50 protein-coding genes (2 of these 50 running past the window's edge) are annotated in these 57671 nt (G+C 63.7%); 36 read left to right on the plus strand and 14 right to left on the minus strand.

Annotated features, from left to right (window positions below):
- Both KLP42_RS07495 and KLP42_RS07500 read right to left on the minus strand, forming a co-directional pair.
- Nucleotides 1–106 carry the beginning of an MBL fold metallo-hydrolase gene (locus KLP42_RS07495; RefSeq protein ID WP_353844834.1) on the minus strand. It extends 716 nt beyond the left edge of the window, so the window shows 106 of its 822 coding nt (coding positions 1–106); the start codon lies at nt 104–106; its stop codon lies off the left edge, out of view.
- Nucleotides 107–306: 200 nt separating this feature from the next.
- Nucleotides 307–1368 (minus strand): LLM class flavin-dependent oxidoreductase, encoded by a 1062-nt coding sequence (locus tag KLP42_RS07500; protein ID WP_252192830.1) that lies wholly within the window; start codon nt 1366–1368, stop codon nt 307–309.
- Between the two features lie 348 nt (nt 1369–1716).
- Between KLP42_RS07500 and pglB the strand changes: the two genes are divergently transcribed.
- The 12 genes from pglB to bglB all read left to right on the plus strand — a co-directional run bounded on the left by pglB (nt 1717) and on the right by bglB (nt 19824).
- Nucleotides 1717–3060: a polygalacturonase PglB gene (pglB, locus tag KLP42_RS07505; protein ID WP_502941277.1), complete on the plus strand. Its 1344-nt coding sequence runs from the start codon at nt 1717–1719 to the stop codon at nt 3058–3060.
- Nucleotides 3061–3098: 38 nt separating this feature from the next.
- Nucleotides 3099–6167, plus strand: a complete 3069-nt coding sequence (locus KLP42_RS07510) for an alpha-mannosidase (RefSeq protein WP_215565597.1) — start codon at nt 3099–3101, stop codon at nt 6165–6167.
- Nucleotides 6168–6169: 2 nt separating this feature from the next.
- Nucleotides 6170–7405 (plus strand): CehA/McbA family metallohydrolase, encoded by a 1236-nt coding sequence (locus KLP42_RS07515; RefSeq protein ID WP_215565598.1) that lies wholly within the window; start codon nt 6170–6172, stop codon nt 7403–7405.
- 10 nt (nt 7406–7415) lie between these two features.
- Nucleotides 7416–8468, plus strand: a complete 1053-nt coding sequence (locus KLP42_RS07520; protein WP_252192832.1) for a LacI family DNA-binding transcriptional regulator — start codon at nt 7416–7418, stop codon at nt 8466–8468.
- A 121-nt stretch (nt 8469–8589) separates the two neighbouring features.
- Nucleotides 8590–10494, plus strand: a complete 1905-nt coding sequence (locus tag KLP42_RS07525) for an ABC transporter substrate-binding protein (RefSeq protein ID WP_215565600.1) — start codon at nt 8590–8592, stop codon at nt 10492–10494.
- A 162-nt stretch (nt 10495–10656) separates the two neighbouring features.
- Nucleotides 10657–11643 carry an ABC transporter permease gene (locus KLP42_RS07530; RefSeq protein ID WP_215565601.1) on the plus strand — a complete coding sequence of 329 codons (987 nt, stop codon included), beginning with the start codon at nt 10657–10659 and terminating at the stop codon, nt 11641–11643.
- Nucleotides 11644–11650: 7 nt separating this feature from the next.
- Nucleotides 11651–12808 carry an ABC transporter permease gene (locus tag KLP42_RS07535; RefSeq protein ID WP_215565602.1) on the plus strand — a complete coding sequence of 386 codons (1158 nt, stop codon included), beginning with the start codon at nt 11651–11653 and terminating at the stop codon, nt 12806–12808.
- 12 nt (nt 12809–12820) lie between these two features.
- Complete coding sequence (locus tag KLP42_RS07540; protein WP_252192833.1) at nt 12821–13876, plus strand: ABC transporter ATP-binding protein; 1056 nt, start codon at nt 12821–12823, stop codon at nt 13874–13876.
- Nucleotides 13873–14925, plus strand: coding sequence for an ABC transporter ATP-binding protein (locus tag KLP42_RS07545; RefSeq protein WP_215565603.1), 1053 nt, complete (start codon nt 13873–13875; stop codon nt 14923–14925). The genes KLP42_RS07540 and KLP42_RS07545 overlap by 4 nt, the downstream gene beginning before the upstream one ends.
- Nucleotides 14926–14966: 41 nt before the next feature.
- Nucleotides 14967–16205, plus strand: coding sequence for an HAD family hydrolase (locus KLP42_RS07550; RefSeq protein WP_353844835.1), 1239 nt, complete (start codon nt 14967–14969; stop codon nt 16203–16205).
- On the plus strand, nt 16202–18712 hold the full coding sequence (locus tag KLP42_RS07555) for a hypothetical protein (protein WP_252192834.1): 2511 nt from the start codon (nt 16202–16204) through the stop codon (nt 18710–18712). The genes KLP42_RS07550 and KLP42_RS07555 overlap by 4 nt, the downstream gene beginning before the upstream one ends.
- A 32-nt stretch (nt 18713–18744) precedes the next feature.
- Entirely contained in the window at nt 18745–19824 is a 1080-nt protein-coding gene (bglB, locus tag KLP42_RS07560; RefSeq protein WP_215565605.1) for a beta-galactosidase BglB, read from the plus strand.
- A gap of 112 nt (nt 19825–19936) precedes the next feature.
- On the opposite strand, the gene iolG is transcribed toward bglB, so the two are convergent.
- Complete coding sequence (gene iolG / locus KLP42_RS07565; RefSeq protein WP_215565606.1) at nt 19937–20929, minus strand: inositol 2-dehydrogenase; 993 nt, start codon at nt 20927–20929, stop codon at nt 19937–19939.
- Nucleotides 20930–21057: 128 nt separating this feature from the next.
- Here iolG and KLP42_RS07570 point away from each other — a divergent pair, with 128 nt between their 5' ends.
- From KLP42_RS07570 to KLP42_RS07605, 8 genes are all read left to right on the plus strand, one after another.
- On the plus strand, nt 21058–21873 hold the full coding sequence (locus KLP42_RS07570; RefSeq protein WP_215565607.1) for a MurR/RpiR family transcriptional regulator: 816 nt from the start codon (nt 21058–21060) through the stop codon (nt 21871–21873).
- A gap of 120 nt (nt 21874–21993) precedes the next feature.
- Nucleotides 21994–23916, plus strand: a complete 1923-nt coding sequence (locus KLP42_RS07575) for a bifunctional 5-dehydro-2-deoxygluconokinase/5-dehydro-2-deoxyphosphogluconate aldolase (protein WP_215565608.1) — start codon at nt 21994–21996, stop codon at nt 23914–23916.
- Nucleotides 23913–25733, plus strand: a complete 1821-nt coding sequence (iolD, locus tag KLP42_RS07580) for a 3D-(3,5/4)-trihydroxycyclohexane-1,2-dione acylhydrolase (decyclizing) (protein ID WP_215565609.1) — start codon at nt 23913–23915, stop codon at nt 25731–25733. Before KLP42_RS07575 ends, iolD begins: the two co-directional genes overlap by 4 nt.
- A 1-nt stretch (nt 25734) precedes the next feature.
- Nucleotides 25735–26628 carry a myo-inosose-2 dehydratase gene (gene iolE / locus KLP42_RS07585; protein WP_215565610.1) on the plus strand — a complete coding sequence of 298 codons (894 nt, stop codon included), beginning with the start codon at nt 25735–25737 and terminating at the stop codon, nt 26626–26628.
- A gap of 22 nt (nt 26629–26650) precedes the next feature.
- The gene (locus tag KLP42_RS07590) at nt 26651–26896 is read left to right on the plus strand and encodes a hypothetical protein (protein ID WP_215565611.1); all 246 of its coding nucleotides are present in this window, start codon (nt 26651–26653) and stop codon (nt 26894–26896) included.
- Entirely contained in the window at nt 26893–27702 is an 810-nt protein-coding gene (gene iolB, locus KLP42_RS07595; RefSeq protein ID WP_215565612.1) for a 5-deoxy-glucuronate isomerase, read from the plus strand. Before KLP42_RS07590 ends, iolB begins: the two co-directional genes overlap by 4 nt.
- Before the next feature lie 80 nt (nt 27703–27782).
- Entirely contained in the window at nt 27783–28079 is a 297-nt protein-coding gene (locus tag KLP42_RS07600; RefSeq protein ID WP_252192835.1) for a type II toxin-antitoxin system RelB/DinJ family antitoxin, read from the plus strand.
- The gene (locus KLP42_RS07605; RefSeq protein WP_215565613.1) at nt 28066–28362 is read left to right on the plus strand and encodes a type II toxin-antitoxin system RelE/ParE family toxin; all 297 of its coding nucleotides are present in this window, start codon (nt 28066–28068) and stop codon (nt 28360–28362) included. Before KLP42_RS07600 ends, KLP42_RS07605 begins: the two co-directional genes overlap by 14 nt.
- A gap of 28 nt (nt 28363–28390) precedes the next feature.
- Here the strand turns inward: KLP42_RS07605 and KLP42_RS07610 are convergent, their stop codons facing one another.
- Nucleotides 28391–29644 carry a D-amino acid dehydrogenase gene (locus tag KLP42_RS07610; protein ID WP_215565614.1) on the minus strand — a complete coding sequence of 418 codons (1254 nt, stop codon included), beginning with the start codon at nt 29642–29644 and terminating at the stop codon, nt 28391–28393.
- Nucleotides 29645–29677: 33 nt separating this feature from the next.
- Nucleotides 29678–30796, minus strand: a complete 1119-nt coding sequence (gene alr / locus KLP42_RS07615) for an alanine racemase (RefSeq protein ID WP_215565615.1) — start codon at nt 30794–30796, stop codon at nt 29678–29680.
- 134 nt (nt 30797–30930) lie between these two features.
- On the opposite strand from alr, the gene KLP42_RS07620 reads away from it, so the two are divergent.
- A complete protein-coding gene (locus KLP42_RS07620; protein WP_215565616.1) occupies nt 30931–31401 on the plus strand; it encodes an Lrp/AsnC family transcriptional regulator in 471 nt (156 codons plus the stop codon).
- On the opposite strand, the gene KLP42_RS07625 is transcribed toward KLP42_RS07620, so the two are convergent.
- Genes KLP42_RS07625 through KLP42_RS07655 form a run of 7 tightly spaced genes read right to left on the minus strand, consistent with a single transcriptional unit; the run spans nt 31395 to nt 38903 of the window.
- Nucleotides 31395–32156 (minus strand): copper homeostasis protein CutC, encoded by a 762-nt coding sequence (locus KLP42_RS07625; RefSeq protein ID WP_215565870.1) that lies wholly within the window; start codon nt 32154–32156, stop codon nt 31395–31397. The genes KLP42_RS07620 and KLP42_RS07625 overlap by 7 nt on opposite strands.
- A 29-nt stretch (nt 32157–32185) precedes the next feature.
- Nucleotides 32186–33394 carry an MFS transporter gene (locus KLP42_RS07630; RefSeq protein ID WP_215565617.1) on the minus strand — a complete coding sequence of 403 codons (1209 nt, stop codon included), beginning with the start codon at nt 33392–33394 and terminating at the stop codon, nt 32186–32188.
- Between the two features lie 43 nt (nt 33395–33437).
- Nucleotides 33438–34880 (minus strand): M81 family metallopeptidase, encoded by a 1443-nt coding sequence (locus KLP42_RS07635; RefSeq protein WP_215565874.1) that lies wholly within the window; start codon nt 34878–34880, stop codon nt 33438–33440.
- 20 nt (nt 34881–34900) lie between these two features.
- A complete protein-coding gene (locus KLP42_RS07640; RefSeq protein WP_215565618.1) occupies nt 34901–36826 on the minus strand; it encodes a beta-N-acetylhexosaminidase in 1926 nt (641 codons plus the stop codon).
- A 35-nt stretch (nt 36827–36861) separates the two neighbouring features.
- Nucleotides 36862–37638 carry an SDR family oxidoreductase gene (locus tag KLP42_RS07645; protein WP_215565619.1) on the minus strand — a complete coding sequence of 259 codons (777 nt, stop codon included), beginning with the start codon at nt 37636–37638 and terminating at the stop codon, nt 36862–36864.
- A 2-nt stretch (nt 37639–37640) separates the two neighbouring features.
- Nucleotides 37641–38504, minus strand: coding sequence for a MurR/RpiR family transcriptional regulator (locus KLP42_RS07650; RefSeq protein WP_215565620.1), 864 nt, complete (start codon nt 38502–38504; stop codon nt 37641–37643).
- 12 nt (nt 38505–38516) lie between these two features.
- Nucleotides 38517–38903, minus strand: a complete 387-nt coding sequence (locus KLP42_RS07655; RefSeq protein ID WP_215565621.1) for a RidA family protein — start codon at nt 38901–38903, stop codon at nt 38517–38519.
- Between the two features lie 110 nt (nt 38904–39013).
- On the opposite strand from KLP42_RS07655, the gene KLP42_RS07660 reads away from it, so the two are divergent.
- The 9 genes from KLP42_RS07660 to KLP42_RS07700 all read left to right on the plus strand — a co-directional run bounded on the left by KLP42_RS07660 (nt 39014) and on the right by KLP42_RS07700 (nt 49488).
- Entirely contained in the window at nt 39014–39499 is a 486-nt protein-coding gene (locus KLP42_RS07660) for a hypothetical protein (RefSeq protein WP_215565622.1), read from the plus strand.
- A gap of 38 nt (nt 39500–39537) precedes the next feature.
- A complete protein-coding gene (locus KLP42_RS07665) occupies nt 39538–41007 on the plus strand; it encodes a M81 family metallopeptidase (RefSeq protein ID WP_215565623.1) in 1470 nt (489 codons plus the stop codon).
- A gap of 1 nt (nt 41008) precedes the next feature.
- Nucleotides 41009–42121 carry a D-TA family PLP-dependent enzyme gene (locus KLP42_RS07670; RefSeq protein ID WP_215565624.1) on the plus strand — a complete coding sequence of 371 codons (1113 nt, stop codon included), beginning with the start codon at nt 41009–41011 and terminating at the stop codon, nt 42119–42121.
- 138 nt (nt 42122–42259) lie between these two features.
- On the plus strand, nt 42260–43246 hold the full coding sequence (locus tag KLP42_RS07675) for a BMP family protein (RefSeq protein WP_215565625.1): 987 nt from the start codon (nt 42260–42262) through the stop codon (nt 43244–43246).
- A gap of 9 nt (nt 43247–43255) precedes the next feature.
- A complete protein-coding gene (locus tag KLP42_RS07680; protein ID WP_215565626.1) occupies nt 43256–44659 on the plus strand; it encodes an amidase in 1404 nt (467 codons plus the stop codon).
- A complete protein-coding gene (locus tag KLP42_RS07685; RefSeq protein WP_215565627.1) occupies nt 44656–46200 on the plus strand; it encodes an ABC transporter ATP-binding protein in 1545 nt (514 codons plus the stop codon). Before KLP42_RS07680 ends, KLP42_RS07685 begins: the two co-directional genes overlap by 4 nt.
- A complete protein-coding gene (locus KLP42_RS07690) occupies nt 46190–47239 on the plus strand; it encodes an ABC transporter permease (RefSeq protein ID WP_215565628.1) in 1050 nt (349 codons plus the stop codon). Before KLP42_RS07685 ends, KLP42_RS07690 begins: the two co-directional genes overlap by 11 nt.
- Nucleotides 47236–48180, plus strand: a complete 945-nt coding sequence (locus KLP42_RS07695; protein WP_215565629.1) for an ABC transporter permease — start codon at nt 47236–47238, stop codon at nt 48178–48180. Before KLP42_RS07690 ends, KLP42_RS07695 begins: the two co-directional genes overlap by 4 nt.
- Nucleotides 48181–48195: 15 nt before the next feature.
- Complete coding sequence (locus KLP42_RS07700; RefSeq protein WP_215565630.1) at nt 48196–49488, plus strand: amidohydrolase family protein; 1293 nt, start codon at nt 48196–48198, stop codon at nt 49486–49488.
- A gap of 264 nt (nt 49489–49752) precedes the next feature.
- On the opposite strand, the gene KLP42_RS07705 is transcribed toward KLP42_RS07700, so the two are convergent.
- Together KLP42_RS07705 and KLP42_RS07710 are read right to left on the minus strand one after the other, a co-directional pair.
- Nucleotides 49753–50901, minus strand: a complete 1149-nt coding sequence (locus tag KLP42_RS07705) for a M20 aminoacylase family protein (protein ID WP_215565631.1) — start codon at nt 50899–50901, stop codon at nt 49753–49755.
- 104 nt (nt 50902–51005) lie between these two features.
- A complete protein-coding gene (locus KLP42_RS07710; protein ID WP_215565632.1) occupies nt 51006–51938 on the minus strand; it encodes a LysR family transcriptional regulator in 933 nt (310 codons plus the stop codon).
- A gap of 120 nt (nt 51939–52058) precedes the next feature.
- Here KLP42_RS07710 and KLP42_RS27250 point away from each other — a divergent pair, with 120 nt between their 5' ends.
- From KLP42_RS27250 to KLP42_RS07740, 6 genes are all read left to right on the plus strand, one after another.
- Nucleotides 52059–52829: a serine O-acetyltransferase gene (locus KLP42_RS27250; RefSeq protein WP_215565633.1), complete on the plus strand. Its 771-nt coding sequence runs from the start codon at nt 52059–52061 to the stop codon at nt 52827–52829.
- 24 nt (nt 52830–52853) lie between these two features.
- The gene (locus tag KLP42_RS07720) at nt 52854–53753 is read left to right on the plus strand and encodes a VOC family protein (RefSeq protein ID WP_215565634.1); all 900 of its coding nucleotides are present in this window, start codon (nt 52854–52856) and stop codon (nt 53751–53753) included.
- A 65-nt stretch (nt 53754–53818) separates the two neighbouring features.
- Nucleotides 53819–54730: a LysR family transcriptional regulator gene (locus KLP42_RS07725; RefSeq protein WP_215565635.1), complete on the plus strand. Its 912-nt coding sequence runs from the start codon at nt 53819–53821 to the stop codon at nt 54728–54730.
- Nucleotides 54731–54823: 93 nt separating this feature from the next.
- Nucleotides 54824–55735, plus strand: coding sequence for an NAD(P)-dependent oxidoreductase (locus tag KLP42_RS07730; RefSeq protein ID WP_252192837.1), 912 nt, complete (start codon nt 54824–54826; stop codon nt 55733–55735).
- A 39-nt stretch (nt 55736–55774) separates the two neighbouring features.
- Complete coding sequence (locus KLP42_RS07735) at nt 55775–57295, plus strand: aldehyde dehydrogenase family protein (protein WP_252192871.1); 1521 nt, start codon at nt 55775–55777, stop codon at nt 57293–57295.
- A gap of 257 nt (nt 57296–57552) precedes the next feature.
- On the plus strand, nt 57553–57671 hold the beginning of the coding sequence (locus KLP42_RS07740) for a DUF3100 domain-containing protein (RefSeq protein ID WP_215565637.1). The gene runs 1234 nt beyond the window's last position; the window shows 119 of its 1353 coding nt (coding positions 1–119); its start codon is at nt 57553–57555; the stop codon falls past the right edge of the window.

Below are 57671 nucleotides of genomic sequence, written 5' to 3' on the forward strand. Positions count from 1 at the left end.
CGCCGCAGCGGACTTCAATGCAGGGCGTATTTCCGCCATAGCGCTGGAATTCCGCACCCGAGACAGGAATGCTGCCGCGCACACCCCAGAACTTTACCTGAAACACGTCACCACACTTCTTTTCATCGCATGCTTCCACCAGCACCTTGAGGATAAGGAAAATTCCTTGCCGTTTGCCTAGCGAATGGTCTTTTCGCGCCGAATGCAAGGCCCGGACCTGGAAAAACTCCGCAACGCCTGCCGGGATCCGCGCGAAAACGGCAAAAGCGGATCAATTCGGCGTGCGTTTGCCGACGCCCGCGAGAATCAGAGCGGCCCGTGATTGAGACGCGGCAGCACGTGGCGCGCAAAGAGGTCCGCTTCCGCTGCATGCGGATAGCCGGACAGAATGAAGGCTTCGATCCCTTCACGCCGGTAAGCCTCAAGCTTTGCCAGCACCTGATCCGGATCTCCGACGATCGCCGCACCGCAGCCGGATCGGGCCCGCCCGATCCCCGTCCACAGATTGTCCTCGACATAGCCGTCACCCGCCGATTGCTCGCGCAGTTCCGCCTGCCGGCGCACGCCCACGGACTGGCTGTCGAGCGATCTGGCCCGGATGGCCGCGCCCGTTGCCTCATCGAGGCGCGACAGAAGCCGGTCTGCCGCTGCCCGTGCCTCCGCCTCCGTCTCCCGCACGACCACGTGCACGCGATAGCCGAAGCGCAGGCTGCGACCCCGGCGGCGGGCGCGGTCCCGCAGGTCGGCGATCGTCTCGCGCACGGCCTCCAGCCGGTCCGGCCACATCAGGTAGATGTCGGCACCGGCCGCGGCCGCCTCGCGCGCATCCTCCGAAAGGCCACCGAAGTAAAAGAGCGGCGCACGACCGCTGACCGTGGTGATGCGCGGCGGGTCGACCTTGAACTTCCAGAAGGTGCCGTCATGATCCACCGGCCTGCCATTCAGCAGGTCGCGCAGGATCGCCATTGCCTCGATGGTGCGCCGGTAGCGCGGACCGCTGTCGATTGTTTCTCCCGGCAGGTCACTCGAAATGATGTTGATGGCCAGCCGTCCGCCAGCGATGCGGTCGATGGTGGCGATCTGCCGCGCCAGTTGCGGCGGCCAGCTTTCGCCCATGCGCACGGCCATCAGCAGGCGGATGCGTCGGGTAAGCACTGCAACAGCCGAGGCAAAGGCCGTCGTATCGATGCCGAGCTGATAGCCGGACGGCAACAGGATATTGTCGAAGCCGCCGCTTTCCACCTGCAGCACCAGATCGCGACAGTGTTCGAAGCTCGACTGCAGGCGAGGGTCCGGCACGCCCAGGAATTCGTAATCGTCATCGCAGAGCGCCGAAAACCAGGCGACTTCGCAGCCATTCGTCATCATCGATCCTCCATCCGTCCATGCACGACAACTGCTAGCAGCCGACCAGGGTGCGCGGAAGAAACGCCTGTCATGCGGCTACACCGATTGTGAGATAAATTTTGCGAAGTCACGGCACACTCTGCCATCCCCTGACGCATCCGCCGATATCCGGGGGCGGCCGGCTTATCTCCCGCGAGAGCCCGCATATCGCGCGACAGGCAGCCAAAAACGAAAATTATTTCACTTCAGATCATCTTACTCCTGTTGAAAAACGAGATGCGGATTTGCCAGACACCCCTTGATTGCTCGTCGCAATTGGCTAGAAATGTCGCACAAGGTGAGGATGATCAGGTTCGGGAGGCGAATTCCTTGATCAAGAATGCAAATATTTTTATAGTGTCACAAGACGACTGCACAAGCCGACTGCAGGCAGCGATGGATGCGGCGGCAGCGACTGGCGACGTTCTGGAGCTGGGACCAGGCGTGCATCATTGCGGCGCCCTGCAGCTCGCCTCCGGGCTCGATCTGGTGCTGGGCGAGGGAGCAATCCTGCGCTTTTCGGCCGATTACGACGCCTATCGCGACAATCGCGTCGATGTCATTGCCGAGTCCTCCGACACAGCCATGATGCTGGCCCGGAACGCGGACCGCATCCGCATTTCCGGCAAAGGCATGATCGAGGCGCCGGGGCCCGACTTCGTCGTCGGCCGCCTGGAAGACATGGGTACGTACGTGCCCGCAGCGCTCCGACCGCGCGTTCTTGTGCTGCAGGGGTGCGAGAATGTGGATCTCCGCGGATTCTCGATCCGCTCCTCACCGATGTGGACCATTCATCTCATCACCTGCCGCCGTGTCCATGTCGAGGGGCTGTCGATCGACAACGATCGGGAGATGCCCAATACGGATGGCATCGTCATTGACAGCTGTCAGGATGTGACGATCCGCCATTGCGATATCGCGACAGCCGATGACGGCGTCGTGCTGAAGACCAGCCAGGGTCCGGACGGCAAGCCGGTCGGCATGTGCCGCAACATCCTTGTCGAGCATTCGCGCATCGAAAGCCGCAGCTGCGCCCTCAAGATCGGCACGGAAACGCACGGCGATGTCGAGAACATTGCCTTCAGCGATTGCGAGATCCTGCGCTCGAACCGTGCCATGGGAATCTTTTCGCGGGATGGCGGACGCATCCGCAATGTTGCCAGCCGGCGCATTCGCCTCGATGCGCACGAAACCCCCGATGGCTTCTGGGGCTCCGGCGAGGCAATCACTGTCAATGTGGTCAATCGTCGTCCGGAGAAGCCGGCCGGGCGCGTCGAAAACATCCTGTTCGAGGACATCGAGGGATCGATGGAAGGCGCCGTCAACCTCGTTGCCGACAGTCCGTCCGGCATCGGCAATCTCAGCCTCAGCCGCATCCGCATAAGGCAGGAGGACGGCCCCTATCGCGGCCACCGCTACGACGTGCGGCCGACGCATTTCGACCTCGCCCCCTCGCCGGATGCCGCCGGTCGCGCCAATGCCTGGGTCAAGGACGAGAACGGCCAGGTGATCGGCCTCGTGCCCTATCCGGGCGGCATGCCGGCGCTTTATTCCTGCAATGTCGAGGGGCTGGCACTCGAGGATGTCCGCTTCGAGCGGCCGGCAGTGCTGCCGGCCGGCTGGAACAGCGAGGCCATCATCGTGCAGAACGGTGTGGCCAGCGCCTGGTCCTGAAATCCAATTGCTGACGGCCTCGGAGGAGGGGCCACGCGATGAAGCGTATCCGAAAGCTCGACCACCTGCTTTCCCGGCTGCAGGAACGGATCTTCGTGCCGCTCGACGTTCACGTCGATCTCGTCTACAGCCCCGCCGCCGCATCCGAGCGTCAGCGCATGGTGTCATCCGATCGCGTCGGCTGGACGCCGGTTGACCGCGATCTCGTCTGGGGCGAGCCGGACGGCTATTACTGGTTCGGCGGCGCGGTCACGATACCGGATGCCGCCGCGGGCCGGCGCGTCGTGGTGCATGTGGACGCCGCCTTCGGCAGTGTCATGGGCCGCAGCGATCCGCAATGCCTCGTGCGCGTCAATGGCCGGATCCGTCAGGGCGTCGATGGCAATCACCGCGACTTCCTGCTCACCGATCAAGCGAAGGCGGGAGAGCGCTTCGACATCCTGATCGAGGCCGGCACCATCGAGGATCGCCGCCAGCTCGGCTTCGGTTGCAGCCTGGTGCTGCATGATCTCGAAGTGGACGACCTCTATTACGACATCCGCGTGCCGCTCGACGTCGCCCGTCTGCTGGCGGCCGATGATCCGCGCCGGCACTTCATCCTCAACCATCTGGAGGCGGCCGTCGACGCGATCGACCTGCGTCCCGGCAATGATGCCCGCTTCCGCGCCTCGATGGAGAGGGCACGTGCCGCCGTGCAGCCGATCTACGACGCGCAGGATTTCGAGGAAAAGCCGACCATCGTCACCACCGGCCACACACATATCGACGTGGCCTGGCTGTGGCGCGTGCGCGAAACCCGGCAGAAGATGGCGCGCTCCATGGCAACGGCGCTTTCCCTGATGCAGGACTTTCCGGACTACCGGTTCATGTATAACCAGTGCGTCCTGCTGGATTATCTCAACCAGGATTATCCGGAACTGTTCGAGCGGATCGCGCACGAGGTGAAGACCGGCCGCTTCGAGATTGAAGGGGCGCTCTGGCTGGAGCCGGATGTCAACATCGCCGGCGGTGAAGCGCTCGTGCGTCATATCCTTTATGGCGTCGACTATCACCAGCGCACCTTCGGCGTACGCCCGCGCATGATCTGGCTGCCGGACACGTTTGGCTATTCGGCCTCGCTGCCGCAGCTCATGGAAAAATCCGGTCTCGACAGCTTCGTCACGCACAAGCTTTCGTGGAACGACACCAACCGCATGCCGGACGAGACGATGTTCTGGCAGGGCATCGATGGCACGAAGGTCGTTGCCTATTTCCTCACCACCCAGCCCTATGATTCAACCAGTCTCGGCACAACCTACTGCCCCAATCTCAAGCCCACGCATGTGATGGGCACATGGCGCCGGCACGGGCAGCAGGCGCTGAACAAGGAACTCTTTCTCGTCTACGGTCACGGCGATGGCGGCGGCGGGCCGACGCGCGAGATGCTGCAGAACATTCGCCGCATGGAACGCGGCATTCCCGGCTGCCCCAAGGTCAGCCACGAAACCATGCGCCCCTTCTTCGAACGGCTGATCGGCCGCATGCGGGCGGCGCCGGAGAACTATCCGGTCTGGGTCGGCGAACTCTATGCCGAATTCCACCGCGGCACGCTGACCTCGGTCGCCAAGAACAAGCGCAACAACCGGCTGGCCGAAATCGCGCTGCGCGAGATCGAGATGCTGGCGGTGCTCGCAGAACGCCATGGGCTGGCCGATTATCCCGCAGAGGAACTGCGCCGCCTGTGGGACATCGTGATGCTGAACCAGTTCCACGACATCCTGCCGGGCTCCTCGATCGGCTACGTCTACGAGGACAGCGACCGCGACTATGCGGATTTCTTCGCTGCCGCCCGTCACCTGACAGAACGGCTGACGGCGCTGCTGGCGCCCGCAGGGAACCCCTCGCTGTTCAACGCAGCGGGCCGCAGCCGCGACGGCATCGCGCTGAGTGCGGCAAGCGTCGCGCCCGCAAGCGAGCAGGTGATCGTCCGTGCCGATGGCAGCACGGCCCATGCGGTTGCTGTCTCGGGTCTTGCCCCGCTTGCCTTCTCGTCGCTTGAGGATGTGCTGCAGGATTCCGGTGCGCAACCACCGCTTTCTGTTTCCACCACGCATCTGGAAAACGAACGCCTCCGCGTGCGCTTCGATGCGAAGGGGCGCATCACCTCGCTGTTCGACCGCAGGCGCGACCGGGAAATCCTGCCGCAAGGTGGTCTCGCCAACCGCCTGATCGCCTACCGCGACATGCCCGCTCAATATGATGCCTGGGATATCGATGCCGATTTCGAGGACCAGAGTTTCGATATCGATGATCTCGTCAGCGCCGAGGTGGTGGAAACGGGGCCGCTGAGGGCCGCCATCCGCTTCGAATGGTGCTATGAAAATTCCAGCATCGTGCAGATCGTCTCGCTGGCGGCCGGCGCTGGTCAGCTGGAGGTGGATTGCCTGATCGACTGGCACGAACACAATACGCTGGTGAAGGCAGGCTTCCCGGTTGCGGTGAATGCTGCGGCCGTCGATGCCGAAATCCAGTTCGGCCATGTGCGCCGCGCCAGCCATCGCAACACGTCCTGGGACCGCGCGCGGTTCGAATGCTCGATGCAGCGCTGGGTGGATATCAGCGAACCCGGCTTCGGCGTGGCGCTGCTGAACGATTGCAAATATGGCTATGACGCCAAAGGCAGCGAACTTCGGCTGACGCTGCTGCGCTCGCCGACCTATCCCTGGCCGGAGGCGGACCAGGGCGAACACCGGCTGCGCTATGCGGTGCTGCCGCATGACGGCAACAAACTGCAGGTGCACGAGGCTGCCGAGGACTTCAATCTTCCGCTCGCCATCGTCCACGGCGCGGCCCACGCGGCAAGCACGACACCTCTGCTGGCGGTCGAAAGCGAGGGCATCGCGCTGGAGGCGGTCAAGCGTGCCGAAGCCGGCGACGGCGTCATCGTCCGGCTGTGGGAGACGACCGGCACGCGCCGTACCGGCACCGTGCGGCTGGATCCATCCTTCACATCGGCCATGCTGGTCGATCTCCTGGAGGAGGGGAACGAGGCCGTCGCCATCCAGGATGGCCGCGTAACCCTTGCCTTCCGGCCCTTCGACATCATCACGCTCAAGCTTGCAGATTGACCATGTCCCATCACGACCAGTACATCACCCGGACCATCGACAGCTTTCCGGAGGGCGAAAAGTCCTTCGTCGAAATTCCCTTCGAGGTAGGACCGGAGATCGAACGCATCGAGGTCAGCTATCATTATCCATTCGGTGGTGGCGGCAGCGTCATCGACCTCGGGGTCGCCCGCAACGGGCGCATGCGCGGCTGGACCGGCTCGGAACGCGGTCACATCACGCTGGAAGCCGATCGTGCGACGCCCGGCTATGACCTCGGCCCGCTACCCGGCCAGTGGCATGTGGTGCTGGGCATCGTGAAGATCGGCCCGGACTGCAAGGTCGAAATACAGATCCGCCTGATTGCCCGGCGCCGGCAGTGGCTGGCAGGTGAACTGCACAGCCATTCCGAACATTCCGATGGCGGCGTCACGGTGCTCGATGCCATTCACCGCGCCCGGGCATCCAGGCTCGATTTCATGGCGATCACCGACCACAATACCGTTTCGCAGAATATCATCCGGCCGGACGATCCCGGAATCCACGTCATTCCGGCCATGGAACTGACCTCCTTCCATGGCCACACCAATTTTCTCGGCCTCGAGCGCCCGGTAGAAGACTGGCGCTGCCGCTCGCCACAGGAGGTGGCGGACAAGATGGACGAGGCGCGCGCCAGGGGCGCCACCATCGTCATCAACCATCCCTTCCAGAACTCGGCCGGCGGGCGCTGGCAGGCCGGCTTCGATGTCGCCTTCGATGCCTACGAGATCTGGAATGGCAACTGGTCGGTGATGAACGAGCAGGGGCTTGCCTTCTGGCAGCAACTGCTGAGCCAAGGCCGGCGCGTTCCGGCAACCGGCGGCAGCGATTTCCACCTGAAGAACCGGCGGCGTCACGGCAGGCCGTGTAACCGCGTCTGTGCCGAAGGCTCTGCGATCGCCGATATCCTCGCGGCCGTGCGGGCCGGCGCCAATGTCATCACCTTTGCGCCGGACGAGACCATGGCGAAACCGTCAGCCGCGGATCTGCCGCTGTTCGGAACGCAGGTTGCGCGCGGCGCAACGGTCGGCGTGACCTTCGACGGTCTTGCGGAAGGCGACGAAGTGCGCTTCATCACGGAAGCCGGACTGGTGGAGGCCCGCGCCGCGACCGCCGGCAGCATGGTGGTCGAGCAGGCCTTTGCCGGCCGTTTCCTGCGCTTCGAGGTCTGGCACGGCAAGGATCCGAAGCTGTTCACCAATCCGTTCTATGCCGAATAGGAGCATTACGTTGGACAGACGGTCGGACCGGAAGATCGGCATCAAGGACGTATCCCGCGAGGCCGGCGTTGCGCTGAGCACCGTCTCCCACGTACTGAACGGCACGGCTCCCATCTCGCAGGAGGTGCGCTCCCGCGTGCTTGAGGCGGCGCGGCGCCTTGGCTATCTGGCCAAACGACAGCAGAAGGGCGCAATAGCCTCGCTGACGACGCTTTACCTCGCCGTACCGCCCGGCAACCGCCCGCACAACGACATCAACCTCGTGTCCTGGACGCTGCTGACCCAGCTTTCGCGCGAATGCGAGCGGCGCGGCGTGCGGGTGGTGGCGCATAACGGATCGGCGGAACTTTCGGCGGCGGAAATTCTGGCCGGCGCCCGCGGCGTCGGCGCCGAGGGCATCGTCCTTGTTTTCGACGACAATCCGAAGCTGCTGAAGGGCCTGGCCGCCTCAGACATCCCCGTGGTGCTGCTGAACGGCGAGGACCCCGCAATGGGGCTCGACACCGTGGCACCGGCCAACCGCTATGGCGCGCGGCTCGCCACCGAATGGCTGCTCTCGCATGGCCACCGGCGCATTCTGCACCTTACCTGGCGCGGCCGCAGCACCATCATGCGCCGCGTCGACGGCTTCCGCGACGCCTATGCGGAACGGGACCTGCCGCAGGACCTGGGCGAGGTGCTTTACGCCCGCGGCTACGAGCCAGACCAGGCGCGTCAGGCGCTGAGGGGCTTCATCGCCGAGCGCGGCGGCCTGGATGGCTTCACGGCGGTGTTTTGCGCAGCCGACAACCTGGCGATCGGCGCACTGACGGAACTTCAGGCACAGGGCTATGCGATTCCCGCGGACATTGCGGTGGTGGGCTTCGACGGGGTCGCGCCCGGCGAACTCACCGTCCCGTCGCTCACCACCGTGCGCGTGCCGCTTGATGCGCTGGCGGCCTCCACCGTACAGATGCTGGAGAACCGCCTGTCTTTCATGAGCCGCGACTACCCGGCCTGCCGCATCGAACTCGGTTGCCAGCTTGTCGAGCGTGAAAGCGGCGGCGGCCTTTCCTCAGCCTGAAAATGAAAAAATTTTTTCATCTTGATTTTTGAACGATCATGCCAGATCGTCCGATCCAACGCGATTGCTGGGATATTTTGGGGCAATAGGCGGAATAAACGAGTTCATCTGGGAGGGTGACATGTCTCAACGTAAAAATATTTTCACAAGTTCTCTCGCTGTTCTTCTGGCTACCTGCCTCGCCGGTTCGGCGCTGGCATTCCAGGAATCGCCGATGCTGGCGGAACAGGTGAAGGCCGGCAAGCTTCCGCCGGTCGACCAGCGTCTGCCCGAAAAGCCGACCGTGATCGAAGCCGAGCAGGTCGGCCAGTATGGCGGCAACTGGCAGCGCGCCTTCAAGGGGCCGGGCGATCGCTGGGGCCCGACCAAGCTGATGGAAGAGCGTGTCGTGAAGTGGGCGCAGAAGCCGGGTGGCCCGCTGAAGCTGGTGCCGGGCTACATCTCGTCCTATTCGGTCAGCCCCGATTCCCGCGAGTTCACCTTCACGCTGCTGAAGGGCCTGAAGTGGTCGGATGGCCATCCGGTGACCACCGAGGACGTGCGCTTCTGGTATGAGGATGTCTTCCTCAACAAGGACATCCTGGCCAATATCGACCAGACGCTGGCGCCCGGCGGCAAGCCGATGAAGCTGGAAGTCATCGATGAGCAGACCTTCAAGGTGAAGTTCGACCAGCCTTATGTCTACTTCCTCGAAATCCTTGCCAAGGATTCCACCGGCGATCCGAGCCTCGACCGCCCGAGCTTCATCTTCCCGAAGCACTACCTGAAGCAGTTCAACAATCACTATGCGTCGGAAGAGCAGCTGAAGGCAGCCGCAGCGAAGTTCGGCGTGCCGAAGTGGAGCGACCTGTGGGGCTCCAAGGGTGCCGCGACTGCCTGGTGGCAGAACCCGGACCTGCCGGTGATCACCGCCTGGAAGATCGAGAAGCCGGCGCCGGGCGACCTCGTGACCATGGTGCGCAACCCCTATTACTATGCGGTGGACCAGGCCGGCAACCAGCTGCCCTATATCGACCGCATCACGCACCGCCTGTTCAGCGATCAGGAAGCCTTCAACCTGATGATCGTGCAGGGCCAGATCGACATGCAGATGCGCTATGTCGAGCCGCAGGACTTCACCTTCTACAAGGAGAACGAGGCCAAGGGGAACTATAAGGTTCACCGCTGGACGCAGGCACAGACCTGGGCACTGGTTCCGAACCTCAACATGAAGGACGAAGTGCTGCGCGGCCTGTTCGAGAAGTCGGACTTCCGCCAGGCCCTCAGCATCGCCATCGACCGTGACACCATCAACGAACTGATCTTCTCCGGTCTTGCCGAGGCGCGCCAGGCATCCCCGGTCACCGGCTCGCCGAATTTCGACCCGGACCTTGAAAAGCACTGGGCCGAATACGATCCGGACAAGGCCAATGCGCTTCTCGACGGCATTGGCCTGACGAAGAAGGACAGTGAGGGCTTCCGCCTGCGCCCGGATGGCAAGCGTCTGCAGATCGTCGTGGAAATGCAGCATGCCAACGGTCCGAAGACCATGGAACTGGTTGCCGCCAACTACAAGGATATCGGCGTCGAACTGCTGCCGCGTATCATCGACCGCACCCAGTGGGATGCGAACCGCGACAACAACGAGTTCCAGATGCAGTGGTATCCCTTCGACCGGCTGTCGGTCGTGGCGGCCGATCCGCGCATCATGATGGGCAACGATTCCTACGCGAACCAGTATTATCTCTGGTATTCGACCAAGGGTGGCTCCGGCATCGAGCCGCCGGCCAACCATCCTATCCGGCGCATCTTTGCCGATTGGGACAAGGCTGGCAAGGCTGCCGATCGCAAGGAAGCGGACGCTGCCGTCAACGACCTGATCAAGACATTTGTCACGGAAGGCTGGGTCATCGGCATCGTCGGGGAACTTCCCGCGATCTCGGTGGTGAAGACCAACTTCATGAACTTCCGCGACGACCTGATCGAGGACGACATCACCCGCGGCATCGGCCTTGGCGCCACGCAGCAGATGTGGATGAAGCAGTAACCGGCTTTAGGCCCCGATCCAGCACATGCCCTCCGTCGGCCCGGCACGAGCCCGGCCGGCGGACCGCGATTTCATTTCATCGATCAGTCCTGGTTTCCGGCCAACGGTGACAGGTGACGTTTCCCGCTGGAACGGCACGTCCTGCGGAGCAGGAGGGAAAGCATGCTCAGTTATATCGCCAGACGTCTCTTGTGGGCCATTCCCACATTGGTTTTCGTCTCGTTCATTTCATTCGTGATCATCCAGTTGCCGCCCGGCGATTTCGTCACTGCCTATGCCGCGCAGCTGCGCAACAGCGGCGACTACATCACCGAGGCCCAGGAGGCGCTGCTTCGCGCCGAATGGGGCCTGAACGACCCGCTGCTGGTGCAATACTGGCGCTGGATTTCCAACATCGTCCTGCACGGCGATTTCGGCCGCTCGCTGGAATGGAATGCCGCCGTCAGCGACCTGATCTGGGAACGCCTCGGCCTGACGCTGGCGATCTCGACGCTCAGCATGGTCTTCACCTGGCTGATCGCCATTCCGGTCGGCGTCTATTCCGCCACGCGCCAGTATTCCGTGTTCGACTATCTCTTCACCGTCTTCGGCTTCCTCGGCAAGGGCATTCCCGACTTCCTGCTGGCGCTGATCCTGATGTGGATCACCTTTGTGTGGCTGAACATGGATGTCGGCGGCCTCGTCTCCCCGCAGTTCGAGGGCCAGCCCTGGGATCTCGCCAAGATCGGCAACATGCTATCGCACATCTGGATTCCACTGGTGGTGCTCGCCACCGGCGGGGCCGCGGGCCTGATCCGCGTCATGCGGGCCAACATGCTGGACGAGTTGCGCAAGCCCTATGTGGAAACCGCCTATGCGCAAGGCTTCGGCGAGCGCACGGTCGTCTGGCGCTATCCGGTGCGCGTCGCTCTCAACCCCTTCATCTCCACCGTGGGCTGGGCGCTGCCGGCACTGTTTTCCGGCGACGTCATCACCGCCGTCGTGCTGAACCTGCCGACCACGGGCCCGCTTCTGCTGCAGGCGCTCAAGATGCAGGACATGTATCTCGCCGGCAGCTTCATCCTGATCCTCAGCGTCTTCACCGTCATCGGAACGGTGCTGTCCGACATCCTTCTTGCGCTTTCCGACCCGCGCATCCGGTTCTCATGAGGCGCACATGACCGACATTCACACCTTATCTCCCGAAACCCTGCTTTCTCCGCCGCTGGCGCCGAAGGAAGAGTTCAATGCCGACGCATCCTACACGGCAAAGCCCCGGACGCTGATCTGGTGGCGCTTTCGCAAGCACAAGCTGGCCGTCGTCTCGCTCGCCTTCATGGTGATCCTCGGACTGCTCGCCCTGTTCGCGGATTTCATGTCGCCCTACGGGCCGAATACGATCAACCGGCTGAACACATTCGCGCCGCCGAATGTCGTGCGTGTCATTCATGACGGTGCGCTGCATCGTCCCTTCGTCTACCCGCTGAAGCGCACCCGCGATCCGGAAACCGCCCGGGTGCTTTATCAGGAAGACCGCACGAAGGTGCTGCCGGTCGAGTTCTTCGTCCGCGGCGAAACCTATGCGCTGCTCGGTCTGGTGGAAACCAACCTGCATTTCTTCGGCGTGAACGACCGCCGCCAGCAGATCAACCTGCTCGGCACGGATTCGCTCGGCCGCGACCTGTTCACCCGACTTCTCTACGGCGCGCGCGTCACCCTCTCGGCCGGCCTCATCGGCGTCGCCTTTTCCTTCGTTCTCGGCCTCGCCCTCGGCGCGATCTCCGGCTATTACGGCGGCTGGCTCGATGCGATGATCCAGCGACTGATGGAGTTCATCCGCTCGATCCCGACGATACCGCTCTGGATGGGCCTTGCGGCGGCATTGCCGATTGCCTGGGATCCGCTCTTCGTCTACGTGCTGATCACCATCATTCTGTCGCTGATCGGCTGGACGCATCTGGCGCGCGTGGTACGCGGGCGCTTCCTGTCGCTGAAATCGGAGGATTATGTTCTGGCCGCCCGCCTGGCCGGCGCCTCGGAATATCGCATCGTGACGCGCCACATGCTGCCGGCGATGACGAGCTACATCATCGCAGCCCTTACGCTTGCCATTCCGGAAATGATCCTCGGCGAGACGGCGCTCAGCTTCCTTGGCCTCGGTCTTCGCCCGCCGGTGGTCAGCTGGGGCGTGCTGCTGCAGGACGCACAGAACCTGCGCACCATCTCGCTCGCCCCCTGGCTTCTGGCGCCGGGAATCGCGGTCGTCCTCGTCGTGCTTGCCTTCAACTTCATCGGTGATGGCCTGCGCGATGCAGCCGACCCCTACGGCCAATGACGGAGCAGCATCATGTCTGAGACCATCACGAAATCCCTGTCACCCATGCCTCAGGAGCGGTTGCTGCAGCTCGACAATGTCGGGGTGCACTTTCCGACCCGCGACGGACTGGTCAAGGCCGTCAACGGCGTCTCCTACCATGTCAACAAGGGCGAGGTGCTCGGCATCGTCGGCGAAAGCGGATCGGGCAAGTCGGTCACCGCACGCTCCATCATGCGCCTGCAGCCGAAATATGCGATCAACGCCAGCGGCACCATCCGCTATCGCTGCAAGAGCGGCGAGGAACTGCTGATCAACGAGCAGGACCGACTGGGGCGCACCATGCGCAATCTGCGCGGCAACGAAATCGGCATGATCTTCCAGGAGCCGATGACGGCGCTGTCGCCGGTGCATACCATCGGCACGCAGATCATGCGCACCGTCATGCTGCACCGCAACGTCTCCAAGGCGGAGGCGCGTGCCCGCGCCATCGAACTTCTGACCAAGGTGCAGATGCCGCGGCCGAACGACATCGTCGACCGCTTTCCGCACCATCTCTCCGGCGGCATGCGCCAGCGTGCCATGATTGCGCTGGCGCTCGCCTGCGATCCAGCCCTCCTGATTGCCGACGAACCGACGACCGCCCTCGACGTCACCACCGAGGCGCAGATCCTGGAACTGCTGAAGCGTCTGCAGGACGAGATGAACATGGCCATCGTGTTCATCACCCACAATTTCGGGGTGGTGGCCGACATCGCCGACCGCGTTGCAGTGATGTATCTCGGCCGGGTGGTGGAAACCGGAACGGTGGACGAGATCTTTTACGAGCCGAAGCATCCCTATACCCAGGCGCTGCTGCAATCGATCCCGCGGCTTGGCCGCAGCCACGGGCGGCGGTTGCGCACCATTGCCGGCATGGTGCCGGACCCCTTCAACGTTCCCACGGGCTGTTCCTTCCACCCGCGCTGCATGCACGCCGTCGGCGGCATCTGCGACGTCCAGACGCCGGAGGATGTGGTGTTTGCCAGCGGGCAGCGTGCCCGCTGTCATTTCGCCGGGCAGGACAGGCAGGCGGAGGCTGCACAATGACCACGATCAGCAAGACCAGCGTGCCGATGCACGAGGACCACATCATCTCGGTGCGCAGCGCCCGCAAATACTTTCCTGTGCAGGAAGGCTGGATGCGTCGCGTCAAGGGCTACGTGAAGGCTGTCGACGACATCACCTTTGACATCCGCAAGGGCGAAACCTTCGGGCTGGTGGGCGAAAGCGGCTCTGGCAAGTCCTCGATCGCCCGCCTCATCCTGCGCGCCTATGACCTGACCGGCGGCGAGATCCTGTTCCGCCGCGCCGATGGCAGCGTGATCGACGTGTCGACACTGTCGGATCGCGATCTGCGCGACATCCGCCGCGAGATGCAGATGATCTTCCAGGATCCCTATTCCTCGCTGAACCCGCGCATGACGCTGCTCGACCTCGTCGGCGAGCCGTTGGTCATTCACGGTGTCGGTTCGCAAGGCGAGATCCGCGACCGGGTGGCAGAACTGCTGCGCCTCGTCGGCCTGCGGCCGGAATATCTGACCCGCTATCCGCATGCCTTCTCGGGGGGGCAGCGCCAGCGCATCGGCATCGCCCGGGCGCTGGCGCTCAATCCGAGCTTTATCGCTGCCGACGAAGCCGTCTCGGCGCTCGACGTGTCGGTCGCGGCCCAGAACATCAACCTGATGCAGGACCTGCAGGAGAAGTTCGGGCTCACCTATCTCTTCATCACCCACGATCTCGGCATGGTGGAGCACATCTCCGATCGCATCGGCGTGATGTATCTCGGCCGGCTGATGGAGGTCGGGCCGACCGACGAGATGTTCGCCAAGCCGCTGCATCCCTACACGGAAGCGCTGCTGGCTGCCGTGCCGCAGCCGGACCCGCGCGGCAACCGCGCCCGCAAGCGCGTGCCCCTCAAGGGCGAGATTGCCGATGCGATGAACATCCCGACCGGCTGCCCCTTCCATCCGCGCTGCGCCTATGCCGATGCAAAGTGCCGCGGGGAGGTGCCGGAACTGCGCGTGGTGAAATCCGGCCGGCAGGTGCGCTGTCACCATGCAGAAACGCTGGACCTGATCGGAGTGGCCGCGGAATGACATGCGCCAGCCCCCTCAGCGGTGAACTCCGGGAACTCGTCGTGAACGGCACGGACGCAGATGCAGCGCTTGCCCGCCGGCACCAGCCGCGGCTGATGCTCGACAGGGCCGAACCCTTCCGGCCGCTCGCCGCGGGCTACGCCGTCTACCGGGAGGAGGGGCAGTCTCTCTCCTCGAAATTCCGCATCCGGCCGCAGGCGCACGCCGTCATCGAATATGCGATCTGGTATGACTGGGATATCCAGCACCTTTATGATCTCGAACATGTCTGGGTGCATGTGGATGCGGCCGGCGCGGTGGTGAAGGTGGAAGCCTCCCGCCACGGCGCGCGGCGGGCCATGGTGCGTCCGGACGGATCGCTTCCTCTCGAGCATGGCCGGCCTGTCCTCTACAGCGAGCCCGGCAAGCACGCACATTGGGCCGACAATGGCGAGATGCACGTCAAGAGCGGCACCCTGATCGAAGCCATGTGCGGCGCTTTTGCCGGCGAGCAGGGCGTGCATCTGTCCAACCGCTTTTCCCATGCCGGGCTGATATCCGCCTCCGCGCTGGAAAACCGTCTGGCGCGGCTCAAGATGAAGCGGGCGGCCTTCGTGCCCAGCTGGGACTTTGCCCGCAGCGGCGATGAACAGGGCGGCATTGCCCTGGTGCCGTGGGCGGTGCTGGAACAATGGATTCCGAAGCGCGTGGCGCGTCTGGTGGAAGATCTGCCGAGCAGCGTCCCGCATCTTGCGGCCGTCTTCCTCGATTGCGGCGATACGCTGGCCGATGAAGCGACCGAGGAAAAGATCCCCGGCACGGAGATCGTGACGCGAGCTGACCTCATTCCGGGCGCGGCCGACACCGTGCGGCAGCTTGTTGCCAGCGGCTATCGGCTGGCGCTGGTGGCGGATGGACCGCGCAAGACCTTCGAGAACATTCTGGGTGCGCACCGCCTTTGGGATTGCTTCGAGGCGCACGTCATATCCGAGGATGTCGGCGAACTGAAGCCATCCGCGCGGATGTTTGCCGCCGCCGCCGATGCGCTCTGCCTGTCGGACGAGGATTGCCGTCGCACGGTGATGGTCGGCAACAACCTTCAGCGCGACATTCTGGGCGCCAACCGCTTCGGTCTGATCAGCGTGTTCCTGGCCTGGTCGAAGCGCCGCAGCCACAAGCACCGGCTGAGACGCGAACGCCCGCGCCTCACCATCAGCCATATCTGGAAATTGCCGGACCTGCTGGAGCGCATCGAACTCAGCCTCCCGCTTCCGGAAATGCAGGCGGAGCAGCAGCCATGACAGCGCAGGCGCAACCGAAGAAAGAGCATGAGGGCGCGGGCTTTGTCGTTGCCCCCGGCCAGTCCGTCACGGCATGGGCGCTGTCTCCGGTGGAGGCGACCTATTATCCGGGCGAGCCGGCGCTTGCCGAAGATCGGGTGAACTACCGCTTCATCAACGGCTTCGTCGACGTGGGCGATCTGCCCTGCCGCGTGGCGCTGTGGGAGGAGATCAAGACCCGCACCGTTGCCCTGCGCACGGATTTCCCGGTCGAGGGGCTCTATCTGCCGGGCTTCAACCGGCGCGTCGAGTTTTCCGGCTTCTGGCATCGCCCAACCCGTCTGTCGCGCTGGCTGAAGACGCGGCTCGTGCCGACATCGGGCGGCGACATGCGCTTCCGGCTGGCGACCTGCGGCGGCGTACGCATCTGGGTCGATGGCGTCGAATGCCTGGCCTTCGAACCCTTCCGCCGCAACAGGGAATCACAGACCGAATTCACGCTGCCGCTGAAGGCCGGCGGCAGCGAGGTGGTGGTGCTCTGCGAAGAACTCGCCGAGCGGGACGCGCTCTGGTACTTCGAACTGACGCTCCTCGGTCCCGGCCCGATTGTCGCCGAACTGCCGGTGCCCGCCTCGGACGAAACGATTGCACTCCTGAAGGAGCTTGCAACAGACGTGCGCCCGATGCCGCTGCATGTTCTGGATGGGCAACTGGTGCTGAAGGTGGAGCGGCCGGCGGCCGTCGATGTCACCGTGCAGGCGAAAATCCTGCCGAGTGTGCATATGCGCGACAAGCCGCCGCTTCTCGATGCCGTCGGCATTCTGCGTGCCGGAGAAACGACGCTGCGGCTGGATGGTGCCGACAAGCTGCCGGACGGCTACCACCCGCTGGGGCTGATCTTCTCCATCGGCGAGACGCGGGTCGCCCGCCAGATCGATTTTGCCACGCTGACCGAGCCGATGCGCGATCTGCGCGCCCTGACGCTGGAGGAGCGCAAGCATCTTGCGCTGGAATTCGCCGCAGAACATGGCGAACAGCGTGCCGGCAAGGCCATCGCGATGATGGCCACCGGCCGGCCTGTCGACGCCGTCTTCCGCGAGATCGTCGCCAACACGCTTGCGGCCATCAACGAACGGCGCGACTGCTCGGACTTCGTGCTGGTGCCGCTGCTCTGGCTCTACGGGGTCTATCGCGATCGACTGCCGGAAGAGATCCAGACCGAGGTACGCCGGACGATCCTCGATTACCGCTACTGGGTAGACGAGCCGGGCAATGACGTGATGTGGTTCTGGAGCGAGAACCACGTACTGTGCTTCCACGTCTCGCAATATCTCGCCGGCAAGCTTCTGCCGCGTGCCGCCTTCACCGCATCGGGACGCCTCGGCGCCGAGCAGCAGGAACTTGGCCGCCAGCGACTGATGAAGTGGTTCGACAGCGTCGAAAGCCATGGCCTGGCCGAGTGGAACTCCGCCGCCTATTACCCGATCGATTTCATCGGTCTGCTGGCGCTGGAGCATCTGGGAGAGGGAGTGATCCGCGAGCGGGCCAAGGCCCTGCTCGACCGGCTCTATCTGATGATCGGCCTGCACACGCTCGAAGGTGTGCCGGCGGGCACCATGGGCCGCGCCTATGACAAGGAGTTGCGCGCCGGCCCGCTGACGGAGCTTGCCCCTTTCGCCACCGTCGCATTCGGCAAAGGCTGGTTCAACAACGGCGTGGCCGCACTCACCATGCTGGCCGCCGGCCAGTATGTGCCCCCGGATGCCGCAGCGGCCGTTGTATCTCCCGCCCCTGGCAAGGCACTGACGGCGAATTACGTGCAAGGCCATGATGAGGCGGCAAGGCTGGCGCTCTACAAGAGCGCGCATGTTCAGCTATCCTCCATGATGGACGGCAGGCCGGGCGGACGCGGCCATCAGCAGCATGTAGTGGATCTGCGCTTTGCCGGTTCGCCCTTTGCCCGCGCCTGGATCAACCAGCCGGGCGAGGATGACCCCTGGGGCAGCGCACGGCCCTCCTACTGGGCCGGCAACGGCTCCATGCCGCGGGCAGCACAATACGGCAATGCCGCGCTGCTGCTTTATGACCTCGGCGATACGCCGCGCATCCCCTTCAGCCATGCCTATGTGCAGGTTGATGCCTTCGATTCCGTGGAGCGCGTCGGTAATTTTATCGTGATGCGCAGCGGCCAGGGTTTTGCGGCCCTGACGGCCACCAGTCCCATCGAGCCGGTCACGACCGGTCCGGGCGCCGGCATCGAGTTCCGCGCCCGCGGGCGGACAACCGGCTGGCTGGCCCTGATGGCCGAAGGCTCCGACAGCAAGGCGTTCGACGCCTTCAAAGCAAGCCTTTCGACCCTCACGCTTTCGCTCGACGCAGAGACACCAACGCTGACGCTGAAGCGCCCGGCCCATGAAACGCTGCTGCTCGACTGGGAGCAGGGGCTTATCGTCGGCGGGCTGCCTTACGTGTTTCCCAATCGCACGCTCGAACCGCTGATCCGGCACATCGATGCCGTGTCGCACTGATTGCAGATCCGAATTGACAGACAGGATTCCCGATGCTGATGCAGCCCGAAATTCTTTCCGAAACGCTTTCCCGCGTCGCCGTCGGCCTTGCCCGCCTCAAGGGCATCAATGAAACCGTGGCCGCTCCCGACGGTGGCTACGAACTGCAGTTCGACGAATGGGACTGGGAAGTCGGCGTCGGCATCTATGGCCTCATCCGTCATGCGGAAGCGATCGGCGACCGCTCGCTGATGGAAGCCATCGGCCGCTGGTATGACTGGCAGATCGGCCGCGGCCTGCCGCCGCGCCAGGTCAACTCCTCCTCGCCCATGCTGGCGCTCGCCGTGCTGATCGACCACATCAAGCGTCCGGACTGGGAAGCACTGGTGCAGGACTGGGCCGACTGGCTGATGACCAGGCTTGCCCGCACCGAGGATGCCGGCTTCCAGCATGTGGTCAAGGAGCGGATGAACGACGGCGAATTGTGGGACGACACGCTGTTCATGACCTGCCTGTTCCTGGCCCGCGCCGGCCAGCGCTTCGGGCGCCAGGACTGGATCGAGGAGGCCTTCTACCAGTTCCTCGTGCATGAGCGCTTTCTTGCCGATCCGGTCACCGGCCTCTGGTATCACGGCTGGACCTTCAACGGCCGCCACAACTTCGCCAAGGCCTTCTGGGCGCGCGGCAATTCCTGGATCACCGTCGCGATCCCCGAACTGTTCAGCCTCGTCGCACAGGTGCCGGAGCATCTGAAACGCCACCTGACGCATGTGCTGCAGGCACAGGTCCGCACGCTTGCCGAACACCAGCGCCCCAACGGCATGTTCAACACGCTCGTCTGCGATCCAGGTTCGCCGGAGGAAACCTCGGCCACCGCCGGCATTGCCTATGGCATTCTGCGCGGCATCGATCTCGGCCTGCTGGACGCCGCGCTGAAGCCGGTCGCCACCCGGGCACTGGATGCCGTGATGCAGCGGATCGACGATACCGGCATCGTGCTCGAAGTGTCCGACGGCACGCCGATGGGCCACACGCTGGATTTCTACCGCCAGATCCCGAACGTGCCGGCACCCTATGGCCAGGCCCTCGTCATGCTGCTTCTGGTGCGCGTTATGGCCGAAAAGCAAGGTTGAGGCGGGCGGGCCGCGCCGGGCAGGGGACAGGTGCGGTGCGGCCCTGCCAGCACAACGAAAGGCGGCGGACCCTGAGGTTCCGCCGCCTTTTTGGTATCCGGATCGATAGCGATCAGACGAGCGAAACAGCCGCACCCGTCTTGGCAGACTTGAGCGCAGCATCGGCAAGCTTCAGCGCGATCAGGCCGTCTTCGGCAGACGGCGAGGCGGCAGCGCCCTTTTCGACCGTATCGATGAAGGCCTTGATCTCGGCGGCATAGGCTTCCGTATAGCGCGTCATGAAGAAATCATGCAGCGGCGGACGGGTATAGCCATCCTTGTTGGCGACCTCGATCGACACCGAGCGCTGGTTCTCGGCAGCAACCGAGCCCAGCGAACCATGCACTTCGATGCGCTGGTCATAGCCGTAGGTGGCGCGGCGGGAGTTGGAGATAACGGCCTGGCGGCCGCTGGCGGTGGTGAGGATCAGGCTCGCGCTGTCGTAATCGCCTGCCTCGCCGATCTTCGGGTCGACCAGAACGGCACCCGTTGCGAAGACCGAGGCGATCTCTTCGCCGAGCAGGAAGCGCGCCATGTCGAGATCGTGGATGGTCATGTCGCGGAAAATGCCGCCGGAGACCTTGATATACTCGACCGGCGGAGCGCCCGGGTCACGGCTGGTGATCGTCACCATTTCCACCTTGCCGATGGTGCCCTTGTCGATTTCAGCTCGAACGGCCTGGAAGTGCGGATCGAAGCGGCGGTTGAAGCCAAGCATGACCTTGGCGCCGGTTTCCTTCACCACGTCGATGCAGGCCTGTGCGCGAGCTACATCGAGATCGATCGGCTTTTCGCAGAAGATGGCCTTGCCAGCGCGGGCGAACTTCTCGATCAGGTCCGCATGCGTGTTGGTCGGCGTGCAGATGATGACGGCATCGACATCCTTGTTGGCAAGCACCGCGTCGATGGTGCTGACCTCGCAGCCGGCCTCATCGGCGATCGCCTGTGCTGCGGCTTCCATGGCGTCCACCACGGCCACCAGTTTTGCACGCGGGTCGGATGCGATCGCCTTCGCATGCACCTTGCCGATACGTCCTGCGCCCAAAAGGGCCAATCTCGTTACCATGGGTTCTCCTCCACATCGGGTCTTGGGTCCGGACCGGAAGCCATCTTCCGAAACCGGATTTGGAATATATGTTCCATTTTGCTAGAGTGTGACCATATTCGTGTCAAGCAGAGAAAAGGACGGTATGGATGGCCGAGGCAGGGGCGCCGACAAGCGTGAAGGAGTTCGAGGAACGGCTGCTGGATGTCTCCGTCGCCCTGCCCAAGCGGTTGAAGCAATGCGCGGACTATGTTGCGGCCAATACCGACCGGATCGCCGTGTCCACGGTGGCGGAAATGGCAGAAGGTGCCGGCGTGCAGCCCTCGGCCTTCATGCGCTTCTGTCAGATCATGGGTTTTTCCGGCTATTCGGAAATGCAGCGCCTGTTTCGCGAAAGCTATGTCGGGGGCTGGCCGGATTATGCGACCCGTCTCGACCACCTGCGCGACATGGGCGAACACAGCGGCCCGCGACTTCTCGCGGAATTTGTCGAAGCGAGTCGCGCTTCGCTGGAAAACCTGCTGAAATCCGTTGATCCTCAGGCGCTTGAAGACGCCGTGGAGGTTCTGGCCTCTGCCAGCCTCGTGCACATCATCGGCCTGCGCCGTTCCTTTGCGGTGGCAAGCTACATTGCCTATGCGCTGGAAAAGATGCGAGTTCCGGCCATGCTGCACGGTGCTGCCGGCCGGCTTGAAAGCGTCAACGCCATCCGCCCCGGCGATGCGCTGCTTGCCATTACCTTCTCCCCCTATTCGCAGGAGACGCTGGATCTGGTGGAGACCGTGCGCGCCCGCGAGGTGCCGGTGGTGGCGCTGACCGACGCGGCAGTCAATCCGTTGCGCAAGATGGGCGCGACCATTCTGGCGGTGTCGGAGGTGGATTTCGGCGCCTTCCGCTCGCTCTCTGCGACGCTGTGTCTCGCCATTGCCCTGTCGACGGCCGTGGGTACGCGACGCAGCACCTGAATATTCGTATTGAAACTCTTCAAAATGGAATTTATAGTCCAAATCTGAAAAGCCGGCGCGGGAGACGCCGGATGCGGCGCGGCATGCGCCGGTTGCCATCTACGGCCAAGGGAGGGCCTCTTGAAGCCACTCGACGTGATCACGATCGGACGCTCGTCCGTTGACCTCTATGGCGCCCAGGTGGGTGGCCGGCTGGAGGACATGAACTCCTTCAACAAATATATCGGCGGCTCGCCGACCAACATTGCCGCGGGCGCCGCCCGCCTCGGCCTGAAGAGCGCGCTGATTACCCGCGTCGGTGACGAGCATATGGGCCGTTTCATTCGCGAACAGCTGGTGCGCGAGGGCGTCGATGTGCGCGGCGTGAAGACCGATCCGGAGCGGCTGACGGCGCTCGTCCTGCTCGGCATCCGCGACGAGAACCAGTTCCCGCTGATCTTCTACCGCGAAAACTGCGCCGACATGGCGCTTTGCGAGGAGGATATCGATCCGGCCTTCGTCGCCGAAGCGCGCTGCATCACCGTCACCGGCACGCACCTCTCGCATACCCGCACGGAAGCGGCCGTGATGAAGGCGCTGCGGCTTGCCCGCGAAAACGGCGCAAGGACCGCACTCGATATCGATTATCGCCCGAACCTCTGGGGGGTGGCGGGCCATGGCGACGGCGAAAGCCGCTTTGTGGAATCCGCCAAGGTGACCGCGAAGTTGCAGAGCACACTGCATCTGTTCGACCTGATCGTCGGCACGGAAGAAGAATTCCATATCGCCGGCGGTTCCACCGACACGCTGGAAGCGCTGCGCGCCGTTCGCAAGGTTTCGAAGGCGGCGCTGGTGTGCAAGCGCGGACCGATGGGGGCTGCCGTTTTCGAAGGCGAGATTCCGGACAGTCTCGACAAGGGCCAGACCGGCCCCGGTTTCCCCATTGAAGTCTTCAACGTGCTGGGCGCGGGCGATGGCTTCATGGCCGGTCTGCTGAAGGGTTGGCTGACCGGCGAGGATTGGCCGACGGCCCTGAAGTTTGCCAATGCCTGCGGTGCTTTTGCCGTGTCGCGCCACGGCTGCACGCCCGCCTATCCGAGCTGGGAAGAGCTGCAATATTTCTTCAGGACCGGCATCAGGAACAAGGCGCTGCGCAAGGACGAGGCGCTGGAGCAGGTGCATTGGTCCACCAACCGCAAGGGTGACTGGTCGACCATGCGCGTCTTTGCCTTCGATCACCGCATGCAGCTGGAGGCCATGGCCGAAGAGGCCGGCGTGCCGACGGATCGCATCGGCACGTTCAAGAAACTCTGCCTGCAGGCCGCAACCACCGTGGCCGGCGGGCAGGGCGGCTATGGCATTCTCTGCGATGGCCGCCTTGGCAAGGAAGCGCTCTATGCCGCTGCCGGTACCGGCCTGTGGATCGGTCGTCCCGCCGAATGGCCGGGTTCGCGCCCGCTGACGCTGGAGCCGGAGCTCGGTCTCGATTGCGGCGGCCTGGGCGAATGGGCGGCCGAGCACGTGGTGAAGGTTCTCTGCTTCTACCATCCTGACGATACCGCCGAGATGAAGGAGAAGCAGGAAGAAACGGTGAAGCGCCTGTTTGAGGCCGCCCGCCGCAACCGACTGGAATTTCTGCTGGAAGTCATTCCGTCCAAGGTTGGCGCGGTGGATGACGAGACGACGGCTGCGATCATCGACCGCTTCTATGACATCGGCGTGTATCCCGACTGGTGGAAGCTGGAGCCGATGAGAACGCAGGCCGCCTGGGCCAATGCCTGTGCGGCTGTGGAGCGTCATGACGCCTATACGCGCGGCATCGTCGTTCTGGGTCTCGATGCGCCGCAGGCCGAGCTTGAGGAGAGTTTTGCGCTTGCGGCCGGTTTCGATCTGGTGAAGGGTTTCGCGGTCGGTCGCACGATCTTTGGCGATGCCGCCCGCAAGTGGCTGGCTGGCCAGATCAGCGATGAGGCCGCCGTTCAGGACATGGTGGCCCGATACAAGAGCCTCTGCGCGATCTGGGATGGAGCGCGCGCAAAGGCCGTTAAGGGAGGAAAGGCATGAAAACGATCCGTTTGACGGCAGCGCAGGCTTGTGTGCGCTATCTCGCCAATCAGCTGAACGAGGATGGCGTGCCTTATATCGCCGGCGTCTGGGCCATCTTCGGCCATGGCAACGTGGCCGGCATCGGAGAAGCGCTTTACGGCATTCGCGAGGAGCTGCCGACCTATCGCGGCCAGAACGAACAGTCGATGGCGCATGCGGCGATTGCCTATGCCAAGCAGCTGGGCCGTCGCCGCGCCATGGCGGTGACGTCGTCCATCGGTCCCGGTGCGCTGAACATGGTCACGGCTGCGGCATTGGCCCATGTCAACCGTCTGCCGGTTCTCTTCATTCCGGGCGATGTGTTTGCCAATCGCGGTCCCGATCCCGTTCTCCAGCAGATCGAGGATTTCGAGGATGGCACGGTGTCGGCCAATGACTGCTTCAAGCCGGTCAGCCGGTATTTCGATCGGATCGAGCGACCCGAACAGCTGTTGACGGCGCTGCCGCGCGCCTTCCGCACCCTGACGGACCCGGCCGACTGCGGCCCTGTCACACTCGCCTTCTGCCAGGATGTACAAGCCGAGGCTTACGATTACCCGGAAAGCTTCTTTGCCAGGAAGACCTGGCGTTTCCGCCGCCCGGAGCCGGATGTGATCGAGCTGGAAGCGGCTGTTGCCGCCATCAAGGCGGCAAGGAACCCGGTCATAGTCGCCGGTGGCGGTGTGCATTTTTCCGGCGCGACGGCAGTGCTGAAGGCGTTTGTCGAGAAGCACAAGATCCCGGTTGTTGAAACACAGGCCGGCAAGTCGGCGCTTGCCTGGGACCACGCCTATAATTTTGGCCCGGTCGGCGTCACCGGCTGCGAAAGCGCCAATATCGTGTCGGAAAAGGCCGATCTGGTCATCGGCGTCGGCACACGGTTCCAGGATTTCACCACCGGTTCCTGGGCGCTGTTCAAGAATCCCGACCGAAAGATCCTGGCGCTGAACGTTCAGCCTTACGACAGCGCCAAGCATGATGCCATTCCGCTGGTTGCCGATGCCAGGGTCGGGCTTGAGAAGATTTCCGCAGCGCTGGGAGATCATGTCTTTGCAGAGCCGGACACGGGTCTGAAGGCCAGCTGGTTTGCCAAGGCCGATGCGGTGACCGCAGCGCCCAAGGATGCCAACACGCTGCCGACCGACATGCAGGTGATCGGCGCCGTGCAGCGTGCCTCACGCGACAACACTGTTGTGATGTGCGCCGCCGGCACCATGCCGGGCGAGTTGCATCAGCTGTGGAAGGCCAAGCTGCCGCTCTCCTATCACATGGAATACGGCTTCTCCTGCATGGGCTACGAGATTGCCGGCGGTCTCGGCATCAAGATGGCGGAGCCGGAGCGTGACGTGATCGTCATGGTCGGCGACGGTTCCTACATGATGATGAATTCGGAGCTGGCAACGGCGGTCGGCATGGGGGTGAAAATCACCGTCGTCATCACCGACAATCGCGGTTACGGCTGCATCAACCGGCTGCAGATGGGCACCGGCGGCGCGGAGTTCAACAATCTCTACGCCCATTCGAATGTCAGCCCCATCGCAATCGATTTTGCCGCTCACGCGGCGGCCATGGGCGCGAAATCCCACAAGGTTGCTTCGATTTCGGAGCTGGAAGCGGCGCTTGCCGCAGCTCGCGAAGCGGCAGAGACGACCGTCATCGTCATCGATACCGATCCCTATCCGACACCAGGGGCCGGTGGCCACTGGTGGGACGTGGCCGTGCCGGAAGTCTCGGCCCGCGAAGAAGTCAACAAGGCGCGGTCCGCCTATGAAGCTGCCCTGAAGGAAAGAAGTTAAGATGATCCTCTTCGGTACCAACCCGATTGCCTGGTCCAATGACGACGACCGTTCGCTTGGCGCGCATATCAGCCTGGAGCAGTGCCTGGACGAAACCGCCAAGATCGGTTTCGACGGCATCGAGAAGGGCCACAAGCTGCCGACCGATCCGGCCGGCCTCAAATCGGTCCTCGAACCGCGCGGCCTGAAGTTCGTCTCCGGCTGGCATTCGCTGAACCTGCTCACCAACAGCATCGAGGACGAAAAGGCCGCGATGCAGCCGTTCCTCGACGTGCTGAAGGCCATGGGTTGCAAGGTCATCATCGTCTGCGAAACCTCGAATGCCATCCACGGCAATGATGAGGTGGCACTCGCCGATCGTCCGAAGCTGGCTGAGGCCGACTGGGCCAAGTTCGGCGCAGGCGTCGAGGCGCTGGCGGAATTCTCGGCCTCTCAGGGCATTTCGCTGGTCTACCATCACCACATGGGAACGGTCGTCGAGAGCGAAGCGGAAATCGATCTCCTGATGCAGCATACCGGCCCGCATGCCAAGCTGCTGCTCGACACCGGCCATTGCTACTTCGGTGGCGGAAACCCGGAAGCCGTTGCGAAAAAATACATGCACCGCGTTGGCCATATCCACGCCAAGAACGTTCGCCCGGTCATTGCCGAACAGGTCCGCACCGAAAAACTCTCCTTCCTGGAAGGCGTGCGCCGCGGCGTGTTCACCGTTCCGGGCGATACGGAGGGCGGCGTCGAGTTCCCGCCGGTCCTCAAGATTGCCGCAGAACACGGCTATCAGGGCTGGATCGTCATTGAGGCGGAGCAGGACCCGGATGTCCGCAACCCTTACGAATATCAGAGCCTCGGCTTGAAATCGCTGAAGGGCTTCGCCAAGGATGCGGGCCTGATCTGACCCGATAGCAAAGGATAGCCCGTTGAAGCTGCTCGACCCCACGCATCCCTTCTTCCAGCCGAAGTGGCGCCGGATTCTGACGGTGGTCCTGCCCCTCCTCTGGGGGCTGGTGGAAGCCTATAACGGATCGTGGGGCTGGGCGCTCCTGTTCGTTGGCGCCGCAGCTTATGCGGGCTACGAACTTCTCTTCATGTACGACCGGTCGATCGCGGAGGCGGAAGCGAAGAAGGCTGCCGCCGCTGCTGCACGGGAAGGAGACGAGGAATGAGCAAACTGTTGCGCAAGCCTGCGGGCAAGACCGGCAAGGTGCACGACATCACGCCGCAAAGCGCCGAGTGGGGCTATGTCGGCTTTGGTCTTTACCACCTGAAGCCCGGTGAAAAGGCGGCCGAACCGACCGGCAAGACCGAGGTGATCCTGGTGCTGGTGGAAGGCAAGGCGAAGATTTCCGGCGCGGGAAAGGAATTCGGCGAACTAGGCGACCGCATGAACGTCTTCGAGAAGAAGCCGCCGCATTGCGTCTATGTTCCCGCCGGAGCCGACTGGTCGGCCGAGGCAACGACGGATTGCACGCTCGCCATCTGCACGGCGCCCGCCAGCCCCGGCCGCGAAGCGCAGGTCATCGGCCCCGCCGGCATCAACCTCACCGAACGCGGCAAGGGCGCCAATACCCGCCACATCTTCCCGATTGCCATGGAAGATCGCGATGTGGCCGACAGCCTGCTGGTAACCGAAGTCTTCACCCCCTCCGGCAACTGGTCGTCCTATCCGCCGCACCGGCACGACGAGGACAATTTCCCGGACATGACCTATCTGGAAGAGACGTATTACCACCGCCTCAACCCGGCGCAGGGCTTTGGCTTCCAGCGCGTGTTCACCGAGGACGGCTCACTGGACGAGACGATGGCCGTCTCGGATGGCGACGTGGTTCTGGTGCCGAAGGGGCATCACCCCTGCGGCGCACCTTATGGCTACGAGATGTATTATCTCAATGTGATGGCCGGTCCGATGCGCAAGTGGCGGTTCCAGAACCATCCGGACCACGACTGGATCTTCAAGCGGGACAATCCGTGATCGGAACAGGCGGCATCGCCTCTTGCATGTCTCTCAATTGAGAGACATATTGCCCCCTGACAGCTACAGGGAGCCGAGGCATGGGCAAGACGGCGATGCTGCATATCCGGGTCGAAGAGAGCCTGAAGGCCGAAGCCACCGAAAAGCTGGCGCAAGTCGGGCTTACGGTTTCCGATGCGGTCCGCATTCTGCTGACGCGTGTTGCAAAGGAAGGCGGATTGCCGGCCGGTCTCACCACAGATCCGCAGGCCTATGACACCTGGTTCCGGGCCAAGGTTCAGGAGGCGCTCGACGATCGCCGGGCGCCATCGCTGCACGCCGATGTGATGGACGACATGCAGGCAATGATCGACAGGAAGCGTCGTGCGGCGTCTTGAGTGGCGTCAGACGGCGCGGTCCGATCTGCTTTCCATCATCGACTACATTTCAGACCATAATTCCGATGCCGCGCAGGCACTGAAGGACGAGATCGATCTCAAGGTCGGCCGCCTGATAGAGCATCCGCGTCTTTACCGCGCCGGCCGCGTCGAAGGCACCCGCGAAATGGTGGTGCGGTCGAACTATGTGGTGATCTATCGCGAGGATGAGAGCGCCGTCAGCATTCTGCGCGTGCTGCATGCGGCCCAGCAGTGGCCGCCCGAGGCCGTGCGGGGCGAATGACGCCCCGCACGGCCATTTCGACCATGCCTCACGCCGCGTAGCGCGAAACGGCCAGATCCCTGGTCTCGATATCCGCCTTGCGACCGCTGACGATGTCGGCCAGAACCTTGGCGGAACCGCAGCTCATCGTCCAGCCGAGCGTGCCATGGCCGGTGTTCAGGTAGAGATTGCGGATCTTCGTCGCACCGATGACGGGCGTGCCATCCGGCGTCATCGGGCGCAGGCCCGACCAGAAATCGGCGCGCGACACATCGCCTCCGGGAAAGAGGTCGGTGACCGAATGTTCGAGCGTGCGGCGACGTGCCGGCCCCAGATCATTGGTATAGCCGGAGATTTCCGCCATGCCGCCGACGCGGATGCGATCACCAAGCCGGGTGATGGCGATCTTGTAGGTCTCGTCCATCACGGTGGATTCCGGCGCGCGGCTGGCATCGGTGATCGGGATGGTCAGCGAATAGCCCTTGACCGGATAGACCGGCAGGCTGATGCCGTGCGGCTTGACCAGCATCGGCGAATAGCTGCCGAGTGCCACCACCACCGCATCCGACTGGATGCGGCCGCCATCGGTCACGACAGCCTTCACCGCGCCACCGTCCACTTCCAGGCCCTTGATGGCCGTGCCCCACTGGAAGCGCACGCCCATGCTTTCCGCCTTGGCGGCCAGCGCATTGGTGAACTTGAAGCAGTCGCCGGTCTCGTCCTTCGGGGTCAGAAGACCGCCGACGATCTTGTGGCGCACATGGGCGAGCGCCGGCTCGGCGCGGATGCAGCCTTCCGGATCAAGCACTTCGTAGGGAATGCCATCCGCCGCCAGCGCCTTGACGTCCTTGGCGGAGGCTTCCAGCTGAGCCTCGGTCCGGAACAGCTGCAGCGTGCCCTGCATGCGCTCGTCATAGGCGATACCGGTTTCGCTGCGCACTTCGGCGAGCGCCAGGCGGCTGTAATCGGCAAGCCGCAGCATCCGGCTCTTGTTGAGGGCATAGCGTTCCGAGGTGCAGTTCATCAGCATCTTCAGCATCCAGGAAAGCATCGCCGCGTCGAGCTTCGGTCGCAGGATCAGCGGAGCATGCTCCATGAAAATCCACTTCATAGCCTTCTGAGGAATGCCGGGCGCCGCCCACGGCGAGCAGTAGCCGAAGGAAACCTCGCCGGCATTGGCAAAGCTCGTCTCCAGGGCCGGGCCTGCCTGCCGGTCGATCACGGTGACCTGATGGCCGGCCTTCGCCAGATAATAGGCCGAGGTCACACCGATGACGCCCGCGCCGAGAATGGTAATCTTCATGGTGATATCCCCGTTTTGTTGTTCTGCCGAGTTCTAGCGATAGTGCCGCGCATAGCGTGTGCCGATCCCGGTCAGGATCTCCCAGCTGATGGTGCCGGCATCCTCGGCCACCTGCTCGATGCTCTGGTGCGGGCCGATCCATTCCACCCGCCCGCCAAGTGAAAGAGTGCCGTCCGGCAGGTCGCTGATATCGATGATGGTGCTGTCCATCGAGACGCGGCCGACGATCGGCAGGCGTACATTGCCGAAGAAGAAGGCGCCGCGATTGCTGAGCGAACGCGGCACGCCGTCCGCATAGCCGATTGCCAGCGTCGCAAGCCTCTGCGCACGCTCGGTGACATAGGTTGCCGAATAGCCGACGCCCGTGCCGGCCGGCACCGTGCGCGTCTGCACCACGGCGGCTTCGATGCCGACGACCGGCTCCATCGGCCGCGTCAGGATATCGGTCGGGCGGGCGCCATAAAGGGCAATGCCGGGGCGCACCATGGCGCCGCGATAGGCTTCGCCCAGGAAGGAGCCGCCGGAATTGCCGAAGCAGACCGGGATGCCGGGGAAGGACTCGGCAATGCTCTGCATGACTTTCGCCTGTGCAGCATTGTGCGGATCTTCCGCCTCATCGGCGCAGGCGAGATGGCTCATGATATAGCGAATATCGATGCCCTCCAGCAACGCGGCATCGGTCGAAAGCGCCTCGGCCTCTTCCGGTGCCATGCCAAGCCGGGACATGCCGGTATCGAACTGCAGCAGCGCCGGCAGGCGACGCCCGAGCAATCTGGCCGTGCTGCGCCAGCGGCCGACCTGTTCCAGCGAATTCAGCACCGGGATCACGTTGCGCAGCGCGCAGTCACTTTCCACGCCGGGCTGCAGCCCGTTCAAAACGTAAAGCGAGGCATCGTCAGCCAGCAGCGCACGCAGGGCAACCGCTTCGCCATATTGCGCGACAAAGAAATCGCGGCAGCCCTCCTCATAGAGAGCCGGGGCAACGCGATCGGCGCCGAGGCCATAGGCATTGGCCTTGACCACGGCGGACGCTCTGGCCGGTGCCACCAGCGTGGCAATGCGGCGCCAGTTGCGCCGCAGGGCGGAAAGATCGATGGTCAGCACGCCCGGCGCGCCGCTCTTTTCCCAGTTCGTCACGCTCGCCATGTTCATGGCCCAACCCTCAAGAATTGTTATATCCGGGAGTGTAGCGGAGAAATCCTGCATGTTTTGCGCAGATATTGCTTGGAACGCGCAAACATGCTCAATTCCATCACGCAATTTGCATTCTTATTCCGGAAACGAGCATGGCCGCGACACTGGACGCCATCGACCGCAACATCATACGCCTGCTGAGGCTCGATGCGCGCATGAGCAGCGCACGAATGGCCGAAGTGGTCGGGCTTTCCCCCTCCGCCTGTCTGCGGCGCATCCGGCTGATGGAGGAAAGCGGCGTCATCCGTGGCTATACGGCGCTGATCGGCTCGGCAGAAGAAGGCAGCACCATCGCCGTGATGATCAATATCACGCTGGATCGGCAGACGGAGGACTATCTCAACCGCTTCGAAGATGCCGTACGCAAGCATCCGGAAATCCGCGAATGCTATCTGATGACCGGCGACTGGGATTATTTTCTGCGTGTCGAGGTGGAAAGCCCGAAGGAGTTCGAGGCGATCCACACCAATATCCTGTCAAAGCTGCCCGGTGTCACACGCATCCATTCGAGTTTCTCGATCCGCAACGCGCTGACGGCGCGGGGACGACGGCATCCTCAATGAAGGGCAGCCGGCCGGCTGCGCCGGTTGGCGACCGACTGGGCGAGAAGCGTCTTCAGCGCCCGCACGGAACCAGCATCCGTGCGCAGCATTTCGCGGGCGGCAAAGCTGAGCTCTATCAGCTGTCGATCGTCCTCCGCGTAACGTGCCGAGCAGGACGCATGCAGTTCGCGCACGACAAGGCGCTCCAGCAGGGCAGGGGCGCTCTGCGGCCTGACGCCCGCGCCCGGCATGATGGAGATCCGTTCCCCGGCCTGCTCCACCAGTTCTGCCAGAAGATCGACCCCTTCGAGCGCCGTCGGGCGTCCCCCCGAGGTCAGGATGCGGGAGAAGCCCAGCGCAACTGCCGCTTCGAGCGCCTCCCGCTTGTCGGGCGTCACGTCGAAGGCGCGATGCAGGGTGAGATCGAGCCCGGCCGCGTGGCGGCAGAGGGTGGCAAGCGTTGCCGCATCCAGTCGACCATCCGGCAGGCTGGCGCCCAGCACCACGCCGGCAAGACCGGTGGCGCGCGCCGCGTCGATATCGGATTTCATCATCTCGACCTCCTCCGGCGAGAAGACGAAGCCGCCTGAACGCGGACGGATCATGGCATAGACAGGGATCGCCTGGCGACCGGCCAGCGCCATGAAACCGCGCGACGGGGTCAGCCCACCGACAGACAGCGCTGCACAGAGTTCGATCCGGTCAGCGCCGCCCTCGATGGCGGCAAACAGCCCTTCGGCATTGTCGACGCAGATTTCGAGGACAGGCTTTTGCAGCATTCCGGGACGATTCCTGTTGCGATTGTTCATGCGTAGCGCACCTTGCGGCCATCCAGAAGAAGGAGCAGCACAATCCCCGCGCAACCGACCACCGCGCCGAGAACGGAGACCGTGGCATAACTGCCGAGGCGCGTGCCGATCGCGAAGATCAGGGCGCTGAGGCCGGCGCTGAGGAAGATGTTGACGGCAATCAGCGAACTGCCGAGACCCGGCCTGTCGGCAATCAGATCCTGCAGATAGGTGATCGGCAGGCTGATGATGGCAGCCGCCGCGATGCCGCTCAACAGCGTCTGGGCGTAAACGTGCCACACCTCCGTCGCAAGCCCCTGCAGCACCAGATAGACGGTGTAGAGCCCGGCCCCCAGCGCCAGCGCCCGAACGGGCTTCAGAAAGCGTTCGGCGCGGCCCCAGACGAGGATGAAGAGGATTTCCAGCGCCGCGACGATGCCGACGATGATGCCGAGATCACTGACAGTGCCGCCGGCCTGGCCGGTGACGATGAGCGGGCGCACGGCATCGCTGACATGCAGCATGGAGCAGATGAGGGCAATGGCCAGCACGCGAAGCGCCACGCGCGGCTCGATGATTTCGAAGAGCGATGCGAGAAAGCGATAGCGATCCTCGCTGCCGGCGCGGGTGCGTGGCGGCGCAACCGGCAGCCAGACTGCCGTGATCACCAGGCAGGCGAGCGCGGCGGCCGTCGCCACCAGATAGGCCGGCAGCATGGAACTGGCACCCGCCAGCATGATGCCGACCAGACCGGGCATCAGTACCCAGGACAGCGAAATGGTCGCACGCATGGTGGAATTGATCGCCACCAGTCGCGCCGCCGACAACCCTTCGGAACTGGCCCGGACATTGGCGAAGATCAGTGAATTCAGCGCGCCGAAAATCGGGATGAACAGCAATTTGGACATCACGAAGGCGGGCGCGCTCGCCGCGACATAGACGATACCGAAGCCTGCGACACCGAATACGGAGACGATGACGATCGAGCGCCGGTAATCGCCCATCCGGTCGGCAAGAATCCCCATCATAACGCTGGCAGTGACATTGATCACCGCGGCGGCAAACATCAGCGTTGCGTAGCCGGAATCGCTGAGTCCCAGTTCCTGGATGCCGATCAGCGACTGATAGGGGGAGGTGGCCGCCCCCGTGGTGCCGAACAGGAAGATGGCCAGTGCCGAGATCCGGAGCGAGGGATCGGACAGTGTCGCGCGAAGAGAGCCGCTCATGCGGCCCTCGCGGTTTCACGCAGATATGGCTGCCTTCGACTCTTCACGTCTGGTCGGCCCAGCGAGCGGAGAATGCGGCTTCTGCCGTGAATTCAAAATCCTTCTCAAAGGGATAGCTCGGCTTCTTGCGACGCCGGTTGACCAGCTGTTCGATGTCCTGGTTGATCACGCCATCCGTCAGCGCCATCAGGTTCGGATTGGCGATCGGCGCAAGTTCCGGCGAGAGATAGCCGGATTTCACGACCAGCAACCGCACCGTCTTCGGATCGATGCCATGGCGGGTGAAATCTGCAATGTTGTGATAGGGTCTGCGGCGCGAGGCGAGGATCAGCGTGATACCGCCGATGCGCACGACGGCCTGCCGTTCCGCATCGACGCCCGGATCGTCGAGGCGCAGAACCTCCACCTCGGTTTCGACGCTCGGGCTTGCCGGATCGAGCCAGGCACCGATCTTCAGCGTCAACCGGGCGCCGACGCCGGCCTCGAAGCAGGCGGCAACGGCCGGTCGGTCGGTGATGCCGCCGATCACGGCGCCCTCGAACGAACGAGCGATCAGCGCCTTCAGCACATCCGCACGGTCGCCCACGCCGCCACCGGTCGGATTGTCGCCGGAATCGGCGAGGATCACCGGACGGGTCGTTGCCTGTTCGGCGATATCAAGCACCTCGTCGAGCGGCGCAGTCACCGGGCCGAAGCGGAAGTCCGACCGAGCCTCCCAATAGGATTGGGCAATGGCCTCTGCTGCCGTCTTCGCGGCCGCCTTGTCTGTTGCCGTCACCACCGCACAGGCCGTGCCGCGCGGTTCGTCCGCCCAGACATAGCCAACCATCAGGTTTGCATCCCATATGCCCTCCACGGCGTCATGCTCGGGCAGCTTCGCATAAAGGCTCTTTGCCGGTTCGTCCTCCGTTGAGGTGCGCTCCCCCGGAAGCAGAACCGGGACGGGCGCCCAGGCAACGCCCGGACGTTGCCCCGTCTTCAGCGTCTTCACCAGCATAGACCAGGCGCGCACCATGGTTTCGCGCACATCTATATGCGGCGCGGTGCGATAGGCCGCGAAGATATCCAGCTGGTCGATGATCTTCTGCGTCACGTTGCCATGCAGGTCATAGCTCGCCGCCACCGGTACATCCGGACCGACGACGGCGCGAGCCGCCGAAATCCAGTCGCCCTCGGCATCGTCCATGCCTTCCACATTCATCGCGCCATGCATGGCGAGATAGAGACCATCGAGCGGCAGACTGTCCTGCAGCAGGGCCAGGAACTCCGCCTTGAAGGCCTCATAGGTGTGCCGCGCCACCGGGCCGCCCGGCACGGCCCGCGCATGCAGCAGCGGCAGATGCACGATGCTCTCTGCATCGAGAAAGTTGAAGTATTCGGCGTCCAGCAGATGCTGGCCGCGCAGCACGCGAAAATCCTCCGGCTGCATCAGCACGGGCGAGGAGGTGGAGCATTCGGTGTGGATGCCGCCGACGGCAATACGCAGGGTCATCGTGGTTTCTCTCCTCAGAGCTTCGGCATCAGCGGGCTGATGGCAGCAAACCGCATCCAGTCCTTGTTGTCCTTCGGCGTCCAGGCCGCCTCGGCGATCGCACCGAGACGCGGGAAGACGAGGTGGTTGAAGTAATCGCGGTTGAGAAAATGTTCCGACCAGATGCAGGCCTGTACGCCCCGCATGCGCGGCTTCAGGTCTTCCGGAAACTCACCGACCGCCTCATAGGTGTAGCTGTGTTTCGGCGGCACCGTACCGGCCCAGCTGGCGCCGGGCTCCTGGAAGGCCTCATCCTGCACCATGTCGAGATAATAGGCCTGGCCGGGAGTCATGACGACATCGTAGCCCTGCCTGGCCAGCTCCACACCGACCTCCGGTTTCTGCCAGGCCATCAGCAGCGTGCCGTCCGGATCGACGCCGCCGCCATGGGACACCTCGTCCCAGCCGGCAAGCTTGCGGCCGCGTTCGGCCAGCATGGCCTGGATGCGCTTCATGAAATAGCTCTGCAGGCCGAAGGTTCCCTCGATGCCTTCCTGTTCCATCAGCTTGCGGGCCAGCGGCGAGGCCATCCATGTGTTGGCCGCCACTTCGTCGCCGCCGATATGGATCAGCTTCGAGGGGAATAGCTCCACCATTTCATCGAACACCTTGCCGAGCACCTCATAGGTCAGCTCGATGGCCGGGTTCAGCGCATTGTTCGGATAGCCCTGGACGGAACGATAGCTGTCCGGCGCTTCCTGCCCGTCGACCAGTTCCGGCAGGGCAACGAGCATGGCCGTGCTGTGGCCGGGAATATCGACTTCCGGCAGGATCTCGACATGAAGGGCGGCCGCATGCGCCACGATCGCCTTCACATCCTCCTGCGTATAGAAACCGCCGACCGGCTCCGCGCCATTGCCGAGTTGCGGCAGCATCGGCTCGTCCGGCCCGCGCAGCACGCCAAGCGTGGTCAGCGTCGGATAGGCCTTGATCTCCAGACGCCAGGCCTCGTCATCGCTCAGGTGCCAGTGGAAGATGTTGAGCCGCATCCAGGCCATGATGTCGATGAGGCGAACCACATCCGAGACCGGATAGAACTGGCGGGACACGTCCAGATGGCAGCCGCGCCAGCCATAGCGCGGGTAATCGGCAATGCTGCCCGAGGCGGGGAAGCGGAAGGTTTCCGGATCAAGGCGTGCGCCATGCAGCAGATGGGCAAGCGCGGTGAGGCCATACTGGCGACCAGCCGCATCGCCATAGGAGAGCGCAATCTCCTCGCCGAAGGACAGGGTAAAGCCTTCCGCGACGAGGTTCTTGTCTTCGGCGAAGCGAATCGCCTTGCCCTGATGCGCCGGCACCAGCGAAAAAGGCTGATGGCCGATCTGGAACAGACGGCGATAGAGACTGCCGATGGAGAGAAGCGCCTGCTTGTCCGAAAGCGTCGCACCGTCTGCCGGATAGAGCGCTACCGGAACGGTGTCGCCGGCCACTAGTTTCGCCGAGACCGGCCAGGGCAGCAGCGAGAAAGGCTCCCTGGCATCACCCTTCGGCATCAGCACCGGTGCGGGTTCAGCCGGACGGCCGGAGAGCAGCGTATCGTCGACGCTGACCGGGATGTGGGTGCCATCCGCAAGCGTCAGATAAGCGGATTTCGCGCCGTCCGTTCGGTGGCGCGCCGGACGCCAGAGCGGCGCCACCGTGAAGCGCCAGCTTTCGCCGGGAGCCAGAGTAAAGCCTGCCGGTGGCGCATACTGGTGGAAATTGGCGTTGCGGCGCAGGAAGACGGCGTTGTCACACCGCGCCTCCTCCGAATCCTTGATCCGCGTCAGCGAGGTATAGGCAAGCTTGAAGCCACTGATCGCATTTTCGGACAGGTTCACGAGGGTAAAGACGAAGCGGCCGCAGAGATCGCCCTCCACCGGCTCCCACGAATTCTCAAGACGAAAAACAGCATCGGCCATGTCGGTTCCCCTTCAGCTCTTTATGACTGGATGGCTCAGTAGTGTTCGGATTGCGAAAAGGTGCGGGCGAGCTCCGTCTGGCCGGCCGTCAGGCCGCAATCGACGGGCAGGCAGGTGCCGGTGATGGCCGCAGCCTGGTCGCTTGCCAGGAAGAAGACGGCATTGGCCACGTCCTCGGCGGTCGCGATGCGGCGCAGCGCATACCAGCGCCTGGCTTCCTCGAACACCTGCGGATTGGCGGCAGCCCGCGCCTCCCAGGCCTGCGTGCGCACCGTGCCGGGCGCCACCGCATTCGAGCGGATGCCGTATTTGCCGTATTCCACTGCGACCAGCCGGGTGAAATGGATCAGCCCCGCCTTGGCCGCGCTATAGGCCGGATGGCCGAACACGGCCATGCCGTTGACGGACGCAATGTTGACAACCGAACCGGACGTCTTCTTCAGCGGCTCCTCCAGCGCCCGGAAGGTCAGGAAGGCGGCTTCGACGTTGAGCGCCGCATCCTTCCGCCAGATCTCCGCCGTGGTGTCGTGCAGGGACACCGCGCGGGCCGCACCGGCATTGTTGACCAGCGTCCTCACCTCACCGAGCTCCGCCACGCGCCTTGCCATGGCTGCAACGCTTTCCTCATTGGTCACGTCGCACGGAATGGAGACGAAGCGTCCGGGCGAACCGAGCAGATCCTGCGCCTTTTGCAGCGCCGCCTCATCGATATCGACGAGGGCCACGACGTCATGCGCTTCGGCAAGTCTCAGCGCGATGGCGCGGCCAATATCGCCGGCGGCACCGGTGACGACAGCGACGGAACGGCACATGATCAATCTCCGAGTATCTGCCGGTCGTCACCATCACGGTGCTCGACCAGTTGCTGCTTGATATGCCGAAGCGTGACGGTGGAAAGCTTGCGGTTGCGATAGGCCACAAGGCTGGCCAGCACGTCGACCACCGCCAGGAAGGCAAAGCGGGTGGAGGTCGGCCGGTAGATGTTGTCGCCTTCCGGCAGGTCGATGCCGATCACGGTTTCTGCCGCCTCGGCGACCGGGCTGCCGCTCTGGGTGAGAGCAATCGTGCTGATGCCGTTTTCGCGGGCAAGCCTGAAGCAGCGCACCAGCTCGTGGTTACGGCCGGAAAACGACGAGCCGATCAGCACGTCGTTGGAATGGGCCGCCGCCGTGAACATCAGTTGCATGTTGTGATCATTGCTGGCGGTGACCCGCGAGCCCAGCCGGAAGAAGCGGTTCTGGAGCTCGGTTGCGATCATCGAGGAATTGCCGCCGGAGCCGAAGGCATAGATCATGTCCGCCCGCGACAGGCGGTCGGCCGCCTTTTCCAGCACGACGGGATCGAGCGCGCGGTGGATCAGAAACAGCGCATTCTGCGCCTTGGTGATCACATCCTCCGCCACATCGGCCGGCTCGGTGCTCTTGGCTTCCGGATTGAGGTAGCGCACGCCGACAAAGGCAGTCTTGGCGAGGCGTACCTTGAAATCGGCAAAACTCTGGCACCCCAGACGCCGGCAGAAGCGCGTGACCGTGGGCGGCGACACCTCCGCCCGCTCCGCCAGCTCGATGATCGAGGCATTCACCGCAAAATCGAAATCCCCCAGCAGAAGGTCGGCGATCCGCTGCTCGGCGGGAGAAAACTGGCTGCGCTCTTCCTGAAGCGTGGCGAAGATATCCATGGGCGTGCCCGCTCAGGCCTTCGGCTTGTAGGCGATGCAGTCGATTTCCACCTTGCAATCCACCATCATGCTGGCCTGTACGCAGGCCCGTGCCGGCGGATGCTCGCCGAAATAGCCCTGGTAGATCTTGTTGAAGCTCCAGAAGTCACGCGGATCATCCAGCCATACGCCACAGCGCACCACATGCTCGACGCCGTAACCGGCCTCGTGCAGGATAGCGATCAGGTTCTCGATCGCCTTGTGGCTCTGCTCCACGATGCCGCCGGAAATGATCTCGCCATCTTCCATCGCGACCTGGCCCGATACATGCAGCCAGCCATCGGCCTCGACCGCTCTGGCGAAGGGAAGGCGCTGACCACCGGCACCAGCCTTCTCGGCTCCATAACGCTTGATCGACATGCTACCTCATGGAAATTATTTTCTTCAATCGTTGACACTGGACCATAATCGCGGGATTTTGACCAGAGTTTTTCTGAGATCATGAAAAGAATTTAGAAAAAAGGCCAATCATGCGCGACCCCTTCCGCAATCCCTTCCCCGAAAGCGATACCGCCCGTCACGCCATCTGGGAGATGCTGGTGCCCCGCGACATCGATGCCTTCCTGGCGGCCGACTGGTCCATGGTGGCGGACGATTTCGTCGAAGAGGGCTTTCTCGGCATTTCGGGCAACCGTGACCCGAACCCGGACAACTGGCGCCTGGCCTTCCCCAATCTCGCCGCCTATCGTGACGAATGGTTGCGGCAGGCCGAGGATTTCCGGGGCCAGACCTATGGCGAGGATCCGCGCCACGCGATCTTCTCCACCACCACGCTCGAAGTGATCGAGGTGGAGGGCGAGACGGCGCTGGTGCGCAAGAAGTTCGATGGCGGCATAACGAAGAGTGACGGCACTCTGGACGTGATGCGCTGGCAGACCCTCTATTATTGCCGCCGGCACGAAGGGCGCTGGAAGATTTCCGGCTTTACCGGCTATCTGCCGAACCCGATGGGCTGACCCACCCTTTCTTCGTCCCGCAACGAAAGCAACACCGCGTGCGCATCTTCACCGCTGCCCTTGCCACGGAAACCAACACCTTTGCCCCGATCTGCATCGATCGCCGCGCCTTCGAGGAATCGCTCTATGCGCCGCCCGGCCAGCACCCGGCAACGCCAACGCTCTGCACGGCGCCGATCACCGTCGGGCGCAGGGTCTGTGCAGAGAAGGGCTGGACGCTGATCGAGGGCACGGCCGCCTGGGCGGATCCGGCCGGCCTGATCAACCGCCAGGCCTATGAAAGCCTGCGCGACGAGATCCTCGATCAGTTGAAAGCCGCGCTGCCGGTCGATGCGGTGGTGCTTGGCCTGCACGGCGCCATGGTGGCGGATGGCTATCTCGACCCGGAAGGTGATCTGCTGACCCGCATACGCGCGATCGTCGGTCCGGACATTCTCGTCTGCGCGGAACTCGACCCGCACAGCCATCTGACGGAAAAGCGGGTGGCGGCGGCGAATTTCTTCGTCGTCTTCAAGGAGTTTCCGCACACGGATTTCGTGGACCGCGCCGAAGATCTCTGGCGCATTGCCATCGATACCCTGGAAGGCCGCGTCACACCCGTCATGTCCGTCTTCGACTGCCGGATGATCGATGTCTTTCCCACCTCGCGCGAACCGATGCGCTCCTTCGTCGACCGGCTGATGGAGATCGAGCGCACCGATGTTGACGTGCTGTCGCTTTCGGTCATCCACGGCTTCATGGCAGGCGATGTGCCGGAGATGGGCACCAGGACCATCGCCGTTACCAATGGCAAGCGGGAAAAGGGCGAACAATTGGCCCGCAGTCTCGGCCTTGACCTCTTCTCCAAGCGCGGCACCTTCATGATGCCGTGGATCGACGAGAAGCAGGCCGTCGCGCAGGCGCTTGCCAATCCGAAGGGTCCGGTCGTCATCGCCGACATGTGGGACAATCCGGGCGGCGGCACCGCCGGCGATGCCACCGTGGTGCTTGAGGAACTGCTGGCACGCGGCGCGACGAATGTCGCGATCGGCATGATCTGGGACCCGATCGCCGTACAGATCTGCATGGCGGCCGGCGAGGGAGCCGAAATCCCCCTGCGGTTCGGTGCGAAATCCGCGCCGGGCACCGGCAATCCCGTGGATGGCATCGTCAAGGTTGTGAAGTTGAAGCCCAATGCCGAGATGCGCTTCGGCGACAGCATCGCGCCCTTCGGCGATGCGGCGCATATTCATCTGAACGGCATAGACATCATCCTGAGTTCGGTGCGGGTGCAGAGCTATGACCCGTCCCTGTTCACGGCGCTCGATCTCGACCCGTTAACCCGGCATATACTGGTCATCAAATCGACCAACCATTTCTATGCGGCCTTCTCGAAGATCGCCTCCGAGATCCTTTACTGCTCGGCCGGCACACCCTATCCCAACAATCCGGCGACGAACCCTTACCGGCGCGCGCGCCGCGATATCTGGCCGATGATGGCCGACCCGCATGGAACCGAGGCCGCCTGACATGGATCTTTCGACGCATTCCACCCTCGATCTGCCGCGACCGAAGCCGGGGGAGGGGCTGCATGCCCTCTCCACACCGCTGCCTGTCATCGATGAGGACAAGCTGGCGGCCAACATCGCGCGGGTCCAGTCCTACATGGACAGCCACAGGCTCGCCTTCCGCCCCCATATCAAGACACACAAGATCCCGGCCCTCGCCCGCCAGCAGGTGCAAGCAGGCGCAACCGGGATCAACTGCCAGAAGATCACCGAGGCCGAAGTGTTTGCCGATGCCGGCTTCGAGGACATCCTGATCACCTTCAACATCCTCGGCGAGCAGAAGCTGGCGCGCCTTGCCGCGCTCAACGAACGGATTTCCGGTCTGAAGGTGGTGGCCGACAGCATCGTGACGGTGACCGGTCTTGCTGCCTATTTCACCGGCCGCAAGCCGCTGACCGTGCTGGTCGAATGCGATACCGGCGGCGGACGCTGCGGCGTGCAGACACCGGACGAGGCAGCCGCCCTGGCGCGCGGCATCGCCGCCAGCCGCAGCCTCGTCTTCGGCGGCCTGATGACCTATCCGAAGCCAAATGCGGAGGCGGCTGTCGAACACTTCTTCATCGCCGCCATGGCCTATCTGGCGGCCGACGGCATTGACTGCCGCATCCGCTCGAACGGCGGCACGCCGAGCCTGTTTTCCGCCCATCTGGTGCCATCCGCCACCGAGCACCGCGCCGGCACCTACATCTACAACGACCGCTCGATGGTGCGTGCCGGTCACTGCACGCTGGATGACTGTGCCATGCACATCCTGGCAACGGTCGTCTCGCGCCCGACGCCCGAGCGCGCGATCCTCGATGCCGGTTCGAAGGCGCTGACCTCCGACCTGCTGGGCTTTGCCGATTACGGCCATATCGTCGACTACCCAGAGGCCGTCATCACCGGCCTCTCGGAAGAGCATGCGACCGTGGACCTGTCGAAGGTCGAGGGCATCCGCCCGGAAATCGGCGAGCGCATCCGCATCATCCCCAACCACACCTGCGTCGTCTCCAACCTCTTCGATGTCATGACCTTCCACCGCAACGGCGTGGTAACCCGGGTGGAGGAGGTGACCGCCCGCGGGCTGGTGTGGTGAGGCTGCAGCAACAACCGCCGCGGCTTTGGCAAATGCCAGACGGCCAAGCGCCTATTTAATGGTCAATCGAATTTCTTGACTTCAAAATATGCTGTCGCTATCGATTTACCAATTGGTAAAATCCAGGGGAACACAACAATGACCACCAAACTGCTTCTCTCCCGCCGTGGTGTGCTGGCCTCGGGCCTTGCACTCGGCGCCAGCGCCTTCGTGCCCTCCGTTCGTGCGGCCGCGCCCATCAAGGTGGCCGGCATCCATGGCTCGCCGGTGGAAAATGCCTGGAACTCGGTCCTGCACAAGGCGTTGCAGGATGCTGCCAAGGAGGGCGTGATCGAATACGTGTTCTCGGAAGGCGTTTCCGGCACGGATTACCCTCGTGCGATGCGCGAATATGCCGAGCAGGGCGCCAAGCTGATCATCGGTGAAACCTTCCCGGTCGAGAAGCAGGCCCGCGAAGTGGCTGCCGATTATCCCGAGACGGCATTCGTCATGGGCTCGAGCGGCAAGCAGGCCGGCGACAATTTCGGCGTGTTCGGCACCTGGAATTTCGACGGCGCCTATCTCGCCGGCATGCTGGCGGGCAAGATGACCAAGTCCAACGTCGTCGGCTCGGTCGGCGCCATGCCGATCCCGGAAGTCAACATGCTGATCAACGCATTCGGCGCCGGCGTAAAGGCCGTCAACCCGAACGCCAAGCATCTCGTCACCTTCATCGGCACCTTCTTCGACCCGCCGAAGGCTCGCGAGGCTGGCCTCGCGCAGATCGACGCCGGCGCCGACATCCTGTTCGGCGAGCGCATCGGCACGGCGGACGCCGCCAAGGAACGCAAGATCAAGTCCATCGGCTCGCTGATCGATTACACGCCGCGTTATCCCGATACCGTGTTTGCCAATGCTCTGTGGAATTTCCGCCCGATCCTGAACGCGGCGCTTGCCGATGTCGCCGCCGGCAAGCCGACCGGCCGCGATTACACGGCCTATGGTCTGATGAAGGAAGGCGGCAGCGATATCGTCTACGTCAAGGGCGTGGCTCCCGCCGATGCGGAAGCGGCGATGGAAGCCAAACGCGCCGAGATCAAGGCCGGCAAGTTCGAGGTGCCGAAGATCATGGACGAGCCGAAGTAAGCCTCAACCATGCAGGCGGATGCAACAGCGCTGGCAGAGGCGATCACGCTTGGTCGCCTCACCAGCCGTCAGGCCATGACGGCCTCGATTTCGGCGGCAGAGGCGATGGCGGATCTTGGCGCCCTTGCCTATGAGGATCGCGACAAGGGGCTTGCCGCGGCAGAGCGTATCGATGGGCTCACGCCTGCCGAACGTGGGACCATGCCCTTTGTTGGCGTGCCGACGCTCGCGAAAGATCTGGGCGGACCCTTTGCCGGCTTTCCGGTGACGGCCGGTTCCCGGTTGATGGCACGGCGCGGCGGGCTCGTTGATTCCGACCTGGCGGAACGTTTTCGCGCCGCCGGCTTCTGCCTGTTCGGGCTCACCACCAGTCCCGAATTCGGCCTGTCGCTGGCGAGCGAACCCGTGATCGGTCCCGTCGCGCGCAATCCTCTCGCGCCGGAACTGTCTGCGGGCGGTTCTTCTGGCGGCGCAGCGGCGGCCGTGGCGGCCGGCATCGTCTCCATCGCCCATGCGACCGATGCCGGCGGTTCGATCCGCGTTCCCGCCGCGTGCTGCGGACTTGTGGGCCTCAAACCGAGCCGGGGCCTCATGCCGGCCGGACCGCAATTCGGCAACCATCTGGGCGGCATTGCCACCGAGCTCGCCGTCTGCCGCTCCGTGCGCGATACTGCAGCCATATTGGCCGCCGTTTCCGGTGACGCGCGCGGCCCTTATCCGCCCGTTGCACTGCAAGCCGTACCGCAAGGTGGCCTGCGAATCGGCGTGCTGACCGAGACAGGCGAGGACCTGCCGACGACCTCCGAGCGATGCGGCGTGATTGAAGAGGCGGCGCGCCATCTTGAGTCCCTCGGGCATACGCTCGTCCCTGTTCCCTTCTCCGCGATCGGGGCGATTGCCGAAACCAGTCGCCGCGCCTTCGTGGATATCGTCTGCATTAACCTCGCCGACACCTTCACGCGCTTCAATCTGGATGCCGCAAAGACGGAAGTGCTGACCCAGGCCGTCATCGAGCGTGGTCTGTCGATCTCGGCCCGCAGCCTGTGGCAGATCCTGAACTCCATGGTTCTCGTCAGTCGTGACCTCTGGCGTCTGTTCGACGGCATCGATTGCCTGCTAAGCCCGATGCTGTCTTCGGCACCCCTGCCGGTCGGCTCGTTCCCCAGTGGTCACCGGGATACGGATCTGCATTTTCACCGCATGGCCGCCTTTGCGCCGCTCGCCGCTCTTGCAAACGCCTCGGGTTTTCCGGCGCTGACGCTGCCCTTCGGCGCGGATCCGCAAGGTCTGCCGCTGCCGGTGCAGTTGATGGCGCCGATGGGCGCGGAGCCCCTGCTGTTGCAGCTTGCCGCCACCCTCGAGCAGGATGGGCGCTGGCAGCATCGTTTCCCGATTGCAGGATGGCCCCAATGAGCACACCGGTTCTTGAGATCGAGGGCGTCAGCAAGCGGTTCGGCACGACTCTCGCCAACGACGATATTTCGCTGTCCCTGGCAAAGGGCGAGATCGTCGCGCTACTGGGGGAAAACGGTGCCGGCAAGACGACGCTGATGAGCATCCTCTTCGGCCATTACATGCCGGATAGCGGTCGGGTGCTGGTCAATGGAGTGGAACTGCCGCCCGGCAAGCCGCGCGCCGCCATCCGCGCCGGCATCGGCATGGTGCACCAGCATTTTGCGCTCGCGCCCAATCTGACGGTGCTGGAAAATGTGACGACTGGCACCGAAAGCCTCTGGTCGCTCAGCCTCAGGCGGGCAGACGCGCGGGCCAAGCTTTTGTCGATCTCCGAACGCTTCGGCCTGAAGGTCGATCCAGATGCACGGCTCGGCGATCTATCGGTCGGCGAGCAGCAACGCGTGGAAATCCTGAAGGCGCTCTACAACGATGCGCGCATCCTCGTTCTCGACGAGCCGACGGCGGTGCTGACCCAGATCGAGGCCGAGCATCTGTTCGCCACGCTGAAGGACATGGCGCGCCAGGGGCTTTCGCTGATCTTCATCTCGCACAAGCTGGACGAGGTGATGTCGACGGCCGATCGCGTCCTGGTGCTGCGCGGCGGGCGGCATGTCGCCGAGCGCAAGGCGTCTGAGACCAGCAAGGCGGAGCTCGCCGAACTGATGGTCGGCCGCACCGTGGAGCGCCCGGTGCGGGAAGCGTCGACGCCGGGCGAGATCGTGCTGGAAGCCGCTGGGCTGACAGTGCGCACCGGTGGCGTCGATCGCCTCAAGGCGGTCGATTTTCGACTGCGCGCCGGCGAAATTCTCGGCATCATCGGCGTGTCCGGCAATGGCCAGGCGGTGCTGGCGCAACTCCTGTCAGGAACAGCCCAGAAAACGAGCGGCGACATTCTGCTGTTCGGTGAACCGGTGGACACACTCTCCGTCGCCGATGTGGTGTCTGCCGGCATTGGCCGCATTCCCGAAGATCGCAACAGGGAAGGGGCCATCGGCGAGATGGCAATCTGGGAAAATGCCGTGCTGGAGCGCCTGTCCCGCTTCTCGCGCCATGGTCTGGTCGACCGAAGGGCGGGCATGGCGTTTTCCCAGCGTATCATCGATGCGTTCGACGTGCGTGGCGGAACGCCCGGCAGCCGCATCCGGCTGCTCTCCGGCGGCAACATGCAGAAGCTGATCCTCGGCCGCAACCTGATCGAGCGGCCGCGCATCCTGGTTGCCGCGCAACCGGCCCGCGGGCTCGACGAGGGGGCGGTCGCATCGGTGCATGAACGCATTCTGGAGGCCCGCCGGCAGGGCACGGCCGTGCTTCTGATTTCCGAGGATCTGGACGAGGTGATGGCGCTGGCCGATCGCATCCAGGCGATCGTCGGCGGCCGGCTTTCGCCGCCGATCCCAGCAGACGAGGCGTCTGCCCGACGGCTGGGCCTGATGATGGCCGGTGAATGGCCGGACGGCGAGGCCGCGACCCGGCAGGAAGAGGTGAACCATGCGGTTTGAGCGGCGCGAACACAGGCCGGTCGCCCTGGTGCTGACCACGCCCCTGATTGCGGTGGCGGCGGCACTTGCCATCGCCGGCATCCTGATCGCGATTGCCGGCGCGCCGGTGCTGGAAGCCTACTGGCGTATCCTCAAGGGAGCCTATGGCTCCCGCCTTTCGGCAACCGAAACGCTGACGCGTGCCACGCCGCTGATCCTGACCGGCCTCGCCGCGGCCGTCGCCTTCCGCGCCCGGCTCTGGAACATCGGCGGGGAGGGACAACTCTATCTTGGGGCGATCACGGTTGCCTGGGCAAGTTCGCATCTCATCGGCTCCTGGCCGTCCGCCCTGCAGATCCCCGCGCTTCTGATCCTCGGCGCGATTGCTGGCATGGTGCTGCTTCTGTTGCCGCTCTGGCTCAGGCTGCGTTTTTCCGTCGACGAGGTGGTGACGACGCTGCTCCTGAATTTTGTGGCCGTGCTCTTCGTTTCGATGCTGATCGATACGGTGCTGAAGGATCCGACCGCCTTCGGCTGGCCGCAGTCGCAGTCGGTTGCCAATGCCGCCATGCTGCCGAAGCTGCTCGCCCGTTCACGGCTCAACCTCGGCCTCGTCATCGCCGTCGTGCTGGCGCTACTGCTGGCCTTTGTGCAGGCCCGCACGGTGTTCGGCATGCGCGCCCGTGCCGCTGGTCTGAACCCGGCAGGTGCCGTCTTCGCCGGCGTGCCGTTGGGGCGCACGCTCGTCATCGTCGCCTGCATTTCCGGCGGGCTGGCAGGTCTTGCCGGTGCCGTCGAGGTGATGGGCGTCAAGGGTTATGTCACCACCGATCTGTCGCCCGGTTATGGTTATTCGGGCATCGTCGTTGCCATGCTCGCCAATCTCAATCCGCTCGGCGTGGTGCTGACAGGCCTCTTCACTGCCACCATGTTCGTCGGGGCCGACGGCATGAGCCGCGCCATGGGTATTCCGAGCTACATCGCCGACGTGATCGTGGCCTTGTCATTGCTCACCATGCTGGTCGCCGTCTTCTTCACCCAATACAGGATCCGCCGATGAGTGCGATTGTCGATATCATCGCGTCCGCCGGGCTGTGGGCTGCGGTTCTGCGCATCGCCACACCGCTGATCCTCGGCACGCTGGGCGCGCTGTTGTGCGAGCGCTCGGGCGTGCTTAACCTCGGGATCGAGGGCATCATGACCTTCGGCGCCATGATCGGATGGCTCGCGGTCTATCATGGCGCCGATCTGTGGACCGGTTTTGCCATCGCCGCGCTGGCGGGTGCCCTGTTCGGGCTGCTGCATGCGGGGCTGACTGTGACGCTCGGCCTGTCGCAGCATGTCTCCGGGCTGGGGGTGACGCTGTTTGCCTCGAGCTTCAGTTACTATGTCTTCCGCCTTGCCGTGCCGGTCGCCGGCACGCCGCCGACGATCACGCCATTCCAGCCGCTTGCCATTCCGGGCCTCAGCGATCTGCCCTTCGTCGGCCAGGCCTTCTTCACCCAGACGCCGCCGACCTATGTCGCGATCCTGCTGGCGCTTTTCCTCGCCTACCTCGTCTTTCGCACGCCGCTGGGTCTCGCGATCCGCATGACCGGGGAAAACCCGCATGCGGCGGAAGCGCAGGGCATCAACCCCATGGTGGTGCGCTATGGTGCGGTGATGGCCGGCAGTGCCCTGATGGGCATGGCCGGCGCCTTCCTGACGCTGTCCGCCTTCAACAGTTTCTTCCCGACCATGGTTCAGGGACGCGGCTGGATCTGCATCGCGCTGGTCGTGTTTGCCTCCTGGCGACCGGAGCGCGCGCTGCTTGGCGCGCTGCTGTTTGCCTTCTTCGACGGTTTCCAGCTGCGCCTGCAGACGGTGCTGGGTGGCGCCGTGCCCTACCAGCTGTTCCTGATGATCCCTTACATCCTGTCGATCGCCGCGCTCGCCGTCATGGCGCGACGTGCCCGCGTTCCGCAGGCTCTCATGCAACCCTATCGGCGCGGGGAGCGCTGACCGGAGGAACCATCCATGTTCGATCTCATCATCCGCAACGCCAACCTGCCGGACGGCCGTGAAAGCTTCGACATCGGCCTTGCCGGCGGCAGGATCAGGGCCATCGAAAAGCATATCGAGGCGACGGCCGGCGAGGAGATCGATGCGACCGGCCGGCTGGTCAGCCCGCCCTTCTGCGATCCGCATTTCCACATGGATGCCACGCTTTCGCTCGGCATGCCGCGCATGAATGTGTCCGGGACGCTTCTGGAAGGCATCGCGCTCTGGGGTGAGTTGCGCCCGCTCCTGACGAAGGAGGCGCTTGTCGAACGGGCTTTGCGTTATTGCGATCTCGCCGTCAGCCAGGGCCTTCTTTTCATCCGCAGCCATGTCGATACCTCCGACCCGCGGCTGGTGACTGCGGAGGCGCTGATCGAGGTGCGCGAGCGCGTGGCACCCTACATCACGCTACAGCTCGTCGCCTTTCCGCAGGACGGCTATTATCGTGCCGCTGACGGTGAAAAGTCGCTGGAACGAGCGCTCGACATGGGCCTCGACATCGTCGGCGGTATTCCGCATTTCGAACGAACCATGGATGATGGCCGCCGCTCGCTCGAAGCGCTCTGCCGGATTGCCGCCGAGCGCGGTCTGCCGGTCGATATCCATTGCGACGAGACCGACGACCCGATGTCGCGGCATATCGAGACGCTGGCGGCCGAAACGGTACGCTACGGCTTGCAGGGCCGCGTGGCTGGCTCGCATCTCACCTCCATGCATTCCATGGACAATTATTACGTCTCCAAGCTCATCCCGCTGATGGCGGAAGCCGAGATCAACGTCATCCCCAATCCGCTGATCAACATCATGCTGCAGGGGCGCCACGACACCTATCCGAAACGCCGTGGCATGACCCGCGTGCGTGAACTGATGGCGGCGGGCCTCAACGTGTCCTTCGGCCAGGATTGCACGATGGATCCCTGGTATTCGATGGGGTCCGCCGACATGCTGGAAGTCGGCCACATGGCGATCCACGTGGCGCAGATGGGCGGCATTGAGGACAAGAAGCAGATTTTTGACGCGCTGACTGTCAATTCCGCCAAGACCATGGGCCTTGAGGGCTATGGCCTGGAGGTGGGCTGCAACGCCGATCTCGTCATCTTGCAGGCTGCGGACGTGATCGAGGCGCTGCGGCTGAAGCCGACACGGCTTGTGGTGGTCAAGGGCGGCAAGGTGATCGCTCGCAGCGCTCCGCGCATCGGCGAACTTTTCCTCGACGGTCGCCCGCGAAGCATCGATGCAGGTCGCGATTACGTGCCCGGCAAGAGCTAGAAATCCGCTCCGGCGTGCGAGGGCAAGTCGCCTTCGCCTGATGAAGGCGGCGAAGGCCGGGCAAGTCCAGCCGGCCGGAAACCGGCAGAGCGCGACCGGTATTGTCGCGGACCGCGCCCTCTCCGGCGCCGTGGGATCCACACCACAGACATTGCCGGGGCAGGTGAGCAATGCCTCTCAACAGGAGTGACGGGCACTGCGCGGCGCTTCGTTGCTGTGCCCTTCCGGGCGGATAACTGCAACGACACCTTTCCCGGAAACGCTTTAGCGAAGAAAGTTCATCGCGGTGGAACGCCACATGTCGACGGCACCGGGAATGATCTGGTCATTGAAATCGAAGCGCGGTGAATGCAGGCCGGGATTGTCGCCCGTGGCGCGGGCAGCGCCCAGCCAGAAATAGCAGCCCGGCTTCTCGTCCAACATGAAGGCGAAATCCTCCGCCGCCATCGAGGGTGCTGCGTCGATCACCTGCAACTCCATGGCCGCGGCTTGCGAACGCACCATGGCTGCAACGGCTGCATTGTTGATCGTGGCGGGATAGCGGCGCTGGTAGTCGGTTTCGGCGCGGCATCCGAAGCCTTCGGCCACCGACCGGGCCACCTGTTCCAGCCGCGCCTGCAGGATGTCGCCGACAGCGGCATTGAACCAGCGCGTCGTTCCGCGGATCACCACGCGTTCGGGGATCACGTTCCAAGCATCGCCGCCGTGGATCTGCGTCACGGAGACCACCGAAGCCTGCAGGGGCGAGATATTTCGGCTCGCAATGGTGTTCAGCGCGCTCACGATCTGGGAGGCGGCCAGAACGGGATCGGCTCCTTCATGCGGCATGGCGCCATGCGCCCCACGGCCAACAACTTGAACCTCGAAGGTTCCGAAGGCCGCCATCATTTCGTCGTCGCGGGCAACCAGCGTGCCGACGGGCAGCGCCGGCCAGTTGTGCATGCCCAGCACCGCATCCATCGGAAAATCGCGAAACAGTCCGTCCTCGACCATTGCGCGGGCGCCGCCTTCATTTTCCTCGGCCGGCTGGAAGATGAAATGGAGGGTACCGTCGAAGGTTTCGCCGGCCAGTTCCCTTGCCGCGGCAAGTGCCACCGTCACATGTCCATCATGGCCGCAGGCATGCATCACGCCGGCGCTCTTCGAGGCATATGGGGCGCCCGTCTCTTCGAGGATCGGCAGCGCATCCATGTCGGCGCGAATGCCGAGCGCCTTGCGCGAACTGCCCTTCGTCAGCGAGCCGACCAGACCGGTGCGACCATATCCGGTGCGAACGGCATAGCCCCATTCGGAAAGCCTTTCCGCGACGAAACGCGCGGTTTCGATTTCCTGAAAGCCGAGTTCGGGGTGGGCGTGCAGATGGTGCCGCCAGCGAATGGCTTCCTGAAGCTTGTCCGATGAAAATGCGCTCATTTCGAATCCTTGGGCATTGGCAGTCTCCGCCATCCTTGCAATTTACGTAGCGGGTTTGAAGAGTGAACCGCCGCAACGCCTTGTTGTTTTTCGCGCAACGCCGCTCAGCGTGTCGGCAATGGCCGGTCCTGCCTCGCGTTCAAAAGGTCGCCTGCCGCCTCCTGCAACACCTCGAGGAAGGCGGCGATAGCGGGATTGCGCCCCTCACTGGCCCGAACCGCCGCCATGATGCGCCGGCGTATCGGCGGCTTGAGCCGCCTGATGCAGACATCCCGCTCCACGTGGCGCAGGCGCAGGCCTGGCATGACGGAAATGGAGCAGCCGGCTCTGATCAGGGACAGCCCCACCTCGAAATCGTTGCAATACCCGTTCACCTGCGGCTCGAAGCCCGCTTGTCTGCAGCGATCTCGGATCACGTCGCTATAGACATGCGAAGCCACGTCGAGTGCCCATTTCTCGCCGCGCAGATCCTGCAGGGTCACGGCCTCGACCGCAGAAAGCGGGTGCGATGAGGGCAGAATGGCAAAAAGCTCATCCTCATAGAGAAAAAGCCGGTCAACCCTTTCGTCGGACAAACCGGAGATCGCCGTCAGATCATCGATAAGCGCGATGTCGGTCTGCCAGGCACGCAAGGCCGCCAGCCCTTCCGAAGGTTCCATCGCGCTCAGAATGACATCGAGTTGCGGATGGCGCTCGCGCGAGAGGCGAAGGGCGCAAGGTATGATCGTTGCGGCAACGGAAGGGAAGGCGGCAACCCGGATTTCGCCGGAGATGGCCTGCTTCATCTCGGCAAGGTCGGTTCTCGCCGCCTCCACAAGCCCGAAGATCTTCTCGGCATGGCCGATCAGCCGCAGCCCGGCCGGGGTAAACGTCACGCCCCGCCCACGGCGCTCGATCAGCTTGACATCGAGTTCCGCTTCCAGCAGCGCCACCTGCTGCGACACCGCGGAAGCGGAAATCAGCAGTGCCTCCGCCACCGCTGCCATTGTCTGCCGACGGTGAAGCTCCCGCAGCGTTCGAAGTCTCTGTAAATCCACCGGCGCCGCCTTTCATCCATTTTTCCTAACGGGTGACCTTAGATTTATTAACTGGACCTGGCGAGTGGCGCTGTGAACACTGCGGCCACGACAGCCATCCGGAGAAAAGGAGCATTCCCCGTGGCCGGATCAGACAGAGACATCGAGACATTTTCCGAACGCCTTGTCGCAGAGGTAGAGGACCTCTATCGGCGCCAGCCGGACATTCCCGCCCTGCTTGGCCTCTCGCCGCAGGCGACTGCGGAGCCCGTTCACCTGCTGGCCGATGTTCTGGCCAGCGCGACAGGCGGACAGTGTAATCCATCGCGGGTGCGACGCCTTGCCATTGATGCCTTCAACGCCGACGCCGAGGGCCTTCATGCCGCTCTCTCAGATATCGAGACGACGGCGCGCAAGAATGTCGAACCCGGCGGAGCATCGGCGACGCTGCTTTATTCTCGCGGCGTTCATGCACTTCTCGGTCATCGCGTGGCGCATTTCCACTGGAGGGCAGGATCGATGGATCTGGCGCTGGCCCTGAAGGCGCTGTTCGGACGGGCCTTTTCCACGGATATCCATCCCGCTGCACGCTTCGGCCGCGGAATCTGGCTCGACCATGGCCTGGGATTCGTTGTCGGCGAAACTGCCATCATTGGCGATGACGTCAGCATCTGGCACGGGGTCACGCTTGGCAGCACGCTGAAGGACAGTGGCGGCCGGCGCCATCCACGCCTCGGTTCGGGCGTGACTGTCGGCGCAGATGCAATCCTCCTCGGCGGGATCGACATCGGTGCCGGAAGCGTCATCGCCGCTGGCGCCGTGGTGCTCGGCGATGTGCAACCGGAGACGACGGTGGCCGGCGTGCCGGCAAAAGGCAAGCCGCGAACGCAATCGTCGTTCAGGGGCTTCTGACCGAAAACCGTGGGAGACATCACCATGACCGCATTTCTTGGCATCGACCATCCGCTGATCGCCGTGCGCGATCTCGATGCCGCTGTCGCCCGCTATCGCGCACTGGGCTTCACCTTTGCACCGCAAAGCCGCCACCCCTGGGGAACCAGCACCTGCATCGCGATCATGGATCGCTCGCTGATCGAACTTGTCAGCATCTACGACGAAACTCTGCTGGACAGCTACGCGGCCGGTGATTTCCGTTTCGGGCGCTTCGTCCATACTCATCTTCTCGAGCGGGAAGGCGTCGCGCTGACGGCGCTCAACAGTGATGCGGCGGAAGCGGATGCGGCAGAGGTCGTCCGGCGCGGGATCGACTGCCAGGGCACGATCGAATTCGGGCGGGATGTCAAACGCCCGGATGGAACACCGGACCGCACCGCAACGACGCTGAAGATCCTGGCCTCGCCGGACATGCCGCGCCTTTCCAACTTCATCTGCCAGCAGCATCGACCGGACCTCATCTATGTGCCGCAGTGGAGCGCGCATCGAAACGGCGCCATGGCCTACTCGCAACTGACCATCATGGCGGATGAACGCGACCAGGCCGCCGTGCGTCAGCGACTGGCAGGGCTGTATGGCGAGGCGAGCCTGTTTGCGCTGGAGGATGGCTTTGGCGCACGGACTGGAAGGGGTGCCTATGTGGTAACGGATCGGCCGGGGATCGAGCGCCGCTATGGCGCGCCGTCGCTGGATCTTTGCCGTCCAAGCGGCCCGTGTTGCGTCGCAGCCCATATCCAGGTTCCGGACCTGGAACGGGTCGCCGCAATCCTGGCGGAGAGTGCGGTACCTGCCATTGCGGCCAAGGACGGCATCCGGCTGACCGACGCGGCAGCCTACGGAAACCTCTTCCTTGCCTTTTCAGAAACCGGCCAGCCGGTGTAACGATGGAGGTGTTGCAGCAGGCGGAACATCTGCCCGCGATAAGCGATGCCAATTGCGGGTGAAAGATGGAAATACTCGACGCCAAGGCCCTTCGGATCTTCATGGCGGTGGTCCGCTACGGTTCGATCCGCAGCGCCGCTGAGCATCTGTCGATTGCGCCCTCCATCGTCAGCCGGCAGGTGGCCGATATCGAGCGGAATCTCGGTCTTTCCCTGTTCGACCGCAGCAGTCGCGGCGTCGCCCTGACGGATGCCGGCGCTCTCGTCCTCGAGCATGGCAAGCGCGTTCTGGAAGATGGCAGTCTGCTCGAGGAGCAGCTGGCGCAATTGAAGGGCGTCCAGCAGGGGCGCGTGCGCATCTGCTGCGGCGAGGGATTTCTGGCCGATCTGATCGAACATGGGCTGACGGCCTTTGTCGATGTCTATCCTTCCATTCGCTACGCCGTGCATCTCGGTGGCACGGAAGGCGTGCTGCAGGCGGTCATCGACGGCGACGCCGATATCGGCATCGCCTACAACCCGGTCATAGAACCGAAAGTCCGGTCGCTCGCAATTGCAAGGCAGCCGCTTTGCGCCATCGTCCATCCGTCGAGCCCGTTGGCGGGGCTGGACAGGATTGCGCTTGCCCAATGCATGTCTCTGCCCTGCGCCCTGCTTGGCAAGGGGCATGGGGTGACGGATCTGGTTGGCCGGGTCGCGGCCAATCACGGGCTTGCCATGGCGCCGCTGGTTGAAACCGCCTCGCTCGACGCGCTGCGCCGCTTCGTGGTGGCCGGCCTCGGCGTGACATATCTTCCGCGCTTTGCCGTGGCGACGGAACTGGCCCGCGGCACCGTCGAGGCGGTCGAGCTCTCCGATCCCCTGCTGAACGAGGCCTGCGCCCATCTGATGGTCAAGGCACGGCGCCGTCTGCCCAATTCCGTCGAGCGGCTGGCCAGCCATCTGGCAGCGGCGATGTCGGCCTTCCAAAGCACCTGACGGCAGTGTTGCCGAGGTTGCAACACATTGTTGTCGATGCCGCCGCTACCGCCAACCGCTCGCTGATGTAGCCTGATCCAATCAGGTCGCGCCATGAAATCGCATAGAATGGAAGGAACGCAGATGCCGGAAGAACAGACAACCGTCGGGGTGATCGGGCTCGGCAGCATGGGGCTCGGAATGGCCCAGACGCTTGCCGCCAGAGGATTTCGAACCCTCGGCTTCGACCTGTCTGCGGAACGCCGCACGCTTGCCGAGGGCGCAGGAATCGCGCCGCAACCGACGATCGGCGAGCTGATCGCCACAAGCGACTTTCTCGTCTTTTCGCTGCCCACCGCGCAGGACGTGCTGAGCGTCGTTGAAGGCCATCTCGAGCTTTTCAGGGCAAAGTCCGGCCGGCGCGTCATCATCATCGATACCTCGACATCGGAACCGGATGTCAGCCGCGATCTGGCGGGAAGACTGGCATTGCTTGGACACGGCTTCCTCGACGCGCCTGTCAGCGGCGGCCCGGCGGGCGCTGCCTCCGGCAAGCTGACGATGATGATCGGCGGAACGGAGGAAGATCTCGCCCTTGCGCGCCCCGTCATCGAGGCGATGGCTGCCAAGGCCCTGCATGTCGGTCCGAGCGGGGCGGGCAATGTGGCAAAGCTCGTCAACAACCTGCTGGCAGCAGCACACATGATCACCACCGGCGAAGGGCTGAAGCTGGCGCTTGCCGCCGGCATCGATCCGGAGGCGGCCCTGCGTGTGGTAAACGCCGCATCGGGCAGGTCGATGATCAGCGAGGTGCATTTCCCCACCTGGGTCATGTCCGACCGGTTCGATAGCGGTTTCTCCATGGGGCTGATGCGCAAGGACGTGCGGCTGGCCAAGAAGCTGGCGGACAGCACGGGGACGCATCTTCCGCTGTCTGAACAGGTGGCAAGCCTGTGGGCCAGTTCGAGCGACCTCGCCGACAGTGACGATTTCACGCGCATGGGCGCGTTCAAGCAGACGAACTGACAAGGGCGAAACGGACATATGGACAAGTTGGAAACCGGCATGGAGCCGGGTGCGCGCATCCGGCAGCTTCTGAAGGACATCCTCGGCACGCAGACCATCGGCAGCCTCGTCGGTGGGGAACTGGTGGCGGGCAGCGGCGAGAGCCTCTCCCTGACGGACCCGGCCACCGGCACGGTGTTTGCAACCTTTGCGGATGCCGACCAGAGCGTCGTCGATGCCGCGATGCTCGCTGCCGAACGCGGCCAGAGGGAATGGATGAGGCTGACGGCCTCTGCCAGGGGCCGGGTGATGAACGAGATCGGCCGAAAGATCCGCGAGCATGCAGCCATGATCGCCGAAATCGAAAGCCGGTCGGCAGGCCGACCGATCCGCGACATTCGCGGCGAGGTGATCAAGGTCGCCGAAATGTTCGAATACTACGCCGGCTGGTGCGACAAGCTGCATGGCGAGGTGATTCCGGTGCCGACGAGCCACCTGAACTACACACGACATGAGCCGGTTGGTGTCGTTGTTCAGATCACCCCGTGGAATGCACCCCTGTTTACCGGCGGCTGGCAGATCGCGCCCGCCATCTGCGCCGGCAATGGCGTGGTCATCAAGCCATCCGAACTGACACCGCTCAGCACCCTCATTCTCGGGCTTCTGTGCGAAAAGGGCGGCGCGCCGAAAGGGCTCGTCAACGTTCTGGCCGGCGCCGGTCCGACGACCGGCCAGGCCGCGGTCTCGCATGCCAAGACCGGTCTTGTCGTGTTCGTCGGATCTGCGGCAGCCGGCGCGATGATTGCAGCCAGCGCCGCCCGCAATGTCGTTCCCTGCATTCTGGAACTCGGCGGAAAATCCGCCAACATCGTCTTCGGTGATGCCGATATCACGCGCGCCATTGCCGGCGCGCAGGCCGCCATCTTCGGCGGCGCCGGCCAGAGCTGCGTCGCCGGCTCGCGCCTCCTGGTCCACCGCTCCATCCATCGCCAGTTCGTTGAACAGTATGCGGAGGCGGCGAGCCGCATTCCCGTCGGCGATCCGTCGCTCGACACCACCCATATGGGTCCCATCAACAATCTGCGGCAATGGACGAAGATCGGCGACATGGTCCGGCAGGGCATCGGCGAGGGCGCCCGTCTGGCAGCGGGCGGAGGGAGGCCGGAAAGCCTCGATCATACCGGGGGGTACTACTTCGCCCCGACCATTCTGGACGAGGTCCGGCCTGAGATGAGCATTTCCCGCGAGGAGGTGTTCGGACCGGTGGTCGGCGTCACCCCCTTCGATACGGAGGAGGAGGCGATCGCCTTGGCAAACGACAATCCTTACGGACTTGCCGGTGCCGTCTGGACGCAGGATGTCGGTCGCGCGCATCGCGTCGCGGCACAGGTCCGGGCCGGAACCTTCTGGATCAACGGCTACAAGACGATCAGCGTCATGTCGCCGTTCGGCGGCTTCGGCCGCAGTGGCTATGGCCGTTCCAGCGGCCGGGATGCCTTGATGGCCTACACGCAGGCCAAGAGCGTCTGGGTGGAAACCGCCGCCCAGCCTGCCGTAACGTTCGGCTACGTTGCCGGCTGATCGCTGAGGACCTGCCGCAAGGCAACAGACAGACATGCCATGCCGCCGCCTGCCTGACCGTAGGCGGCGGCATTCCTGTCTCCGCTCGCCCGAAGCGGAATCCTGTGACACACCGAAAATCCTTGTTGCACAAAATGCAACACACTGTACCGGTCACGCCTTCTACACAATCGGGCTGTCGTGACGTTGACTGGGCAGATTCCAGCACCCCTGGCCACCTGCCACGGCCAGGACAGCACAAAAAGAGGGGAATGCAAATGTCGAGCCATACGTCGAGGTCCCAGGCGACAGCAGGTCCGCAGAGCCCGGTCGTCCACTTCATTCTCATCAGTCTGGCGATGATTTTCGCCGTTCTGGTGGCAGAATCCATCGGCAA

Origin of the sequence: Rhizobium sp. CSW-27 (assembly GCF_018760785.1) — a bacterium.
Lineage (GTDB): Bacteria > Pseudomonadota > Alphaproteobacteria > Rhizobiales > Rhizobiaceae > Neorhizobium.

What these genes read in the sequence shown, in the direction of transcription:
- KLP42_RS07500 (WP_252192830.1), bottom strand. Translation starts at nt 1,368, where the DNA reads ATGATGACGAATGGCTGCGAAGTCGCCTGGTTTTCGGCGCTCTGCGAT.
- KLP42_RS07510 (WP_215565597.1), top strand. Translation starts at nt 3,099, where the DNA reads ATGAAGCGTATCCGAAAGCTCGACCACCTGCTTTCCCGGCTGCAGGAA.
- KLP42_RS07515 (WP_215565598.1), top strand. Translation starts at nt 6,170, where the DNA reads ATGTCCCATCACGACCAGTACATCACCCGGACCATCGACAGCTTTCCG.
- KLP42_RS07525 (WP_215565600.1), top strand. Translation starts at nt 8,590, where the DNA reads ATGTCTCAACGTAAAAATATTTTCACAAGTTCTCTCGCTGTTCTTCTG.
- KLP42_RS07530 (WP_215565601.1), top strand. Translation starts at nt 10,657, where the DNA reads ATGCTCAGTTATATCGCCAGACGTCTCTTGTGGGCCATTCCCACATTG.
- KLP42_RS07535 (WP_215565602.1), top strand. Translation starts at nt 11,651, where the DNA reads ATGACCGACATTCACACCTTATCTCCCGAAACCCTGCTTTCTCCGCCG.
- KLP42_RS07540 (WP_252192833.1), top strand. Translation starts at nt 12,821, where the DNA reads ATGTCTGAGACCATCACGAAATCCCTGTCACCCATGCCTCAGGAGCGG.
- KLP42_RS07545 (WP_215565603.1), top strand. Translation starts at nt 13,873, where the DNA reads ATGACCACGATCAGCAAGACCAGCGTGCCGATGCACGAGGACCACATC.
- KLP42_RS07555 (WP_252192834.1), top strand. Translation starts at nt 16,202, where the DNA reads ATGACAGCGCAGGCGCAACCGAAGAAAGAGCATGAGGGCGCGGGCTTT.
- bglB (WP_215565605.1), top strand. Translation starts at nt 18,745, where the DNA reads ATGCTGATGCAGCCCGAAATTCTTTCCGAAACGCTTTCCCGCGTCGCC.
- iolG (WP_215565606.1), bottom strand. Translation starts at nt 20,929, where the DNA reads ATGGTAACGAGATTGGCCCTTTTGGGCGCAGGACGTATCGGCAAGGTG.
- KLP42_RS07570 (WP_215565607.1), top strand. Translation starts at nt 21,058, where the DNA reads ATGGCCGAGGCAGGGGCGCCGACAAGCGTGAAGGAGTTCGAGGAACGG.
- iolD (WP_215565609.1), top strand. Translation starts at nt 23,913, where the DNA reads ATGAAAACGATCCGTTTGACGGCAGCGCAGGCTTGTGTGCGCTATCTC.
- iolE (WP_215565610.1), top strand. Translation starts at nt 25,735, where the DNA reads ATGATCCTCTTCGGTACCAACCCGATTGCCTGGTCCAATGACGACGAC.
- iolB (WP_215565612.1), top strand. Translation starts at nt 26,893, where the DNA reads ATGAGCAAACTGTTGCGCAAGCCTGCGGGCAAGACCGGCAAGGTGCAC.
- KLP42_RS07600 (WP_252192835.1), top strand. Translation starts at nt 27,783, where the DNA reads ATGGGCAAGACGGCGATGCTGCATATCCGGGTCGAAGAGAGCCTGAAG.
- KLP42_RS07610 (WP_215565614.1), bottom strand. Translation starts at nt 29,644, where the DNA reads ATGAAGATTACCATTCTCGGCGCGGGCGTCATCGGTGTGACCTCGGCC.
- alr (WP_215565615.1), bottom strand. Translation starts at nt 30,796, where the DNA reads ATGAACATGGCGAGCGTGACGAACTGGGAAAAGAGCGGCGCGCCGGGC.
- KLP42_RS07620 (WP_215565616.1), top strand. Translation starts at nt 30,931, where the DNA reads ATGGCCGCGACACTGGACGCCATCGACCGCAACATCATACGCCTGCTG.
- KLP42_RS07630 (WP_215565617.1), bottom strand. Translation starts at nt 33,394, where the DNA reads ATGAGCGGCTCTCTTCGCGCGACACTGTCCGATCCCTCGCTCCGGATC.
- KLP42_RS07640 (WP_215565618.1), bottom strand. Translation starts at nt 36,826, where the DNA reads ATGGCCGATGCTGTTTTTCGTCTTGAGAATTCGTGGGAGCCGGTGGAG.
- KLP42_RS07645 (WP_215565619.1), bottom strand. Translation starts at nt 37,638, where the DNA reads ATGTGCCGTTCCGTCGCTGTCGTCACCGGTGCCGCCGGCGATATTGGC.
- KLP42_RS07650 (WP_215565620.1), bottom strand. Translation starts at nt 38,504, where the DNA reads ATGGATATCTTCGCCACGCTTCAGGAAGAGCGCAGCCAGTTTTCTCCC.
- KLP42_RS07655 (WP_215565621.1), bottom strand. Translation starts at nt 38,903, where the DNA reads ATGTCGATCAAGCGTTATGGAGCCGAGAAGGCTGGTGCCGGTGGTCAG.
- KLP42_RS07660 (WP_215565622.1), top strand. Translation starts at nt 39,014, where the DNA reads ATGCGCGACCCCTTCCGCAATCCCTTCCCCGAAAGCGATACCGCCCGT.
- KLP42_RS07670 (WP_215565624.1), top strand. Translation starts at nt 41,009, where the DNA reads ATGGATCTTTCGACGCATTCCACCCTCGATCTGCCGCGACCGAAGCCG.
- KLP42_RS07675 (WP_215565625.1), top strand. Translation starts at nt 42,260, where the DNA reads ATGACCACCAAACTGCTTCTCTCCCGCCGTGGTGTGCTGGCCTCGGGC.
- KLP42_RS07680 (WP_215565626.1), top strand. Translation starts at nt 43,256, where the DNA reads ATGCAGGCGGATGCAACAGCGCTGGCAGAGGCGATCACGCTTGGTCGC.
- KLP42_RS07685 (WP_215565627.1), top strand. Translation starts at nt 44,656, where the DNA reads ATGAGCACACCGGTTCTTGAGATCGAGGGCGTCAGCAAGCGGTTCGGC.
- KLP42_RS07690 (WP_215565628.1), top strand. Translation starts at nt 46,190, where the DNA reads ATGCGGTTTGAGCGGCGCGAACACAGGCCGGTCGCCCTGGTGCTGACC.
- KLP42_RS07695 (WP_215565629.1), top strand. Translation starts at nt 47,236, where the DNA reads ATGAGTGCGATTGTCGATATCATCGCGTCCGCCGGGCTGTGGGCTGCG.
- KLP42_RS07700 (WP_215565630.1), top strand. Translation starts at nt 48,196, where the DNA reads ATGTTCGATCTCATCATCCGCAACGCCAACCTGCCGGACGGCCGTGAA.
- KLP42_RS07705 (WP_215565631.1), bottom strand. Translation starts at nt 50,901, where the DNA reads ATGAGCGCATTTTCATCGGACAAGCTTCAGGAAGCCATTCGCTGGCGG.
- KLP42_RS07720 (WP_215565634.1), top strand. Translation starts at nt 52,854, where the DNA reads ATGACCGCATTTCTTGGCATCGACCATCCGCTGATCGCCGTGCGCGAT.
- KLP42_RS07725 (WP_215565635.1), top strand. Translation starts at nt 53,819, where the DNA reads ATGGAAATACTCGACGCCAAGGCCCTTCGGATCTTCATGGCGGTGGTC.
- KLP42_RS07730 (WP_252192837.1), top strand. Translation starts at nt 54,824, where the DNA reads ATGAAATCGCATAGAATGGAAGGAACGCAGATGCCGGAAGAACAGACA.
- KLP42_RS07735 (WP_252192871.1), top strand. Translation starts at nt 55,775, where the DNA reads ATGGAGCCGGGTGCGCGCATCCGGCAGCTTCTGAAGGACATCCTCGGC.